The organism is Caballeronia sp. ATUFL_F1_KS4A (assembly GCF_023630905.1).
Classification (GTDB): domain Bacteria; phylum Pseudomonadota; class Gammaproteobacteria; order Burkholderiales; family Burkholderiaceae; genus Caballeronia; species Caballeronia zhejiangensis.
The window spans coordinates 57,672-113,262 of record NZ_JALQEB010000002.1 but is presented as its reverse complement, the minus strand read 5'-3'; the positions used below and the strand labels follow the sequence as shown (position 1 = coordinate 113,262).

Sequence of the window (55,591 nt, the reverse complement as noted above, 5' to 3'; positions counted from 1 at the left end):
CCATACGCCAGGTCGACGTTGACCGGGCCGACGGGACTGCGCCAGCGCGCGCCGACGCCCACGCCCGGATCGAACACGCGCTCGCTCCAGTTGTCGGTCGCGGTGCCGATGTCGAAGAACACCGCGCCGCCCCAGTCGTGCGTGAACCAGTGCTGATATTCGCTGCTGGCCGTCACCATGTATTTGGTCGGCAGGATCGAGCCGGCCACATTGTTGCCGATGCTGAGATAGCTATAGCCGCGCACCGAATTCGCGCCGCCCGCGCGGAACAGCAGCGAAGCCGGCACGCCGCTCGACGGCCCGCTCGTGAACACGCCGCCGAACTCCGCGCGAAACACGAGCAGATCGTTCTTGCCGAGCGGCACGTATTGCAGCGCGTTGGTGTACAGGCGCGCGAAAGTCTGATCGGCCATCACGCCCTTGACGGCGAAACCCGCCTCCGCGCGGATGATGTTGCCGCGGCGCGGAAACAGCGGATCGTCGACGTCGCGGCGCACCCAGCTCCACGCGGGCACGAGCGCACGCGCCGTCGACGGATTCGGCTCGTTCTGCGTCAGGCGGTCGTCGTAGAAGGTCAGCGAATACGTCGTGTCGATGTTCTGACGCGAGCGCGAACGCTGCACGCCGACGCGCCCGCTATAGATCTTCGTGCTCGAGACGTCGGTGATCGTGTACGAGCCGAACACGGCGTTGACCCAGCCGGACGAATCGGGCGGCATCGCGAGTTGCACGCGGCCGTATTGCTGCGTCTGGTCGAGCCGCCCGGAAATCGTGAACGGGTACGCCGCGCCAAACGTATTGAGATAGCTGTAGGCGCCCTGAATGTGGAAACCCGTGTCCGTCGCGTAACCCACGCCGTAGCGGATGCTGTTGTACGGATACTCGCTCACCTTCACATGCAGCGGTGTGTCGACCGGCTTGTTCACGTCGCTGTCCGCATCGATCGCGACGCTCGCGTAATACGGCGTGTTCTGGATCTGGCGCTGCAACTCGTTCAGGCGAGCGATGTCGTAGACCTCGCCTTCGCGGATCGGATTCACATGGTCGATGATCCACGCGGGATAGCGCTTCGGGCCGCTCACCTCGAGCTTGCCGAGCGTGAAGGTCGGGCCGCTGTCGAACGTCACGGAGAGATCGGCCAGATGCGCGCGCGGATTGATGCGCGCCTGCGAACGCACGATCTTCGCGCCGAGATAGCGTTTCGATTGCAGGGCCCGCAGTGCGGCGTTTTTCGCGTCGTCCCAGCCGCTTTGCGTGAAAGGATCGCCTTCGCTGACCGAAAAAGCGAAACGCGCCGCGTTCTCCTGCGCGCGATCTTCGGTCGTCACCGCGCCGGTGAAATTCAGTTGCACCGAGGCGACCATCGTGCGCGGGCCGGGATCGACGCTCACCTTGACGTTGCGCTTGTCGTCGACGGTCGTGACGTCCGTACGCACGATGGGCGTGAAATAGCCTTCCGTCGCGACGAGATCGCGCACGTCCTTCGGCGTCGCGGTGACGAGGAACTGGAACTGGTCGTCGCTGACGTCGTCGCGCTTGGCGAAACGGGAGAGATCGAGGTTCTCCTTCAGCAGCTTCTTGATGCTGCGCGGCGCGTCGATGTCGACGTCGTACTTGGCGCAAGCGGGCGCAGCGAAGCCGAACGCGACGAGCGCCACAATCAGGGCCGGCCAGCGGCTCATGCCGCGCGGCCTTACGCGCCACGCGCGCAGCGGATCAAACGAACGCCCCGCCAAACGTGACCTCCGGCATCGGGAAAAAGTGGGATTCGAGGTAAAACTTGCAGCCGACGCAATCGGACGCAGGCGCTATTTCACCACATCGGCATGGACGCACGCCGCAAAAGCGGCCATCTCGCGCCGGACGTGCGCCGTTGGACGGCTGCGCGCCGCGTGGGTTCCGCGAAAGCTGCACGCGCGTGCGCCTTCCGGGCGACGAAACTGCCGCGCGCTTGCGGTAAAATTGCGCGCACAGGCAAAATCACAGGCTCACGCCTCGACCTCAACGGAAGCCGGATCATGTATCAGTCGGATATCACCCAGTTCATCAATCAGTTGAAAGAGCAGAAGCCCTCGCTGGAAGAAGAACAGCGCCGCGGCCGCGCGCTACTGTGGGACAAGCAGCCGATCGACCTCGACGAGCGCACCACGCAGCAGCAATCGCGCGTGAACCAGACGCCCTACGTCTATTACCAGAACTTCTGAACGTGAGCGCAGCAGGCCGCGAGCCGCAATCGTCCGCGCATTCGCCGTCTGAGGCAAAGCGCGACGAAGCCCGGGAAGACCGTGCCGTGGCGCTCGCCACGCCCGCAACCGATTCGACGCCCGACACCATCGACGGCGTCGCGATCGCGCACCTGTACGGCGAGCCGCTCTGGAAGCTGCCGACCGACCTGTACATCCCGCCCGACGCGCTCGAGATCTTTCTCGAAGCCTTCGAAGGCCCGCTCGACCTGCTGCTCTATCTCATCCGCAAGCAGAACTTCAACGTGCTCGACATCCCGATGGCGGATGTCACCGCGCAATATCTCGGCTACGTCGATCAGATTCGCGAATCGAATCTCGAGCTGGCGTCGGAATATCTGCTGATGGCCGCGATGCTGATCGAGATCAAGTCGCGCATGCTGCTGCCGGTCAAGAAGGCCGACACCGGCGAAGAAGCCGAAGATCCGCGCGCCGAACTCGTGCGGCGTCTGCTCGAATACGAGCAGATGAAACTCGCCGCGCAGAAGCTCGACCAGTTGCCGCAACTCGGCCGCGACTTCCTGCGCGCGGACATTTACATCGAGCAGTCCGCCGAGCAGCGCTTCCCCGACGTCGACATGAACGACCTGCGCGCCGCGTGGGCCGACGTCATCAAGCGCGCGAAGCTCGTGCAGCATCACAAGATCACGCGCGAAGAGCTTTCGGTGCGCGAGCACATGAGCGTGATCCTGCGGCGTCTGCAGAACGCGCGCTTCATGGAGTTCACGGAACTCTTCGACACCACGCGCGGCGTGCCGGTAGTCGTCGTGAACTTCATCGCGATGCTGGAGCTGTCGCGCGAATCGCTGATCGAAATCACGCAGGCCGAACCCTACGCGCCGATCTACGTGCGGCTCGCGTATTCTCCTGCCTAGTCTTTCTTATCTTTTTCCGCGTGGCGGCGCACCGGCCGCTCGACAGGAGACACCCGCTCGATGAAAGTCATCAGCTCCATCCACGAACTGCGCGACCAGTTGCGCGGCCAGAACCGAACCGCCTTTGTCCCGACGATGGGCAACCTCCACGAAGGCCATCTCTCCCTGATGCGTCTCGCGCGCCAGCACGGCGATCCCGTGGTCGCGAGCATTTTCGTGAATCGTCTGCAGTTCGGCCCGAACGAAGATTTCGACAAATATCCGCGCACGCTGCAGGACGACATCGAAAAGCTGCAGAAGGAGAACGTCTACGTGCTGTTCGCGCCGACCGAGACGGACATGTATCCGGAGCCGCAGGAGTATCGCGTGCATCCGCCGCACAATCTCGGCGACATTCTCGAAGGCGAATTCCGCCCCGGCTTTTTCACGGGCGTGTGCACCGTCGTCATGAAACTGATGTCGTGCGTGCAGCCGCGCGTCGCGGTGTTCGGCAAGAAGGATTATCAACAGTTGATGATCGTGCGCGCCATGTGCCATCAGTTCGCGCTGCCGACGGAAATCGTCGCGGCGGAAACCGTGCGCGATGAAGACGGCCTCGCGCTGTCGTCGCGCAACCGCTTCCTGTCCGCCGACGAGCGCGCCGAAGCGCCGCAGCTCGCCGCCGCGTTGCAGCGCGTGCGCGAAGCCGTGCTGTCGGGCAATCGCGATATCGCCGCACTCGAACGCGACGCGATGAACGCGCTCGCCGACCGCGGCTGGAAGCCGGACTACATCAGCGTGCGCAAACGCTCGAACCTGATCGCGCCGGGCGCCGACGAAACCGACGCGCCGCTCGTCGTGGTCGCGGCGGCCAAGCTCGGCGCGACGCGTCTCATCGACAATCTGGAAATCTGAAGGAAGGAAGCACCATGCAGCGCACCTTGTTGAAATCGAAGATTCACCGCGCGACGGTCACGCATTGCGAATTGCATTACGAAGGCTCGTGCGCGATCGACGAAGACCTGCTCGACGCCGCGAACCTGATGGAAAACGAGCAGATCGACATCTGGAACGTGAACAACGGCGAGCGCCTGACCACGTACGCGATCAAGGGCGAGCGCGGCAGCGGCATGATTTCGCTGAACGGCTCGGCGGCGCGCCGCGCGCAACTCGGCGATCTCGTCATCATCGCGGCGTTCGCGCAAGTCGACGAGGAAGAGATCAAGGCGGGCTGGAAGCCGAACCTCGTGTTCGTCGACGAGGACAATCGCATCAAGGGCAGCCGCGATCACGTCCCGACGCAGAACTGGACCTGATTTCCGGGCGGTTTTCGTCCGACGAAGCCGGCGTTCCTCAACGGACGCCGGCTTTTTTCATTTCTTCGACACCCAGTCGATGATCGGCTCCCACTGCTCCAGATCCTTTTCGACGCGGCTTTTGGCCACGTCCCAGATCGTGAGGCCGTGCGCGGCGAGCTGCACGTAGTTCTGCGTATCGCGCAAGAAGCCGAGCACCGGCAAATCGAGTCCTTCGACGAAACGATGCAACTGTTCGGCCGAGCGCGTGCGTGCATCGACGCGCATGCCGACCACGCCGACCTGAATCGCGCCCTTCCTCACCGCCTTCTCCTTCGATAGCCGCGTGAGAAAGTCCTGCGTCGCGAGGATGTCGAACATCGACGGCTGGAGCGGCACGATCACTTTATCGGCGAGATCCAGCGCGAGCGACAGGCGGTTGCCGTGCACGCCGGCGGGCGTATCGACGACGGCTTTCTCCAGACCTTTGGGCGGCTTCGCGGGAGAATCGACGTCGACGGCCCATTCCTCGATCTTCGGCAGCATATCGACGCGCAGCGAAAGCCACGCGTGCGACGAGCGCTGCTTGTCGAGATCCGCGAGCGCGACCCATTCGCCTTGCGCCGCGAAATAGCCGGCCAGATTGGTTGCGAGCGTGCTTTTGCCGACGCCGCCTTTAGGATTTGCCACCACGATCACGGTCATGAAGTGTCCTGGATTTTGTTGGGCGCGCTCGCGCAGTGTTTCCGCGCCGCGCACGATTTCGTCTTGACTAGAACAGGTGCATGATTTCGAGCGTTGATATTATCGGCAAAACTCGCGCGGCCGGCATCTCTCCCGAACGGCCGTACGCCTTCCTCCATTTCAACCGACCGAACGCTCATGACGCCCCTTCGCCCCGATGTCACGCTCGATTTTCTTCGCAATCGCCAGAAAGGCCGCCTGCCCGAGCTGCTCGGCGTGCAACTGATCTCGCTCGATCAGGGCCAGTTGAGCGGCGAACTCACGATCCGCCCGGAATTGCTCGCGCCGAATGGCTTTCTGCATGCGGCGACGGTCGTCGGCCTCGCGGATACGTGTTGCGGCTACGCGTGCATCGCGCATTTGCCGGAGAAGGCGCAGAACTTCACGACGCTCGAACTGAAGAGCAACCACGTCTCGACGGCGCGCGAAGGCAGGATCGTCGCGAAGGCGACGGCCGTGCACCTCGGGCGCAGCACGCAGGTGTGGGACGCGACGGTCACGAACGGCGACGGCAAGCTGATCGCCATGTTCCGCTGCACGCAGATGGTTCTTTATTGACCGAAGGCAGCTTGTAGCGCGTCCAGATCGAGCGACTGCGCGAACGAATCGGCGAGGCGATCCAGCGACGCCTCGCGCAGCGCCGGATAATCGAGCGGCTCGGCGTCTTTTACGCCCGCCCATGCGAGCAGCGCGGCGCAGGCTTCGGGCGTGTCGAAAACGCCGTGCAGATACGTCGCGGCGATCTGGCCGTCATCCGATACCGCGCCGTCGACACGCCCGCCGTCCAGCGCGACCAGCGGCCGCGCGAGCGCCGGTCCGCGCGTGCGGCCCATGTGGATTTCATAGCCGCGCACGGGCGCTTTGGCATCGCCGATGGTCAACCGTCCGGTGACATTCTCCAGTTGCTTCTGCGGCGTTAGCACGGTCGAGAGATCGAGCAGCCCGAGCCCGCCCACGCACCCCGCCGCGCCTTCGACGCCATCGGGATCGTCGATCTCGCGTCCGAGCATCTGCATGCCGCCGCATATGCCGAGCACCTTGCCGCCGTATCGCAGATGCCGTTCGATCGCGCGATCCCAGCCGTTTTCGCGCAGCCATGCGAGATCGCGCTGCACGCTCTTCGAACCGGGCAGCACGATCAGATCGGCGGGCGGCGGCGCAACGCCCGCGCGCACATAGCTGAAGTCGATCTGTCGATGCGCCCGCAGCGCATCGAAATCCGTGTGATTGCTGATGCGCGGCAGCGCCGGCACGATCACCTTCAGCGCGGGTGCATCGCCCCGCGTGTGCGGCTGGCTCGGCAGCATGTCCTCGGCGTCGAGCGTCAGGCCGTGCAGATACGGCAGCACGCCGAACACCGGCTTGCCCGTCTGCGCTTCCAGCCAGTCGAGCCCCGGCTTCAACAAGCCGATATCCCCGCGAAACCGGTTGATGACGAAGCCGCGAACGCGCGCCCTTTCGCTCTCCGACAAACACGCGAGCGTGCCGACGAGATGCGCGAACACGCCGCCGCGATCGATATCGGCGACGAGCACGACCGGGCAATCGACGCGCTCCGCGAAGCCCATGTTGGCGATATCGCCGTCGCGCAGATTGATTTCGGCGGGACTGCCCGCGCCTTCGACGATCACCGCGTCGAAGTCCTTCTGCAAGCGGTCGTACGACGCGAGCACGGCGTCGAACGCGATGCGCTTATACGCGTGATACGCGCGCGCGTCGAGGTTCGCGTGCGCGTGACCGTGGATGATGACCTGCGCGCCGCGATCGCTCGTCGGCTTGAGCAGGACCGGATTGAAGTCGATGCGCGCATCGACGCCCGCCGCGATCGCCTGAAGCGCCTGCGCGCGGCCGATCTCGCCGCCATCGACGGTCACTGCGCTATTGAGCGCCATGTTCTGCGGCTTGAACGGCGCGACGCGCACGCCGCCGCGCCGGGCGAGGCGGCACAATCCGGCGACGAGCGTGCTTTTGCCGGCATCGGACGTCGTGCCCTGGATCATCAGCGTGCCGCGTGGCGTGAATGGCATCGGAGGATTCCCATGAAGAGCGACGCGTTATCTTAGCCCGTCAGTACAATATCGCGATGACCCCCGACCTCACTTTCATCCTCGGCGGCGCACGCTCCGGCAAGAGCGCGCACGCCGAACGGCTCGCCGCCGAAAGCGGCCTGCCCGTGACGTATATCGCGACTGCGCGCGTCGGCGACGCGGAGTTCGCCGAACGCGTGAAGCTGCATCGCGGGCGCCGGCCCGCACACTGGACGCTCGTCGAAGCGCCGCTCGATCTCGCGGGCGCGTTGCGCGAAGCGGATCGCGCGGGACATTGCGTGCTGATCGACTGCCTGACGCTGTGGCTCGCGAATCTGCTTTTTTCGAAAGAAGCGATGAGCGACGAAATCGCCGTTCTGCCCGACAGCACCCGCGATGCCTTCGCGCAATTCGACGCGGCGCTCGGGCAGACGAAAGGCAAAGTGATCGTCGTGAGCAACGAAATCGGGCTGGGCGTCGTGCCGCTCGGCTCCGTCACGCGTCTTTATGTCGATGAACTCGGCCGGCTGAATCAGCGCGTCGCGGCCGCGAGCACACGCGCGACGCTGATGGTCGCGGGCCTTCCGCTCGCGCTCAAGGGTTAGCGCAATGCTCCTTCTCTCCGCCTACGCAATGGCGCTTCTCGCCGTGCTCGGCGTGATCGTCGATCGCATCTTCGGCGAGCCGCGCGCGCGGCATCCGCTCGTCGGCTTCGGCAATCTCGCGACGAAGCTCGAAGCGCGCGTGAACACCGGCTTTCGCGCGCGGCCGGCGGGCATTCTCGCGTGGTTCGCGCTGGTCGCGCCGCCGGTCGGCATCGCGTGGTTTCTGGTCGGCGCGCTGCCGTTCGCGTATGCGTGTCTCGTGCATGTTCTGCTGCTCTGGTTCGCGCTCGGCGCGAAAAGCCTGCGCCAGCACATCGCGCCGATCGCTCGCGCGTTGAGTTTCGGCGATATCGATCACGCGCGCGTGCTGACGTCGCGCATCGTGTCGCGCGATACATCCCAAGCCGATGAAAACGCGCTCTCGCGCGCGGCGGTCGAATCGGCGCTGGAAAACGGCAACGATGCGATCTTCGGCGCGCTCTTCTGGTTCGCGGTCGCGGGCGGCCCCGGCGCGCTGATGTTCCGCCTCGCCAACACGCTCGACGCGATGTGGGGTTATCGCACGCCGCGCTTTCTGCGTTTCGGCTGGGCGGCCGCGCGCTTCGACGATGTGCTCAACTTCATCCCCGCGCGCCTCACGGCCGCGACCTACGCGCTCGCCGGCGACACGCACATGGCGTGGCACTGCTGGCGCACGCAGGCGCGCTCGTGGGACAGCCCGAACGCGGGTCCGGTGATGGCCTCGGGGGCCGGCAGTCTCAACGTGCTGATCGGCGGCGCGGCGGTGTATCACGGCGTGCTCGAAACGCGTCCAACGCTCGGCGCGGGCCATCCGGCGACGGCGAAGCATGTCGTCGCGGCGTTGCGGCTCGTCGAGCGCGCGACATTGATGTGGCTCGCGGTGCTATTGATGATCGCGGTTCTGAGCGTAACGACGAGTGGCTGACTGACATGACGCAATCCATCCGGCACGGCGGCAATCTGCGCGAGGCCGCGCGCCGCTACGCGATATCTCTCGATGACTGGCTCGATCTGTCGACCGGCATCAATCCGCACGGCTATCCGGTGCCGCCCGTCGCGCCCGATGCGTGGCGGCGCCTGCCCGAAGACGACGACGGCCTCGCCGAAGACGCCGCGCGCTACTACGGCGCGCCGCTCGCGTTGCCGGTGGCGGGATCGCAGGCGGCGATACGCGCGTTGCCCGCGCTTTTGCGTCGCGGCACGGCGGCCGTCGCGCCGCTCACGTACGGCGAATACGCGCCCGCGTTCGCACGCGCGGGCCACGCGATCGCCACGCTCGACATCACGAAGCACAATTTGCCCGCTACGTTCGATCACGTCATCGTCGCCAATCCGAACAATCCGACGGCCGAGCGCGTCGCGCCCGACACGCTGCTTTCCTGGCACGAACAGCTCGCCTCGCGCGGCGGCACGCTGATCGTCGATGAAGCGTTCGCCGATACCGATCCCGCATCGTCGCTGGCGAGCGAGACGGCGCACGACGGGCTCGTCGTGCTGCGCTCGGTCGGCAAGTTTTTCGGGCTCGCGGGCATTCGCGCGGGTTTCGTGCTGGCCGCGCCCGCGCTCGCCGACGCGTTGCGCGACGCGCTCGGCGCATGGACCGTGAGCGGCCCGGCGCGACATGCGGTCGTCGCCGCTTTCGCCGATATCGCGTGGCAGCGCGAAATGCGCGAGCGTCTGCATCGCGATGGCGCGCGCCTTGCCGCATCGATCGCGATCTACGGTTTCGACGTGCGCGCGACGCCGCTTTTCGCGTGGACAGCGACGCCGAAAGCGCCCGAACTGCAACACGCGCTCGCGTTGCGCGGCATCTGGACGCGTCTTTTCGATCTGCCCGGCATGACGCCGAGCCTGCGCATCGGATTGCCAGGCGCGGAAGGCGACTGGGCGCGCCTGTCGCTCGCGCTGCGGGAGATTTGCGCGTGAGGTTGCGCCGTGCGATTGCCCTGCTGATCGGCTTCGCGGTGACGCAAGCGCATGCGATCACCGTCGTCGATGACAGCGGCGCGTCCGTCACGCTCGCGAAGCCCGCCGAACGTGTCGTCAGTCTCGCGCCGCATGTCACCGAGTTGCTGTTCGCGGCGGGCGGCGGCGCGCGCGTCGTCGGCGCGGTGACGTATAGCGATTATCCGAAAGAGGCGCAGGCGATTGCCCGCGTCGGCGACAACAAGGCGCTCGATCTCGAACGCATCGTCGCGTTGCATCCGGATCTGATCGTCGTGTGGCGGCATGGAAATGCGGCGCGTCAGCTGGATCGACTGCAGGCGCTCGGCGTGCCGATCTATTTCAGCGAGCCGAAGCATCTCGACGATATCGCGGCGAGCATCGGCAAGCTGGGCGCGCTGCTCGGCACGCAGAATGAGGCACGCGCCGCGTCCGATGCCTTCATGCGCGAGATTGCGCGATTGCGTGCGCGTTACGCGGAACGGCCGCGCGTGAGCGTGTTCTATCAGGTGTGGGACGATCCGTTGATGACGCTCAATCGCGACAACGTTTTCGACGAAGTGATCGGCTTGTGCGGCGGCGCGAACGTGTTCGCAGCCGAGAAACCGCGCGTGCCGACGATATCGACCGAAGCCGTGCTCGCGGCGAATCCGGAAGCGATCGTCACGGCGACACCCGGCGCGACGAAGCCCGATCGCCCGTTGCCCGCGCTCGAAAGATGGCGGCGCTGGACATCGATGACGGCGGTGGCGCGCGGCAATCTCTTCGGCATCGACGGCGATCTGATCAATCGGCCGACGCCGCGGCTTGCGCTGGGCGCGGATGAGCTGTGCCGCGATTTGGAAATCGCGCGCGAGCGGAGGACGAAGTAGTCAGGCGTTCCACCGCACAAGCAGCCACTGCCCGCGCACGCGCCTGAACCACGCGATCCCGCCGAAATCGAGCGGCCATTGCAACGCCGATTCACGCGCGACGCCGAGCAGATGCGCAGCAAGCACGCGCACGACGCCCGCATGCGCGACGACATGCACGGCCCGTTCATCGACACACGTCGCATCGAACCACGCGATCACGCGATGCGCGAACTGCGCGAGACTCTCGCCGCCGTGCGGACGCGCATGGGCGATATCGTCGGCCCATGCATCGATCAGCGCGCGATCGATCGCGTCCCACGCGCGCCCTTCCCACGCGCCGAAGTGCATTTCGGCCAGACGTGCGTCGGGATGAACGTCGCCGCCCAGCGCACGCGCGATCGAAGCGCAACGCACGAGCGGACTCGCGTGCCATCCATCGACGCATGGGGGCACGTTCAGCGCCTTCATGCGCGCCGTCAACGCGCTCGCCGATTCGCGCGCATCGCGCTGCAAAGGCACATCGGTTTGCCCGTAGCAAACGCCCGCATCGACGGCGACTTCCGGATGCCGGATCAGGACGAGATCCATGCGAGCCCTATGAGATAGATCGCGATCTCGAACGCTTGCTGCGCGAAACCGAGGCAATCGCCCGTGTAACCGCCAATGCGCCGCACGAAGTACCGTCCGATGAACAAGCGCAGAACCATCAGCGCGACGATCGTCACGCACGCGAGCTTCCAGTCGGTCACGAAGAGCCACGGCAGGCCGAACGCGAGCGCCAGCGCGAACGACGACACGCTCATGCGCTGCGCGACCGGCTTCGCCTTGCCTTCGGCGCGCACGTAATCGAGCGTGACGAGATAGCTGATTGCGAACGCGCGGCTCGCGGCGTGCGCGGCGATCATCGTCCACGCGACGCGTTGCGGCGGCAATGCGGCGAGCGTCTGCCATTTCAGCGCGAGCGCGATCATCAACGCAATCGCGCCGAACGCGCCGATGCGCGAGTCGTGCATGATGCGTAACGCGTCCTCGCGCGTGTATGCGCCGCCGAAGGCATCGACGCAATCGGCGAGTCCGTCTTCGTGAAACGCGCCGGTCAAGACGAGCGTCGCGGCCATCGAAAGCAGCACCGCGATGCCCGCCGGAAACACGCGCAACGCCGCGAGATACACCAGCGCCGCGACGCCGCCGACCATCGCGCCGACGAGCGGAAAATAGCGCGCCGCCGCGTTCAGATAGTCGCGCTCGAAGCCGACCCAGCGCGGCACCGGCACGCGCGTGAAATAGCCGAGCGCGGTGAAGAAATAGCGCAGTTCGTCAAGTGGGCGCATCTCAGTCGGCTTTATTCGAGACGCCCGCCGACTCGAAGCTCGCCATTTCGTCGACGAACGCGACGGCCGCGCGCAGGATCGGCAACGCGAGCGCCGCGCCCGTGCCTTCGCCCAGACGCAACTCGAGTTGCAGCAGCGGCGCGGCACCGAAATGCGCGAGCATCCGGCGATGCCCCGTCTCGTTCGATGCATGCGCGAACACGCAATAGTCGAGCACGTCAGGCGCGATCTTCGATGCAACCAGCAACGCGGAAGTCGCGATGAAACCATCGACGAGTATCGTCATGCCCGCGCACGCGGCGGCGAGATACGCGCCCGTCATCATCGCGATTTCGAAGCCGCCGAAGGTCGCGAGCGTGTCGATCGCATCGCCTTCATCGCGATGCAGCGCGAGCGCTTTAGACAGCACCTCGCGCTTGTGCGCGAGTCCTCGCTCGTCGAGACCGGTGCCGCGCCCGACGCATTCGTCGATCATCAGATCGCACAGACGGCTCATCAGACATGCCGCCGCCGACGTATTCGCGATGCCCATTTCGCCGAAGCCGATCACGTTCGTGCCGAGCGACGCGTGATGCCGCACGCGCGCCGCGCCCCGCGCGATGCCTTCGAGCGCGGTCTCGCGCGACATCGCGCGTTCGTGCGCGAAGTTGCGCGTGCCGAGCCCGAGCGACAGACGCTCGTATCCATGATCGATGGGAATCGGCGTCGCGACGCCCGCATCGACGACTTCGAGCGTCAGGCCGACCGAGCGCGACAGCGCGTTGATCGCAGCGCCGCCCGCCAGAAAATTCGCGACCATCTGCGCGGTCACTTCCTGCGGATACGAGCTCACGCCCTCTTTCGCGATGCCGTGATCGCCCGCGAAGACGATCATCGCGGGACGCTCGATGCGCGGCTTCGCCGTGCGTTGAATCAGGCCCATTTGCAGCGCAATGTCTTCGAGCCGCCCGAGACTGCCGGGCGGCTTCGTCTTCGTGTCGATGATGCGGCGCAGTTCGCCTTCGATGGCGCGGTCGAGCGCGCGGGGCATCGGGATGCCGTTATTCGTGGACATCGGAATTCCTTTCATGAGCGAGGGATGGAAGGCACGAGCGCTTCGTGCTCGCCATCGCGAATCAACGCGAGCGGATAGCCGAATGCGGCGCTCGCGCGTTCGGCCGTGAGCACGTCGGCGACGAGTCCCGCATGAGCGCCGCCGTTGCCGTCGAGCAGAAGCGCGTGCGTCGCGAAACGGCGCGCGAGATTCAGATCGTGGCACGAGAAGATTACGGTGCGCTTGTGCGCGCGCGCCGCGTCGCGCAACGCGTGCAGGCAATCGATCTGATGATGCAGGTCGAGATGCGAAAGCGGTTCGTCGAGCAACAGCAGCGACGCGTTCTGGCACAGCACGGCGGCGAGCGCGACACGCTGGCGTTCGCCGCCGGAAAGCGTCAGCACGTCGCGCGACGCGAACGATGCGAGACCCAACGTTTCGAGCGCGGCGTGCGCGGCGGCGCGATCCTCGTCGCTCTCCCAGCCCCAGCCGGTGAGATGCGGAAAGCGGTTGAGCAGCACGGTATCGAGCACGCTCGCGCTGAAGGCGTCGTGCGCGGCTTGCGGCATCAAAGCGCGTGCGCGCGCGAGTTCCGTCGCGCGCCATGACGCGAGCGCGCGGCCGTCGAGCGACACGCTGCCCGATGCGGCTTTCGCAATCCCGGCGAGCACGTTGATGAGCGTCGTCTTGCCCGCGCCGTTCGGCCCGGCGATGCACCACATTTCGCCCGCTTCGATCGACTGCGTGAGCCCGTCGATGAGCGTGCGCTTACCCGCGCGAAGCACGATGGCGTCGAGCCGCAAAATCATCGCGGCCTCCGCAGCAGCATCCACAGGAACATCGGGACGCCGATCAATGCCGTGACGACGCCGACCGGCAATTGCGCGGGCGCGATCACCGTGCGCGCGACGAGATCGGCGGCCATCACCGCGAGTCCGCCCGCGAGCGCGGCGGCGGGCACGAGCATGCGCTGATCGTTGCCGAACGCGAGGCGCAACAGATGCGGCACGACGAGCCCGACGAAGCCGATGGTGCCCGCCGTCGTCACGGCGGCCGCCGCCGCGATCGATGCGACGAGATACACGCGCAGACGCAAGCGCTCGACCGGCACGCCGAGCGCGCGCGCGGTCGTATCGCCGCGCAAGAGCACGTTCAGTTGCGGTGCGACGGGAACGATGACCGCGAGCACGACGGCGAGCGCGATCAGCGCGGGCCATGGCGCCGCCGCGCCGTTGAGATCGCCCGTCAGCCAGAAGATCATGCCGCGCAAACGGTTCTCGGGCGCGACGCTCAGGATCAGCGTGATGAGCGCGCCCCATCCCGATGCGATCACGACACCCGTCAGCAAGAGCCTCGGCGATGCGTCCTGTCCGCTTTGCCACAAGTCCTTGCGCGCGAGTCCGAGGACCAGAACGATCGATGCGAACGCGCCCGCGCAAGCCGCGATATCGACGCCCCACCACGGCAGCGACCCGAGCATCGCGGCAAGCGCGAAGGTTGCCGCGCCGCCGGATACGCCGAGCACGTACGGTTCCGCCAGCGGATTGCGCAACAGCACTTGCAGCAGCGCGCCGGCGAACGCGAGCAATGCGCCCGACGCGAAGCCCGCGAGCGCGCGCGGCAGACGCAAGGTCAGCACGATGTCATCGGCGATATCGGGCGTCGCCGAGTGCGCGTGAAAGAGCGCGCCGATCGCGCGCGATACGGGCAACGCGACGCTGCCCATCGTGAGCGACGCGACCAGCACGACGAGCGTCGCTGCGCCGAGCGCGATCCAGATCGCGGTGGCGCGGCTCGCGTCCATCGCGCGCGGACGTTCAGCCACGCGGCTCACGACGGATGCCAGCCCAACGTGATGTACGCGCCGCGTCGTGGCGTGTTGTACGAGTAGGCAAGTTCATAGTCCTTGTCGAACAGGTTGTCGATGCGCGCCGTGACGTACCACGACTTCGAGATGTCGTAGCGCGCCGACAGATTCACGATGCCGTAGCCCGCGAGCGTCGAATCGTAATCGCTGCGTTGACCGCTCACGATCCATTCGCCACCGACGCGCCACGGCCCGATCGTGCGATGCGCCGTCAGCGTCGCGAAATGCCGCGCGCGCCGCGTCAAATCCTCGTGATTCGTTTCGTCGACGGGATTCTGGAACGTGACGCCCGCGCGCACATCCGTTGCGCCGACGTGCCCCGCCCACGATCCCTCGATGCCCTGCACCTTCGCGCGCCCGACGTTCTGCGCGACATAGTAGAAGCCGCCGTCGGACACGTAATCGATCAAATTCGAATAGCGCGTCTGAAAAAGCGTCACGCGCACCACGCCGAGCGCATTCGATGCGTACTGCAACGCCGCCTCGACCGAATGACTGCGCTCCGGCTGAATCGACGGATTGCCGCTCAGCGGATAGTAGAGATCGTCGAAGCTCGGCGCGCGAAACGAGGCCGAATAGCTCGCGCTCGCCTTCCAGTGCGCGTCGAAGTTATACGCGTAGCCCAGATAGTAGCTGTTCGCGCCGCCGAAATCGGAATACTGATCGCGGCGCAGATTCGCCTGCAACTCGTTCGCGCCGATGTGCCCCACGTAACCCGCGAACATCGAATTCACATGACGGTCGGGCGCGCTGAACTGATCGGAATCGAGCGTCTGATCGAGATGCTCGTAGCCGAAGAGCAGCTTGTGCGCGTCGCTGATCCGCACGTCGTTCTGCCACGTATATTGCCGGTTCTCCGAATCGAAACGGCTCGTATAGACGCCGTTCTGCTCGATGTTCGCGCGGTCCTGTCCCTGCGCGATCGTGAAGTGCGCCGTCCAGGTATCCGTGACGCGGCCGTTCGCGAACACCGACGCCGAGCGCACGCGATCGTGCGTTTCGTTGATATCGGTCGGCTGGCCATAGGCATCGTCGAAACTGTTGATGCCGTTCGATTGCAGGAAGCGCACGCCCGCGTCCCACTTGTCGCTGAACTCGTGACGCAGCGTCGCCGCGACGCTCTCGTTCAGATAGCCGTTCGCGTTCGGATTGGCGCCGGGCGCGATTCCCGGATCGATCGACGAGAAGCCGTCGGTTTTCTCGCGCGAGACGTTCACGCTGAAGGTCGTGCGGCCGTCCTTGTCGAGCGCGCCGCTCACGCCCGCCGATTGCCGCTGCGTGTGATAGCTGCCGTACTCGGCCTCGAAGTTGAAGCGCGGCGGATGCGCCTCGCCTTCCTTCGTGAAGATCTGCACGACGCCGCCAATCGCATTCGATCCATAGAGCGCCGACACGTTGCCGTTCACGACCTCGACGCGCCCGATCTGGTCGAGCATCAATTGCGATAGCTGTGCCGCGCCGAGCGACGCCGATTCGACGCGCACGCCGTCGATCAGCACGAGCGATTGCGACGACGCCGCACCGCGTATGAAAAGCCCCGAGTTCGAGCCCGGTCCGCCGTTGCGCGTGATCTGCACGCCGGGCGCGAGCGCGACGAGTCCGAGCGCGTCGCTTGCGTTTGCATCGGCGATGTCCTGCTCGTCAAAAAGCGATGTCTGCGGAATCGATTCGGCAAGCGGCTGCGGCGCGCGCGTCGATGTGACGACGACGGGCGCAAGCGTTTGCGTGCTGTCTTCCGTCTGGGCCGCCTGTGCAGCGCCGGCGAACGGCAAGGCGCCGATGGCCGCAACGAGCGCGCCATGACGGGAGAGACCGCTTCTGAGCGCGGCCAGTGGCAATACCATGTGTGAAGTGTTCCGTTTCGCGTGAGCGCGACCCCGCTCCCCGCGAGGACGATGCGCGACGAACGCACCGCGCCATGCGCGCCGATGCGTCGGACTCCGGCCGGTATCCGGGCTGGCGATCAATCGTCTCGCCTTCCCGCGCATGGCGCGCAGTGGCATCGACACGTTTCTTGCAGTCGCGCGCGTGCGACGAATTTCGACACGCTCGCGCGGCAAAATCGCGCATGAGACGACTTGCAACTTGCGTTGCGGTCGCTTACCGTTGCGGGGGCAGCACAGGTTGGCTCGTCGTCGATTGCGGCGACTTCGCTCCCTGTTTCCCGTTTGACTGCATCCACGAGATCCGCGGATGCGAGCACCAAAAGTGCGGCAAGTGTAGGAGCGCGGTTCGGGGCCGTCAAGAAAACCGCGCGGGCAGACTGGCGCGGCGCATGACGAATCGAACGAGAAGCGAAAGAGAAGCGGCCGGCCTGTCATCACGAGCGTTGCGGGGCGCTCGCGTTTTCTGCACACGAATGCATCGCGACATGCGCTTGATTCGAAGGATTAAGCGCTAGATCGCGTGTTGTTACGTCTCGAAACGAGACATTTATCGGAAGCTCCGTTGAACCGCGCTAAAATGCGAGGTCTTTAGAGGACGCAGCACATGCTCAACGAACTCGAATCACTGTCAGGAAACATCGGCCGGCTGATCCAGATCAGCGAGCGCCACAAGCAGGCGCATCAAGCGCTGCAGGAACAACTCGAACAGCTGCGCGCCGACTATGCGAACGTGCAGGCCGAGCTCGCGCAAGTGCGCGAAGAGCGCGATACGCTGCAGTCCGAACGCGATTCGCTGTCCGCGAAAATCGACGACGCGCAAATCCGCCTGAACGCGATTCTCGAAAAGCTGCCGCGCGGCAAGTCCGCGCAACATGCCGAGTCCGACAATCAACTCGATCTCCTCGAAGCCGATTCCCGGGAAGCACATGAAACGGAATTGCACGGCGAGCATCATCAGGGAGAGAAGGCATGACGACCACGCAGATCGAAGTATCCATTCTCGGGCAGCCGTATCGTCTCGCGTGCTCGCCGGAAACCGAAGGCGCATTGCGTGAAGCCGTCGCGCGCGTCGACGCCGAAATGAACAAAGTGCGCAATGCAAGCAGCGTGCGCGGCACGGATCGCATCGCGGTGATGGCGGCGCTTTCGCTGGCGTCGGAATTGCTTAAGCTGCAGGACAGCGTGCGTCACGGCGAGGCCTTCCCCGCCGAAGAAATCCGCCGCACGATGCACTCGATGAACGAGCAATTGGGCGCGGTCATTGCGCAACACGAAGGGCAATAAGGCAGATGCGCGTCGAGTCAATCAGCGCGCAATGTCAATCGAAAAAAGAAACTGCCGAAGTAGCGTGAAGAGGCTGCAGAAGGCAAACGATTGGTGTAGAGTGACGTTTCCCTGCCTGGTACGCCAAGGTCATATATTCCTTGAACCAATGCTACATTGGCACGGTTGCGGAACCTTGCAGCACGGGCGCGCGCGTCGCTAGTCCGATGTACCCGAAGTGTTGCTTACCGCGACCAATCTTGAACCCAGGTTCAGGATGCCGGCCTAGCGGCTGTGGCGGGGACCTCATTCAAGAAACGGCATCGGTTTTTCCGATGCCGTTTTCGTTTGTCCCTGCCGTTCGCTCTTCGATTCATGCACACGACCATGCGCTACTGGCTGATGAAGTCCGAACCGGACGAAGCGAGCATCGATCATCTCGCGCACGCGCCGAAAAAAACCTTGCCGTGGACGGGCGTACGCAACTATCAGGCGCGCAACTTCATGCGCGATCAGATGCAGATCGGCGACGGCGTGCTCTTCTATCATTCGAGCTGCCCGGAGCCGGGCATCGCGGGCATCGCGAAAGTGTGCTCGACGGCATATCCGGATCCCACGCAATTCGATCCGAAGAGCGATTACTACGATCCGAAATCGACGCAGGAAACGCCGCGCTGGATGCTCGTCGACGTGAAGTTCGTGAAGAAGACGCCGCTCATATCGCTCGCCGCGTTGCGCGAACATCCAGAGCTTGCCGACATGCAAGTGCTCGCGCGCGGCAACCGGCTCTCGATCACGCCCGTGACCGAAGCGCAATGGCGATTTATTACCGAGCACCTCGTCTAACAAGGAACTTACGACTTCACGACTGCGACTAAATCCCGTCGCACGTACGCGATGTCACGGAGTCCTTCGATGCTCAATAAGAAAACCGCCGCCGCCTTCGCCCTGCTCGCGATGTCCGGTGCCGCGCTTACGTTGTCTCAAACCGCCGCTGCGCAGACGGTGATGACGCAGCCACAGCCCTCGGGCGTGCTCTCGCTCTCCGCACAAGCGAGCGCGCAAGTGCCGCAGGATGTCGTCAACATCACGCTCTTCTACGAACAGGAAGCGGCCGATCCGTCGTCGCTGACCAGCACGCTCAATCAGCGCGCCGAGGCCGCGTTACGCGAAGCCAAAGGTGTCGACGGCGTGACCGCGAAGAGCGGCTCGTTCACCGTCTATCCGTCGACGGATCGCGACGGCAAGATTTCCGCGTGGCGCGGGCGCACGGAAGTCGTGCTCGAATCGCATGACTTCGCGGCGGCATCGAAGCTCGCGGGCAAGATGAGTTCGTCGATGCAAGTGGGTAGCGTCGCGTTCTCGCTGTCGCCCGAAGCGCAGCGCGCGGCCGAGCAAAAGCTCGTCTCGCAAGCCATCGATTCGTTCCGCAAGCAGGCGCAAAGCGCCGCGCAAGGCTTCGGCTACAACAATTTCACGATTCGGGAAGTGAATGTCGGACGGAGCGGCGCGCAGCCGCGTCCCGTCATGATGATGCAATCGCGCGCGATGAGCGCCGATGCGAAGATGGCCCCGATCGCGATGGAAGCCGGCACGACCACGGTGACCGTCGACGTTTCCGGCTCCGTACAAATGGGACGCTAAACGCCGTTCACGGTGTTCACGCGGGGCGGCGTTCGACCGCCCCGCTCTTTCCTCAAGCCTTTGCGGATTCGGGCGGCAGGCGCAGATTGCGCTTGTAGGCCCACACCATCATTACCACGCCGGCGACGATCATCGGCAGCGAAAGCCATTGGCCCATCGAGAGATTGAGCGCGAGCAAGCCGAGATAATCGTCCGGCTCACGCGCGAATTCCACGGTGAAGCGCGCGAGTCCATAACCGATCAGGAACAGCGCCGAAATCGCGCCGACCGGACGCTGCTTGCGCGAGAACGTCCAGATCACGATAAACAACACGAGCCCTTCCAGCGCGATTTCGTACAACTGCGACGGATGACGCGGCAGCATGTGGTAACGCTGAAAAATTTCCGTGAGGTGATACTGCGCGTCGAGCTGCGGATTCTTCGAGAGCCACACGGCGTCGTCGTTCGTCGAGTTCTGGAAGAGCATCGCCCACGGCGCGTTCGGGTCCGTCACGCGGCCCCACAGCTCGCCGTTGATGAAATTGCCGAGTCGCCCCGCCGCGAGACCGAGCGGCACCATCGGCGCGACGAAATCCGTCACCTGCAGCCACGTGCGCTTGCGGTGATACGCGAACAGCACCATCGCGAGCGTCACGCCGAGAAAGCCGCCGTGAAACGACATCCCGCCTTCCCATACCTTGAAGATATCGAGCGGATGCGCGGCGTAATAGCTGGCCTTGTAAAACAGCACGTAGCCGATGCGCCCGCCCAGAATCGTGCCGAGCACGCCGTAGAACAGCATGTCGTCGATGTCCTTCACGGTCCAGCCTTGCGCGGCGACATAAGGCAGCCGCAGCCGCAACCGGCCGATGACGATGGCCGACACGAACGCCACCAGGTACATGAGGCCGTACCAGCGCACGGCGAGCGGTCCGAGATGAATCGCGATGGGATCGAAATTGGGATGTATGAGCATTCTGATGTGGGAATCTTTAAGCGGGCTACAGGGGCGAATCATACAGAACCGGCGCTTTCGGCCCTCGAACGGACGATTTCGATGAACCCGGCGAGCACCGGACTCACTTCCGCGATCCGCCATACCAGCCCCGTTTCCACGAAAGGACCGGGATCGAGAAGCGGACGATACACGACGCCCGTGCGCCTTAGATGACGCAGCGATTGCGGCACGAGCGCGACGCCCATGCCGGCGGACACGAGGCTCACGATGGTCTGCATCTGGATCGCCTCCTGCCCGATACGCGGCGTGAGCCCGGCCGCGCCATAGCAGCCCATGATGATGTCGTGCAAGCCGGGCGCGAGACGCCTCGGAAAGACGACGAGCGGCGCGGCGGCGAGATCGTGCAGGTCGACCGGCTCGCCTTCGCTCGAATTCAGCTCTTGCGCCTGCTTCTCGGACATCGCGATCATCAGCGGCTCGCGCGCGATCGGCACATACTCGAGCGACGACGCGTAACGCGGCGGCAGCGGCGGAATGACGAGGCCCGCATCGACGCGCCCGGCGACGAGTTCGTCGATCTGCACGTCGCTCGTCGCTTCGGTCAGTTGCAGACGCACGCCGGGATGACGCGCACCGTAATCGCGCAGCAGCGCCGGCAGAAGCCCGTAATCGGCGGTGGAGACGAACGCGAGCGACAGCACGCCCGCCTCGCCGCGCGCGAGCGATTGCGCGAGCGGACGCAGCGCATCGGCGGATGCGAGCAGGCGGCGCACTTCCGGCAACAGATCCTTGCCGACGGGCGTCAGCTCCACGGTCCGTTTCGTGCGCACGAAAAGCGCGACCCCGAGCGATTCTTCCAGCGCGCGGATCGCCTGCGAGAGCGGCGGCTGCGTCATCGCGAGGCGCGCGGCGGCACGGCCGAAGTGCATCTCTTCGGCGACCGTCACGAAATAACGCAGGAGTCGTAATTCCATTGATATGTTTTGCGACCTAGTAAGCCCTGAATAATATATTGGACAGACACATAGCGCGGTTGCATTCTTGCTGCATCAAATCAAGAACATCCCCTCAGGAGCACACCATGGCCTTCAATCGCCGCTCGAAGCACATCACTCAGGGCGTCGCGCGCTCGCCCAATCGCTCGATGTATTACGCCCTCGGCTACAAGGAGGAGGACTTCGACAAGCCGATGATCGGCGTCGCCAATGGCCACTCGACGATCACGCCGTGCAACGCGGGCTTGCAGCGCCTCGCGGACGCCGCCGTCGAATCGATCAGGAAATCCGATGCGAATCCGCAGATTTTCGGCACGCCGACGATCTCCGACGGCATGTCGATGGGCACCGAAGGCATGAAGTACTCGCTCGTGTCGCGCGAGGTAATCGCGGACTGCGTCGAGACCGCCGTGCAAGGCCAGTGGATGGACGGCGTCGTCGTGATCGGCGGCTGCGACAAGAACATGCCGGGCGGCATGATCGGCATGGCGCGCATGAACGTGCCGTCGATCTATGTGTATGGCGGCACGATTCGCCCCGGCAACTGGAAGGGCAAGGATCTGACGATCGTGTCGTCTTTCGAGGCGGTCGGCGAGTTCACCGCGGGGCGCATGTCGGAGGAGGATTTCAAGGGCGTCGAGAAGAACGCGTGCCCGTCGACCGGCTCGTGCGGCGGCATGTACACGGCGAACACGATGAGCTCGTCGTTCGAGGCGCTCGGCATGTCGCTGATGTATTCGTCGACGATGGCGAATCCGGATCAGGAAAAGGTCGATTCCGCGGCCGAATCGGCGCGCGTACTCGTCGAAGCGGTGAAGAGGGATCTGAAGCCGCGCGACATCATCACGAAGAAGTCGATCGAGAACGCGGTGGCGCTCATCATGGCGACGGGCGGCTCGACGAACGCCGTGCTGCACTATCTCGCCATCGCGCACGCGGCGGACGTGGAATGGAGCATCGACGACTTCGAGCGCATGCGCAAGAAAGTGCCGGTCATCTGCGATCTGAAGCCTTCCGGTCAATATGTCGCGACGGACTTGCACAAAGCCGGCGGCATTCCGCAAGTGCTGAAGATCCTGCTCGACGCGGGTCTCTTGCACGGCGACTGCATCACGATCACCGGCCGCACGATGGCCGAAGAACTGAAGGACGTGCCGAGCAAGCCGCGCGCGGATCAAAAGGTCATCTTCCCGATCGAGCAGGCGCTTTACAAGGAAGGGCATCTCGCGATCCTGCGCGGGAATCTCGCGGAAGACGGCGCGGTCGCGAAGATCACGGGCCTGAAGAATCCGGTCATCACGGGTCCTGCGCGCGTGTTCGACGACGAGCAAAGCGCGATGGACGCCATTCTCAGCGACAAGATCAAAGCTGGCGACATTCTCGTGCTGCGCTATCTGGGGCCGGTCGGCGGTCCGGGCATGCCGGAGATGCTCGCGCCGACATCGGCGATCATCGGCAAGGGGCTGGGCGAATCCGTCGGCTTCATCACCGACGGGCGTTTCTCGGGCGGCACCTGGGGCATGGTGGTCGGCCACGTCGCGCCGGAAGCGTTCGCGGGCGGCACCATCGCGCTCGTGCAGGAAGGCGATTCGATAACCATCGACGCGCACAAGCTGCTTCTGCAACTGAACGTGGATGACGCCGAACTCGCGCGCCGCCGCGCCGCGTGGAAGCAGCCCGCGCCGAAGTACACGCGCGGCGTGCTGGCGAAATTCGCGGCGCTCGCGGGGCCGGCGAACAAGGGCGCGGTGACGGGTTGACGCGCAACCGGCGCGCGCGTCACCAGATGTAGCGCGCGCCGAGCAGCCCTTCGTAGCTCCGATAACCGCCGTCGCCTTGCTGATAGCCGAGATTGCCCCACACGCGCCACTGTTTCGCGATCTGGCCTTGCGCGCCGAGCTTGAACTCCATGCGATTTCTCGGGCCGTCCTGCGACACGCGCACGTCGTTGAACGAAACCGAGGAAAGCTGCGTGTCGTGCCACCAGTTGATTTCCGCGAACGGCAGCCATCCGGGCGACGCCGCCGAGCCTGGCGCGTGAAAGATCCGCACGCCGACGCGCGTCGTGAATCCGCCGCCATCGTCGCTGTGAATCACCGTTCCGTTGTGCTCGACGTGATCGCCGGCGTGATAGTTCGTGTAGATCAACTGAAGCTGCGGCTCGACGAGCACCGGTCCCGTCGATGTCTGCCCGAGCGCAAAGGCCCAGCCGCCTTCGAGCGATCCCGCCCACACGCTGCTCGAATAATTCTCGCCCGGCAGATCCGCGCCCTTCACGGTGTTGTCGAAATGGGCGTACTGCAGCCAGGTGTCGACGTACGGGCCATCGGCTGACCAGGCATTGCCGCGCCACGTCGCGTAGACGCCCGCGCTCGCCCCGTTGACGTTGCCGCGCGCGGTCGCGGAACTGTTCTGCGCGGTCGCATCGGTGGTGGACGAGCCGTAGCCCGCCATCACGCCCGCCTGCCAGCGATGCCCGTCCGACACCCGATGCAGCAGGTCGATGCCCGCCTGCACGAGCGCGATGTCCGTCGATTCGCCGATACGCCCGCTGGCCGCGTCGCTGTCGGTATGCGCGCCTCTCGTGCGCGCCCAGGCCGTCGCGTTATCGGCGTCCGGCGGTAGCGCGGCGTAGGAATCGGCGAAGCCTGCGCGATCGTGCAGTGTCATCGTGAACATCGTTTCGGCCGAGCGCTGATTGCCGAGGTAAGCGCCCGGCTCCGGGCGCGGCGTCGGCGCCGAACGCAGATACCAGTCGCCATCGCCCGGCGTCGCCAGGCCGCCTTGCCGCAGACTGTATTCGTACGGACCCGCGACCACGCGGCCGTCAAGCGTGAACACGCCGTTCGATTGCCCGTCCACCTGGACGATCTCGATGCCGTTCGCCGTTTGCGCGCCCGCGCCGCCCGCATTTGCGATTGCGACGCGCGTCTGCCCCGCCGTGCCGCCGTGTACGACAAGTCTGTCGGTCGCCGATCCGTCGCCCGCGAGCACCGTGGAGAGCGCCATCCGGCCGTTGTTGCCGGTGTAGTCGCCCGCGACGGTCAGCGTGCTCGCGGGCGCGGCGCTCGCCATGCGAATCTCGCCGTTGTTCGTGAGCGCGCCGCCGATGAGGAACTGTCCCGCCGGACCGCCCGCGAAACCCGGCGCGGCATCGGCTATGGCCAGCACGCCGTTGTTGAGCACCGCGCCGCCCACCGAGCCATAGCCGCCGAAGGTCGCGCTCGGAGCCACGCTTACCTGAGACGTATTCGCGAGCCGCGCGCCGTCGGTCAACACCAGCGCGCCGGCATCGACGCGCGTGGCGCCGCTGTAGGTTTGCGCGTTGGTCAACGTGACGACGCCGCTGCCTTGCTGAACGACATCGCCCGTGCCGCTGATCGTGTTGCGGAAGATCACGTTGTCGGCGCGGTCGAAGACGAGCGCGCCGTCATCGACGACGTTCCCGGCGACGCTGCCCGTCGTCCCGCCCGCGCCGAGCCGCAGCGCGCCCGAAGCGATCGTCGTCGTGCCGGTGAACGTGTTGTCGCCGTTCAGCGTCAGCGTGGCCGCGCCGCTCTTCGTCAAACTGCCTGCGCCGCCGATCGTGCCGCTGAACGTCGAATCGGCCGCGCTGTTCACGCTCAGCGCACCGCCGGCGAGCGTCACATTGCCCGCGCCGGCGAGATCGCTGACGTGCTGATCGAAGCCGCGCAGATCGAAGGTCGCGCCCGCCGCCACCGCGAGCTGCGAACTTCCCGCGATCACGTCGCGCGCGCCCGCGGCGAGCGTGCCGGCATCGATCAGTGTCGCGCCGGTATAGCCGTTCGCCGCCGACAGGATCAACGTGCCCGCGCCCTTCTTCGTCAACGTCCGGCCGTCCCAGCCGCTCGCGAACCGGCCAGTCTGGTCGTTGAGCGCGACATCGGCATTGAAGGTATCCGCCGCGCCTGCGAGCGTGAACGCGCCGTCGCCCTGTGCCGCGCCTGCGAGCCAGCGCAGGCCGAAGCCGACTTCGTAGTCGAGCCCGTTGTTGGTCTTCGCGCCGGCGAGCGTCAGATAATCGACGGGACTCGCCGTGCCGCCGAACCCGACGCTCGCGAAATCGCCTGCGATACCGCCGCTCGTATGGATGATGTCAAAGCGCGTGCTCGTGAGCGCGCTCGCGGAATCCGGCGCGCTCGCGCCGAAGCCGCTCACGTTCAGCGCGCCGCCGAGACTCGCGCTCGCCGCCGTGATGATCGGCTGGGCCTGTCCGATGGCGATCGTCAGCGCTGCGCCCGGCGCCTGGCTGAAGTTCGTCGCGACGTTCAGCGTCGAATCCGCGGCGATGGCGGTCGTCGCGCCAGGCTGCGTCGCATAGCTGCCCGCATTGAACGCGCCCGGCTGATTCAGCGCGAGCGTGCCCGCTTGCACGTTTACCGCGCCTTGCGACGATCCCGCTGCTGTCAGCGCGGCGGTGCCGCTGCCCGCCTGCACGAGCGTGCCCGTTCCCGTTATCGCGCCGTCGAACGAAAAGGCGTCGCTGCGATTGAACCGAAGCAGGCCGTCATTGACGACATTGCCCGTCACGATGCCGGCCGCGCCGCCCGTGCCGAGCGTGAGCGAGCCCGAAGACCTTACCGTCGTGCCGCCGCCGTTCTGAATGACCGCGCCGCCGAGCGTCAGCGCGCCTTCGACATCGAGCGCCGCTGAGGATGTCCCGCCCATCAGCACCGTGCCGTTGAGCGTCCAGTCGCTGCCCGCGCGCGGGTTCAGCCGGATGAAGCCATGTTCGGGACTTGCGAAGAAGTTCCCCGACTCCGTGTTGGTGCCCGTCAGGATGATCGAATTGTCTGTGCTCTGGCTGGTGATGGCGTTGCCATTGCCGCTTATCAGCCGCGAACCCGCGCCGAGCGTCACGACGTTGTGCGGGCCGAATAGCAGAATGGCCGTTTCCGACCCGCTGGCAATGACGCCGGCGTTATCGAGCGTGCTCCCGCTTTGGAGCCGCACGCCCGCCCCGATCGTGCTGCGGATCACGCCCGTGGCGCCATTGCGTACCTCCATGGGAAGGCGGCTTCTGCCGAGAATGCCTTCGTGATAGGCATCGATGAGTCCGTCATTGCCAATCAGCGCCGTTCCGGCACTCACGAGGATCCCGCTGCCGTTATCGTGATCGCCCATACCCGAGCGGATGACCGCCCCGGCGTGATTGTTCACGGTCACGTTGCCCGTCGATCCGAGGAGAATGCCGTCCGTGCTGGCCGTCACCGCCGAGTTGGCGTTGAGCGTTCCGAAGTTGTCGACGGTCCCGCTCGCCGCGCCCAAGTAGGTAATTGCATGGCTGATACGCGCGCTGACATCGCCGCGATTGACGATATTGTTGGCTGCACCGTTGTTGTTGAAGAGGATGCCGTGCGTATGGCCCAGCGCCGCGCCGGACACCTGATTGACGAGCGATCCGGGCACGTCGAACACAACTGCCGCCGCGATGTTGTCCGTAGAACTGATGATCGAACCCGCGTTCGACATGGTTACGGGCGCAATGCCCTCGACGTTGATGGCGTTGCCCGATGAGGTCGTGATCGCGGTGCCGGGCTTGATCAGGTAGGACGTGTCGGTGGAAACCGTCTGCGTGGCCGAGCTTGGCCCGAGTGTCGTGACGGCGTGCGCCGACATCGCGAAAAGAAGGAGCACGGCGGCGGAATGAGGACGCCGTTCAGTAAAGAATTGCCGGTCCCGCCCGCGATATCGTTGTTTGCTCATGCGCTGGACGACTCCGTTCCACCGACGTCCCAAGGCGTGCATCACGACTGCGAGTCACGCGCTCATCGCTGTATCTGGTCGAAGCATTGGCAGTATAGGTAAACGCCCGTCGAATTCCGGCGTCATCCTCTTTGTAACGATATGCGTGGCAGGCGAACATGATCAGTTCGCCAAAAGAAATAGCGCAACAATCGAACGCGCGCGTTCGACTGGAGAAACAGGGTGTCGCCGGGATCAGGTTATCGCGTGCCGGGCGGAGATACCGTCGCCGCGATAGAACTCATTCGCCGCGCTGACGGCGCAACTCTTCCTCGACTGCATCGCGCACCCATTCGCTCATCCGGCCTTCGAGCGCCATCGCGACTTCGCGCGTGATCGCCGAGACGAGTTGCGTCGAATGTTCGCGCAGCACTTCGCGGCAGCGTTCTTCGATGAGCGCGCGCGCATCGCCTGTCAGGAAGTTCGTGAAGCGGCCGCGCAGCCGCTCGGCGATCTGGTCCGCGTCGTATTCGATCGCGGCGTTGATCGACGGCGCGCGCGCGTATTCCGGCTTGCCGGGCACGACGACATCGGTCAGCGTCGGAATGGAGGAATCGAAGGATTCGGGCTTGTCGGTCATCTCGGGTGGTCTCCTTTGTCACTGCCAGCGTAGCGCACGCAACGCGCGCTTTCTGTTCGCTCAACCGCCCTGATTGTGCGTCTCGATCGCATAGCCGCGATCGCGATAGAAGCGATAACGCTCGCGGCCCGCGGCGAGTTCGTCGCCCTCGCTGCCGACGATCTCGACGAGCCGCTCGAAGCGCGCGAACTGCGCGGACACCGGCGCGCCGAGATTCACCAGCACCTGATGATGCGGCGCTTCATCCAGATTCGACGTGAGCACGACAGGCGTGTCCTGCGCGAGCGCGCTCTTCGCCATGCAGTGCGGCACGAATTCGAGCGGCTGGAAGGTCCACAACTGCTCGTCGAACGCGGCGAGACGCTGCGGTTCGGCGAGCACGACGAGCGGCTTGCCGCTCGCGTACACCTTGCGCGCGAGGCGGCAGGCGTAGGCGAGCGGATCGCCGACATTCGTATGGAAGTCGATGCGTGTCATGCGCCCGCGCGATCGATCAGGAACTGCGAAAGCAGCGGCACGGGACGGCCCGTCGCGCCCTTCGCCGCGCCGCTCTTCCACGCGGTTCCGGCGATATCGAGGTGCGCCCACGGATACGCCGTCGCGAAGCGCGACAGGAAGCACGCCGCCGTCACGCTGCCGGCCGGACGTCCGCCGATATTCGCGACATCCGCGAAATTCGACTTGAGCTGGTCCTGATACTCGTCGTCGAGCGGCAGGCGCCATGCCGGATCGGACGCTTCGCGCGATGCGTCGAGCAACTCGCCCGCGAGCGCGTCGTCCTTCGAGAAGAGACCGGTGTTGTGATGCCCGAGCGCGATGATGCACGCGCCCGTGAGCGTCGCGATATCGACCACGGCGGCGGGCTTGAAGCGCTCCGCGTAGGTCAAGGCGTCGCACAGGATCAGGCGGCCTTCGGCGTCGGTGTTGAGCACTTCGATGGTCGTGCCGTTCATCGCCGTGATGATGTCGCCCGGCTTCACGGCGTTGCCCGCGGGCATGTTCTCGCAAGTCGGGATCACGCCGATCACGTTGAGCTTCAGGCCCATTTCGGCGACCGCGCGCATCGTGCCGAACACGGAACCCGCGCCGCACATGTCGTACTTCATCTCGTCCATCGCCTCGCCCGGCTTGATCGAGATGCCGCCCGAGTCGAACGTGATGCCCTTGCCGACCAGCACGATCGGCGCATTCTTGCCCTTCGTCTTGCTCGCTTCGACGCCCGCGCCTTGGTAATGCATGACGATGAACTGCGGCGGCTCGACCGAACCCTTCGCCACCGACAGGAACGAGCCCATGCCGAGCGCCTCGATCTGCTTCTGGCCGAGCACCTCGACCTTCAGCTTGAAGTCGCGGCCAAGCTTCTTCGCGGTCTGGCCGAGATAGGTCGGCGTGCAGACGTTCGGCGGCAGATTGCCGAGATCGCGCGTGAGATCCATGCCGTTCGCGATCGCGACGCCCTGCTTCACCGCGACCCTGGCGGCTTTCTCGTCCGCGGAATCGATGCTGAACACGATCTTCCTGAGCGAGCGCGCGCCGTTGTCGGGCTTGCTCTTCATCTGCGTGAATTTGTAGGTCAGCTCGCGCAGCGCGAGGATCGCGGCGCGCACGGCCCACACGCCGTCGCGCTCCTGGACCGGCAGTTGAGCGAGCGTGAAGGTCGCCTGGCCGATCTTCGAGCCGAGCAGCACGCGCCACGCGGCGCGCACGGCTTCGCCATAGGCTTTCTGATTGAAGGCGTCCTGCTTGCCGAGCCCGACGAGCAGCACGCGCGATGCGCCGATGCCGGTCACTTCGGGCACGAGCAGCGTCGTGCCGGCGCGGCCGCTCATGTCGCCGGCTTTCACGACGCGCGAAATGAGGCCCTTGGTGGCGACGTCCATGTCGCGCGCGGCGCCCGTGAGCGTCTGCGCTTCAAAGATGCCGAGCACGATGACATCCGACTTTCCGGTAAGGAAACCATTTGCCTCGCCTTTGCTCCAATCACAGGCTTTTATGCTAAAGTCCATCGCGCTTATCCTCGGATAAAATCTAGGCTGAAGGATGAAAGCCGCAATTATCCGCTATTTTTTCCGCGGCGGTCACAGGCGCAAAGCGAGGATGAGCACGATGCCCTTCCCCTTCGCCACAAGATGCGTGGATGATTCCGCATCCCCGCCGGCAAATCGCAAAATTCAATGATCTTCGAACGCTCCCTGCAGCGCGAACTCGCGTATACGGCCGGCGCCGTGTTCATGGTCCTGCTCACGATCATGCTCACGACGATGATGATCCGCATCGTCGGCTTCGCGGCGCAAGGTCAGATCGACCCGAAAGACGTCGTCGTGCTGATCGGGCTCACCGTCATCGGCTATCTCGCGGTCATGCTGATCGTGACGCTGTTCGTCTCCATCCTCTTCGTGCTCACGCGCTGGTACCGCGACTCGGAAATGGTCGTGTGGCTCGCGTCGGGCGTGAGTCAGACGCAGCTCATCAAGCCGATCGCCGTGTTCTCGACGCCGATCATCATCCTCATCATGTTCTTCGCTTTCGTCGGCTGGCCGTGGTCGAATCAGCAGAGCAAGCTCATCAAGCAGCGCTTTCAGCAGCGCGATGAAGTGTCGCTGCTCGCGCCGGGCCAGTTCCGCGAATCGCCGGCGAGCCATCGCGTGTTCTTCATCGAGAAGATGTCGCAGGATCAGGGGCACGTCGAGAACGTGTTCGTCACGAGCACGGAAGGCGGCAAGGTCAACGTGATCGTTTCGAAGAACGGGCACACCGAAACGCGTCCCGACGGCGACCGCTTCATCGTGCTCGACAACGGCCGCCGCTACGACGGCGAGCCCGGCCAGCCGAACTTCCGGATCATGGAATTCGAGCGCTATGGTGTGAAGATAATGAGCCGCCAGGTCGTCAACACGCCGACGACCACGGGCATCTACACGCCCGATCTGCTCGCGGATCCGACCAAGGAAAATCTCGCGGAGTTCGCGTGGCGCGCGGGCTTGCCGATCATCGCCATCAATCTGATGCTGCTCGCCATTCCGCTTTCGTATCAAAACCCGCGCCGCAGCCGCACGATCAATCTCGTGATGGCCGTGCTCATCTATCTCACGTATTCGAACCTGCTGAACGTCGTGCAGTCGTGGATCGAGCAAGGCAAGCTGTCGTTCGGCGTGGGACTCGTCGGGCTGCACCTCGTCGTGGGGGCGCTCGTCGCGTTCATCTTCTGGCTGCGGATTCGCAACCGGCCGCTCTTCAGGCTCTCGTCGCTGACGGGTTCAAAGGGGGCCTGACATGTTGCGCATCTACGAACGATACTTCGCGCGCCAGATCTACCTCGCGTTCATCTTCATCCTGTTCGCGTTCTCGGGGCTGTTCTTCTTCTTCGACCTGATCAACGAGCTGAACACGGTCGGGCACGGCAAATACAACTTCATGCTCGCGGTGCTGCGCGTCGGGCTGCAGACGCCTTCGCGCTTCTACGAGATCATTCCCGTCGCCGCGCTCATCTCGGCCATTTACGTCTTCGCGCAGATGGCGGCAGCCTCGGAATTCACGATCTTCCGCGTGTCGGGGCTTTCGACCGGCGCGGCGCTGCGCTCGCTGATGAAGATCGGCATTCCGCTGGTGTTCATCACGTACCTCATCGGCGAAGTGATCGGGCCATACACGGACCAGTTGTCCGAGCGCGTGCGGCTTGAGGCGCTCGGATCGTCGGTGTCATCGAATTTTCAGTCGGGCGTGTGGGTCAAGGACACGTTGACGGCGAAAGAGAACGGCGAACAGGTCACGCGTTTCGTCAACGTCGGCACGCTGAACCCCGATACGACGATCGCCAACGTGCGAATCTACGAGTTCGATTCGAAGTTCCGCCTGACCAACGTACGCATCGCGAAGACGGGTGTGTACGCGCCGCCCGGCCACTGGAAGCTCACCGGCGTGACCGACACCCGCCTGAACGACGCGCCGCCGCAGGCCGTCAATCCCGGCGACACGTTGAATCCGGTGTATCGCGCGACGCAGACCACGCTGCCGGAGTACTCGTTGCGCTCCGAGCTGACGCCGCAGATTCTGTCGGTGCTGCTCGTGTCGCCGGATCGGATGTCGATGTTCAACCTCTTTCGCTATATCCAGCATCTGACGGAGAACCATCAGGACGCGCAGCGCTATCAGATCGCGTTCTGGCGCAAGATTCTTTATCCGTTCGCGGTGTTCGTGATGCTGATTCTGTCGCTGCCGTTCGCGTACCTGCATACGCGCGCGGGCGTGGTCGGCGTGAAGGTGTTCGGCGGCATCATGATCGGCATGAGCTTCCAGTTGTTCAACACGCTGTTCTCGCATATCGGCAATCTGAATACCTGGCCCGCGCCGCTCACGGCGGCCGCGCCCGCGCTCGCCTATCTGGCGGTCGGGTTGATCGGACTGAAGTGGGTCGAGCGGCACTGACGTTTCTTCCCTGACGGAGAACGCGCGATGAAGAAGCACGGCATCATCCTGTTCGGTCACGGCGCGCGCGATCCGCGCTGGGCCGAGCCATTCGAGCGGCTTGCGCAGAAGTTGCGTGGTTCGCGCGGCGATCAGCCGGTGGCGCTGGCGTTTCTCGAGTTGATGTCGCCGGATTTGCCGGCCGCAGTGGCGCGGCAAGCCGCCGATGGATGCGATGCCATTACGGTCGTGCCCGTTTTTTTCGGACAAGGCGGGCATGTGCGTCGCGACTTGCCGGAGATCGTCGAGAAGTGCCGGAAGGCACATCCCGACGTTGCGATTTCCTGCGCGACGGCAGTCGGGGAAGATGACGCGGTGCTGGAAGCGGTCGCGGGGTATTGTTTGCGGCAGATGGGCGCGTAGATCAACGCTGGCCATTCGGCCGAATGGCACCCTCCGAATCGAGCGCCTCTACTTGGATTGACTTTTCCGTATATCCGATTGGGCTCCGTATGAATCTGCTCATTTCCAAGTGGGCAATAGCCTCGCAGTACGCATTCCCGCGCCAGCAACTCGAAAAAGAAGAAAATCAAGCTCGTCGACTTTTGAATTCCGAGATCCAAAGCAAAAGGAGCGCACCGTCTCCGGTGCGCTCCTTACTTTGAGCCTGTCGAACGACATCAAGCCGCCGCCTGCATCCCCTTCAAATGCACCTTCGGCTTCACCGCCGACGCCCGTTCGCGAAACGCCTCACCGATCATCAGCAAGCTCGGCTGCGACGGATCCAGCCACTCCTGCGCCTCACCCAGCGCCATGCGCGCGAGCGTCAACGTCAGCGTGCGTTCGCGCGGCGTGCTGCACGCCTCGACGATCGCCACCGGCGTCGAGCCCGGACGTCCCGCATCGATCAACTGCTGCGCGATGTCCGGCGCGCTGTCGCGGCCCATGTAGAACACGAGCGAATCGGCCTTCGCCTGCTCGCGAATCTCGTCGCTGTCCGCCGCACGCGAATGCGTCGCCAGTGCGACGCTGCGCGCCACACCGCGCAAGGTCAGCGAGCGCTTGAGCGTCGCCGCGCTCGCGAGCGCCGCCGTGATGCCCGGCACCACTTCGAACTCGATGCCCGCAACTTCGAGCGCGCGCATTTCCTCGTCGGCGCGGCCGAAGAGCATCGGATCGCCGCCCTTCAGACGCACCACGACACCGTGTTCCAGCGCAGCATCGACGATCTGCTTGTTGATGAAGTGCTGCGCCGTCGAACGCTGTCCGCAGCGCTTGCCGACAGCAATCTTCTTCGCGTTGGGCGCGTAGTCGAGCATCGCCGGTTCGACGAGCGCGTCGTGCAGCACGACGTCCGCCTGCTCGAGCAAGCGCATGCCGCGCACGGTGATGAGATCCGCCGCGCCCGGCCCCGCTCCGATCAGATAGACCTTACCCATTGCAATCATCCGTCGCTAAATGTCGATCAAGCCGCGATCGAACGAATCATGCCGGCGGCGACCGTGTGATGCGTCGCTTCATCGATCAGCACGAACGCGCCGGTGCCCTGATGCGTATCGTACTCGTCCGCGACGATCGGCTTCTGCAACGTGAGCGCCACGCGGCCGATGTCGTTCATCGCGAGCGTGCTGCGATCGACCGAATGCGACAGCGTATGCACGTCCAGCACCTGCTTCACCGCGCCGATGCGCGCGAACACCGTGTTCGTCGTCTGTTTCAGCAGATATTTGCGCTGCGGCGAAAGCGGCTCTTCGTCGAACCAGCAGAGGTCCGCTTCGAGCTTCTTCGCCGGCTCGACCTTCGCCGCGGCGGGCACGAAGGTATCGCCGCGCGACACGTCGACGTCTTCCGTCAGGCGAATCGTCACCGTCTGGCCAGCGAACGCGCGATCCACCGGCGCGACACCACCCGGCACCGGCGCGATAATCTCGGCAACCGTCGCTTCGCGGCCGGCGGGCAGCACGGTCAGCGCATCGCCGACGCGCACTTCGCCCGCTTCGACGCGGCCCATGTAGCCGCGGAAATCGTCGGCTTGCGAGCCGTCCTGACGCGCGACCCATTGCACCGGGAAACGCAGCGCCTGATCGTTCGGCTGCGCGACCGGCAGCGATTCCAGCAGATCGAGCAGCGGCTCGCCTGCGTACCACGGCATGCGCTCGCTCGCCGTCACGATGTTGTCGCCCTTCAGCGCCGACACCGGCACGAAGCGCACGTTCGACAGCCCGAGCTGACGCGCGAGCACGACGTACGCATCGCGAATCTCGTTGAAGCGCGCTTCGCTGTACTCGACCAGATCCATCTTGTTGATGGCGACGATCACGTGCTGCAGACCGAGCAGCTTGACGATCGCGCTGTGGCGCTTCGTCTGCGGCAGCAGTTGCGCGACGCCGTCCTCGAACGTGACGCGCGTTGCGTCGACGAGAATGATCGCCGCATGCGCCGTCGAGGCGCCCGTCACCATGTTGCGCGTGTACTGCTCGTGGCCCGGCGTATCGGCGATGATGAACTTGCGCTTCGCCGTGGCGAAATAGCGATACGCGACGTCGATGGTAATGCCCTGCTCGCGCTCGGCTTCGAGGCCGTCCGTGAGCAGCGAGAGGTCGATTTCATCGCCGACCGTGCGCTTGTTCTTCGCGCGCGAAATCGCCGACAACTGATCCGACAAGACGGCCTTGCTGTCGTACAGCAGACGGCCGATCAGCGTGCTCTTGCCGTCGTCGACGGAACCCGCGGTGATGAAGCGCAACACGCCCAGATCTTCAGCTTGATAGATGCTCATGACTCGTTTCTTCCTGTGGCGTGATGCTTAGAAATAACCTTGCTTCTTGCGCTGTTCCATCGCGGCTTCGGAAGCCTGATCGTCCATGCGCGTCGCGCCGCGTTCCGTGATTTCCGTCACGGCCGTTTCCGCGATGATCTTCTCGACGTCATCGGCATCGCTCGCGACCGGGCACGTGCAACTGATATCGCCGACGGTGCGGAAACGCACTTGCGCGATCTCGGCGGTCTCGCCTTCGCGCACCGGCGTGAGCGGCGTTACCGGCACGAGCAGGCCGTTGCGGCGCACGATCTCGCGGTCATGCGCGTAGTAGATGTTCGGCAGTTCGAGCTTTTCGCGCGCGATGTACTGCCACACGTCGAGCTCGGTCCAGTTCGAGATCGGGAACACGCGCAGATGCTCGCCGTTGTGCAGACGCGCGTTGTAGATGCTCCACAGTTCCGGACGCTGCGCCTTCGGATCCCACTGGCCGAATTCATCGCGGAACGAGAAGATGCGCTCTTTCGCGCGCGCCTTTTCTTCGTCGCGGCGCGCGCCGCCGATCATCGCCGTGTAGCCGTATTGCTCGATGGTTTCGAGCAGCGTCACCGCTTGCGCGGCATTGCGCGAATCCGTCTCGCGACGCAGACGCACCGTGCCCTTCTTGATCGAATCCTCGACATGACCGACGACGAGCTCCGCGCCGATCTCGGCCGCGCGGCGATCGCGGAAATCGATCACTTCCTGGAAGTTGTGACCCGTGTCGATGTGAACCAGCGGGAACGGCAGCGTCGTCTTGCGGCCCCCGCCGAGGCCGAACGCCTTGAGCGCGAGCGCCAGCACGACGACCGAATCCTTGCCGCCCGAGAACAGGAGCGCGGGCTTGCTGCATTCCGCGACCAGTTCGCGAATGATGTGGATCGACTCGGCTTCGAGCCAATCCAGGTGATCCATGCGAGTCGCCTTGTTGACGACCGGTGCGGTGACGTTAGAGTCGAGCGTCGTGCTCATGTTCGTCGATCCTTTTTCTAGCGGCGCTTCTATGAGCGCCGCGTTCAGTGACAGGGGGTAGTGCCTTAGATCGCGGAGCTTGGTGCTGCTTCGACGATCTTGATATTCGTGATGTGCAAGCCGCATTCCTTCGTATCGCGCGATTCCCACCACCAGCGTCCGGCGCGGCTGTCTTCGCCGGGGCGCACCGCGCGCGTACAAGGCTCGCAGCCGATGCTCGGATAGCCGCGCGCGTGCAGCGGATTCACGGGCACATCGAAGGCTTTCAGGTAATCCCACACATCGGTTTCGGTCCAGTCCGCGAGCGGATTGAACTTGGCGATGTTGCGCGGCTCGTCGCGCTCTTCCTCGTGCAGCTCGGCGCGCGTCACCGATTGTTCGCGGCGCTGTCCCGTCACCCACGCGGAGACATCGGACAGCGCGCGATTGAGCGGCTCGACCTTGCGGATATGGCAGCAGCTCTTGCGCAAATCAATGCTTTCGTAGAACGCGTTCAGACCGTGATCGCGCACGTAGGCATCGACCGCGTCCTGTTGCGGATGAAACTGCTCGATGTCGTAGCCGTAGCGCGCTTTCACGGTATCGAGCATGCCGAGCGTTTCCGCGTGCAAACGGCCCGTATTCAGCGAGAAGATGCCGATCTTCACATCGCGCGAAAGGATGGCGTGCGTCAGCACCATGTCTTCGGCGGCGAGACTGCTGGCTAGCTTGACGTTCTGGTGGCGCGCCGCGATCGAATCGAGCAGCGCATCCAGGCGTTCAACCTTGGCTTGCAATTCAGGCGTCATACATCAGGCTCCGAGCGCTGCGACGAGCGCCGCGCGACGACGGAACAGCGGTTCCGGATTGTCGGTCGCGCCCTGATACAGATTCGTGAACTCGGTGAACGCGTTGAGCGCGTCGTTGATGTCCTTGTCCGCGCGCACGGCGAACGCATCGAAGCCGCAGCGCGCGTGGAATGCAACCTGATCGCGCAGCACGTCGCCGATTGCGCGCAGTTCGCCCGTCCACTGATAGCGCTCGCGCAGCAATCGGCCGATGGAAAAGCCGCGGCCATCGCGGAACACCGGGAAATCGACGGCGATCACGGAAATGTGCGCGAAATCCGCGACGATGTCGGCGGGTTCGTCGTCCGGCGCGAGCCACACGCCGATGTCTTCTTTCGCGCGCGACGCGACGATCGCCGGCTTGTGCTCTTTCCACAGCGCAAACGGCACGATGATCTTGCCGGCCGGCAGCGCATCGACGGCGGGCAACGTACCGTCTTCGGCGGCGCGCACAACGGTGAAACTGTCTTCGACGACCGCGCGGTTCTTGATAATCAACGTCATTTGCAGATCCTTAAGCGTGAGCCTGGCGCGATGCGTACACGCGCTCCTTGAACGGCGCCATGCCGATGCGGCCGAACGTCTCGATGAAGCGCTCGCCTTCGATGCGGTTATCGACGAAAGTGTCGATCACTTGCGCGATCACGTCGGGCATCTCTTCGGCCGAGAACGACGGGCCGATCACCTTGCCGAGATGCGCGCCGGTCGCGCCCGAGCTTTGCTCGCCGCCGAGCGTCACCTGATACCACTCCGAGCCGTCCTTATCGACGCCCAGAATGCCGATATTGCCGACGTGGTGATGACCGCACGCGTTGATGCAGCCCGAGATGTTCAGCGAAAGGTCGCCGAGGTCGTGCACGTAGTCGAGATCGTTGAAACGGTCCTGAATGGCGAGCGCGATCGGGATCGACTTGGCATTCGCGAGCGAGCAGAAATCGCCGCCCGGGCACGCGATGATGTCCGTCAACAGGCCGATGTTCGCCGTCGCGAAACCGAGCGCCTTCGCGCGTTCCCACACCGTGTGCAGATCGCGCTTCTTCACGTTCGCGAGAATCAGGTTCTGCTCGTGCGACACGCGGATTTCGCCGAACGAGAATTCATCGGCGAGCGCGGCGACGTCGTCCATCTGCTGATCGGTGGCGTCGCCCGGCGCGATGTTGCGCTGCTTGAGCGAGAGCGTCACGGCGGCGTAGCCCGGCACCTTGTGCGGACGCACGTTGCGCTCGACCCAGCGCGCGAACGGCTTGCTGTCGATCAGATGCTTTTCATAGGAAGCGTCGGTGTCCGCGAGCTTCTCGTAGACGGGCGGCGCGAAGAACTTCGACACGCGATCGACTTCTTCCTGCGTGAGCGTCGACGGGCCGTCCTTCAAGTGTTGCCACTCTTCCTCAACCTGCTTGCTGAACTTCTCCGGCGACAGCGCCTTAACGAGAATCTTGATACGCGCCTTGTACATGTTGTCGCGACGGCCGTAGCGGTTGTACACGCGCAGCACGGCTTCGCAATAAGTAAGCAAGTGTTGCCACGGCAGATCGCGCTTGATGATCGCGCCGACGATCGGCGTGCGGCCGAGGCCGCCGCCCGCGAGAATGTCCATCACGACTTCGCCTTGCGCGTTCTTCTTCAGATACACGCCGAGATCGTGGACTTGCACGGCCGCGCGGTCTTCCGCCGAGCCGTTCACCGCGATCTTGAACTTGCGCGGCAGCCACGCGAATTCCGGATGGAACGTCGACCATTGACGCAGAACTTCCGCCCACGGACGCGGATCGACCTGCTCGTCGGGCGCGACGCCCGCGAACTGATCGGCGGTGATGTTGCGGATGCAGTTGCCCGACGTCTGGATCGCGTGCATTTGCACCGACGCGAGCTTGCGCAGGATTTCCGGCGTCTCTTCGAGCTCGACCCAGTTGAACTGGATGTTGGTCCGCGTCGAGAAGTGACCGTAGCCGCGGTCGTGCTCGCGCGCGATGGTGGCCAGCATGCGGAGCTGGTCGCTGCGCAGGTTGCCGTACGGGATCGCGATGCGGTGCATGTACGCGTGGCGCTGCATGTACAGGCCGTTCTGCAAACGCAGCGGACGGAATTCTTCTTCGCTCAATTCGCCCGACAAACGCCGGCGGACCTGGTCGGCGTACTGCGCGACACGTTCGTCGACGATGCGTTGGTCGATCTGATCGTATTGGTACATTCGGGGGCCCCAAGTTCTTGTGTAAAGCGCAGCGTCCTAGGTTACGCGGCGCGTCTCGTCCATCGAATATCCATTGAGTCGCTATTGCCCGAGCCGTTCAGACTGAACGCTCATTTGCTTATGACAGATAGAGATATGGATATTGGAAAAATTGGACTGATAGTAAAGAACCTGCTATATATTGCAAACGACTGAAAAATTACTTTGATATGCCCGGTAGTAATAAACAAAGGCTATAAATGAATCTGCATCAGTTTCGCTTCGTGCGCGAGGCCGTCCGGCAGAACTTCAACCTGACGGAAGCCGCCAAGGCGCTGTATACGTCGCAGCCGGGCGTCTCGAAAGCGATCATCGAATTGGAAGACGAGTTGGGCGTCGAAATCTTCACGCGGCACGGGAAACGCGTGAGGTCGCTCACCGAGCCGGGGCGCATCATTCTCGCGTCGGTCGAGAAAATCTTGCAGGAAGTGGAAAGCCTGAAGCGCGTCGGTAAGGATTACGCCGCGCAGGATCAGGGCAATCTCGTCATCGCCGCCACGCATACGCAGGCGCGTTATTCGCTGCCGTCCGCCATCGCAGAATTCAAGAAGCGCTTCCCGAAGGTCCACCTTTCTATTCTGCAAGGCAGTCCGACGCAAGTCGCCGAAATGGTCATCCACGATCAGGCCGATATCGCCATCGCGACGGAAGCGATCGCCAACTATAAGGAACTGGTGTCGCTGCCCTGCTTCCAGTGGCAGCATCTGGCCGTCATGCTGCCGGATCATCCGCTGTTGGAGCGCAAGACGCTGACGCTCGACGATCTCGCGCAATTCCCGATCATCACTTACGAGGCGTCGTTCGCCGGGCGCACGAAGATCAATCAGGCGTTCGCGCTGCGCAATCTGACACCGGACATCGTGCTCGAAGCCATCGATGCCGACGTCATCAAGACTTACGTCGAACTGGGGCTCGGCGTCGGAATTCTGGCGGATATCGCGTTCAATCCGGAACGCGATCGGCATTTGCGCGCGATGCCGGTCGGACATCTCTTCGGCACGAACGTCACGCGGCTCGCGCTCAAACAGGGCGCGTACCTGCGCAGCTATGTGTATACGCTCGTCGAACTGCTGTCGCCGTCGCTGAATCGCAAGCTGATCGAACAGGCGCTGTCCGGCGAGCACGAGAGTTACGAGCTTTGAATATCGGCGGCGCCCGCCGCCTAGAAAATCCTGCCCTTTTGGAGACCATCCGATGACGTTGTCGAAGTTCACGCGCCGGCTCGCTGCCGGCGTCGCCTTGTCCGTGGTTGCCGCCGCCGCGCACGCCCAGTTGAAGGTCGGCATCGATCTGTCGAGCACCGGTCCGGCCGCCGCCATCGGCATCACCAGCAAGAACGCGATGCTCATGTGGCCGAAAACCATCGCCGGGCAGAGCGCGGAGTACATCATCCTCGACGACGGCTCGGATCCGGGCGCGGCCGTGCGCAACATCCGCAAGCTCATCAGCGAAGATCACGTCGATGTGATCGTCGGGCCGAACATCACGCCGGCGGCGCTCGCCGCGCTCGATCCCGTCGCCGAATCCGAAACGCCGATGATCACGCTGATCGGCTCGGCATCGGTCGTGGAGCCGCAGGAAGGCAAGAAAGTGTGGGCGTTCAAGATGGCGCAGACCGATCGCGCGATGGCCGACGTCATGACGCGCTACATGGCCAATCACGGCGTGAAGACGGTGGGTTTCATCGGCTTCGCGGACAGCTACGGCGATAGCTGGCTCAACGAGTTCACCAAGTTCGCCGATCTTCGGCATATCAAGATTGTCGCGAGCGAGCGTTTCAATCGCACCGATGCGAGCGTCACCGGCCAGATTCTCAAGCTGATGGCCGCGAAGCCCGACGCGGTGCTGATCGCGGGCGCGGGCACGCCGACGGTGTTGCCGCAGCGCACGCTCGTCGAGCGCGGCTACAAGGGCGCGATCTATCAGACGCACGGCATCGCGACGCCCGAGTTCATCAAGCTCGGCGGCAAGGACGTCGAGGGCACCCTGTTCCCGACGCAGCCGGTCGTCGTCGCGCGGACGCTGCCGGCGGATCATCCGTCGAAGAAGGCTGCGCTGGCGTTCGCGAATGCGTATGAGGAGAAGTACGGCAAGGGCACCGTGACGCAGTTCGCGGGCGATGCGGCGGGCGTGTATCCGCGTCTTCAGGACGCCGTGGCGCGCGCGCTGAAGACGGCCAAGCCGGGCACGAAGGAGTTTCGCGTGGCGCTGCGCTCGGAACTCGAGCATGCGCACGAACTGGTCGTGCCGAACGGCGTCGTCAATACGAGCGCGACGGATCACGTCGGTCTGGATCAGCGCGCGAGCGTAATGGGCGTCATCAAGAACGGCGCATTTACGTATCTCGCGCAGTAATGTCCTTTGTTCTGAAAACGCTGCTGTCGATGCTTGCCGGCGACGGCGTTTTCGGTCATAATCGCCGACTCGATTGGCTCGTTGGTTCGCTCTGTTCCGCTACGAGTCGATTCAGGCCCAGGTGGTGAAATTGGTAGACGCAGGGGACTCAAAATCCCCCGCCGCAAGGCGTGCCGGTTCGATTCCGGCCCTGGGCACCAGGATTGTTGAAAAAGCCGCTCCGTTGTGAGCGGCTTTTTTGCGTTTGGGGCACGGCTTCGGCGTCATTTCGGCATCTCGCCGGGTTTCGCGGCAATCTGCGTTTGAACGTTGCCTGAACCGCGCCCGACTTCGACGCACGGCTCGTCGCCCGCAGTCTTCCGATAAATCCAGCCCACGACGGGCGGAACGACGAACCTGGCGATCGCGTAAGCCAACACGACAGGCCAATACTCTCGAAAGAAACCCAGCACGAAGTTCAACATTTTTCCACCCACGCCTTCCATTCATTCACCGCGATCGAAAATACATAGTAGACCAGAGCATCCCGAAGAGGATGCATAGGCAGAATCGCCCGAACTTCCTCACTGAACGAAGCGACGAGCAAGTATATCCAGAGAAGCATCCCGATTAGAGAGGCGAAAATTCCCAGATTCGCGACAAGAAACGCCTCAGCGATTCGTCGCTCGGAGAACCATCGAGAATAGGCGCCGCGGCGAAGCTCACCCGGCAGCACCGTCAACGCAAGATTCAGACTGACGCTCGACGCGACGAGCGAAATCGGAAAGAAGTCATCCCTGCCCGGCTGCTTCAGCGCCACCCTCAAGATGTATTCGATCGCGCCCATGAATAGCGGCAGTCCGACGATCAGTTGCCGCGCCGTCGCGTCGAAGCCCTTCGATTGCATTGTCATCGTCCTTATGTGCGTGATGACACGCAATTTCGCCGATGACGCGAGCGCGCGTAAGTCGTCCGTCCGGCTATGTGCGCTCTCGCGTAGACGCGCACTGCCGCGTCAGCAAAAAATGGCCTCCATCGGCATTCGGAACCCCGGCGCGCGGAGCATCGCGGGGATGCTCGCACGCGCAGCGCCCGCATTTCGGGTTGCTTAGGACCCTCTCGATGTCGTGACCCGCTCGCGCGACGCGCCGAGCCATAACTCGAAGAAAGGTACGACATGAATCGACCTGATCACTCGCTGTCTCTCGACTCCGTCATCTGCAAGCGCTGCAACACCGTTTCCCCTGCCTCGGAAGACACCTGCCCCGCGTGCGGCGCCGATCGTCAGGGCGCGATTTTCACGAGCCGCGCGGCCGAAGCCGCCGCGGCCGCCGCGGCGCCGGTGCCCGCGCCGCTCGACATTCTCGACTGGGACGATAGCCACTGGCTCCAGCGCCTCGTGCGCCGCAGGATGCTGACGTCCTATCCGAACTTCGTCGAGCCCGATGCGCAGGATCAGCGCAAGCCCGCCCGCACCGGCATGGCGATGCTGGTCGGCGGGGTGATCGCCAGCATCGCGGTCGGCGGATACTTCTATGCGCGTCTGGACGACAACGCGCCGTCGCCGAGCGCGGAGCCCGGTATCAGCGCGGCGGGATCGATTCGCGACGGCGCCTCCGGCGCGCCCAAAGCCGATGCCGCGCGGCACGCATCGTTGGCGCGCTCCAAAGCGGATACGCCGAGTGCGCAGCCTGTTCCGTCAGCGACGACGACAACGACGATCGCGAAGAAGCCCGCGCCGATAGCGGAAACCGCGTCTGTCGCGCCGCGCGTCACGGCATCGAGCATGTTGGCGACGACGCCGCACGTTGCGGCGAACGCGGCTCCGGCGAGCAACGCGTCGCCAGCCATGATCGCAACTGCGAAGCCCGCGACGCCCGTTCCCACGACGAACGCAGCCGCAGCGACAGCCGCATCGGTCGCTGCCGTCGCGCCGCCGACCAAGCCGACGACGCCGGTCGTCGCATCGCTGCAGAAGCCTGAACCGCGCGTGGTCGCGACGATCGCCGCAGCGGCGCCGGTGCCGCCGAAACCGGTGACGCAAGCGCCCGCGCCCGTCGCCCGCGCGATCGAGCAGCCTCGAAATACCGCGCCCGTCGCCCGACAATCCGAACAGCCGCGCAGCACCGCGACGGTCGCCTCGATCGACAAACCGCCCACGCCCGCCACGCCCGCCGTTCAGCCTGCGCCGGAGCCGCTTCCCGCAGCCGTCGCGCGGAGCATCGCGGCGGTTCAGCAAGCGCTCGCCGGGCGCGACCTCGCGGCGGCGCGCCGTCACATGCGCGGCCTCTCGGCGAGCGAGCCGCGCAGTCCGGAAATCCAGCAGCTCGCGGCCGAATTGTCGCGTCAGGAACGTGCGCGCGACGGCGCGATAGCGAACGCGCGCGCCTGCGCCGCCAACATGGAAGCGGCGTGCGCGTTGCGCAACGCACGCCGCGCGGTCGCGCTCGACCCGCGCAACGGCCAGGCGCAGGCGACGCTGCGCCGCGCGCTCGCTGTGCAGAACGAGAGCAACACCGAGTACTTCCGCCAGGCGAGCGGCATCCCGAAGCCGGTCGTCCCGACGATGACCTACGACGGCCGTTGGAACGCGCACGCCCATCATGCGGGGATACCGGATGACGACGATTCGCGCTTCACGCTCTTCGGCCTGGGCGTGCCGGCCGTATCGAAGGGACGCGGCGACGCGCATTGATGTACTGACGCGCCATTCAGCATGATGCAAACGGAATAAGCCGCAACGCACATCCGTTTAAAGGTGACGAACGAGCTGCCGGCGAACCGCGCCGAAGGAGTCACCATCATGCAAACCGGATTGTTGCGCCGTCTGGTGGTTTGCGCCGCCGCGGTCGTCTCGCTCGCGGGCATCGCCTCATGCGGCGGCGGCTCGGACGACAACATGCCGACGGCGACACGTTTCAAGATGTCGATCGTCGTCTCCGATGGCGCCGTGTCCGCGCCTCACACCGACCCGAATCTGAAGAATGGCTGGGGCGTGGCGTTCAACCCGAACGGCTTCGTTTGGGTCGCCGACAACGGCACGCAGACGGCCACGCTCTACGACGGCAACGGCGTCGTTCAGTCGCTGGTCGTATCGATCCCTCCGAGCGCGCCCGGGCCCGCCAAACCGACAGGAATCGTCTTCAACAAGGGACCGGATCTCACGCTCTCGCGCAACGGCAAGTCGGGCGTCGCCGCGTTCGTCTTCGCGGGAGAAGGCGGCTCGATTACCGCGTGGGCACCCGCCGTCGACATGACGCACGCGTTCACCGCCGTCGATTCGAGCGGGTCGAGCGCGATCTACAAGGGACTCGCGATCGCCACGACGTCGACCGGCGCGCATCGCCTTTACGCGACCGATTTCCATAACAACAAGGTCGACGTCTTCGACGGCACGTTCGCGAAGATCGCCGTGCCCGGCGGCTTCAGGGACGCGCAGATTCCGGCGGGTTTCGCGCCCTTCGGCATTCAGACGATCGGCTCAAAGATACTCGTCACCTACGCGAAGCAGGACGGCGACGCCGAGGACGACGTGCCCGGCGCGGGCCTGGGCTTCGTCGACGTGTTCGACATCGACGGCAATCTGACGCAGCGCTTCGCGGCGAACGGGCCGCTCAACGCTCCGTGGGGCATCGCGCAGGCGCCCGGAAACTTCGGCACGTTCAGCAACGATATCCTCATCGGCAATTTCGGCGACGGCACCATCAACGCGTTCGATCCGAATACCGGCGCGTTCGTCGGCGCGCTCACGGATACGGGCGGCGCGCCGCTCGTGCAGCACGGTCTGTGGGGCATCGCGTTCGGCAACAACCTGAACGCGCAGCCGTCGAACACGCTGTTTTTCGCCGCCGGGCCGAACGACGAAGCCAACGGCGTGTATGGCCGCATCGACATGCAATGACGCGCACGCGACGATTCCCTGGGCGATGACGCTGGCCGCGGACGCATGGCCGTCCGAAAGCGCATCGCCACGCTCGGCGCCGCCCGCGGTTCGGGCGGCGCTTTTTTTGGCGATGCGAAGCGCGCCGGCGCGCGCGGACCGAAAGCGCGGCTTGCTAGAATGCGCGCTTCAACTCCGCTCATCCGATGGACCTCGAAACCCTCCTCTTCTCCCAAGGCTTCGGGTCGCGCCGCCAGTGCCGCGGCATCGTGGCCGAAGGCCGCCTGCGCATCGCGGGCATCGTGCGCGACGATCCGCACGCCCATCTCCCCGTCACGCCCGGTCTCGAATTCGAAGTCGACGATCATCTCTGGACGTATCGCGAGAAGGCGTACATCGCGCTCAACAAGCCCGCGGGCTACGAATGCTCGCACGATCCGCAGCATCATCTGAGCGTGTTTCATCTGCTGCCGCCGCAACTCGCCGAGCGCGGCGTGCAGGCCGTCGGCCGGCTCGACCAGGACACGACCGGCCTGCTGCTGCTTTCCGACGACGGCGCGTTCGTGCACGCGTTCACGTCGCCCAAGCGCAAGGTGCCGAAGGTCTATCTCGCGACCGTGCGTCATCCGCTCGACGGTCTGCAACTCGCGAAGTTGCGCGAAGGCGTGCTGCTGCACGGCGAGCCGAAACCGAGCGCCGCGCTCGCCGCCAAACAACGCGGCGAACGGCTGCTCGAACTCACCGTGCTCGAAGGCAAATACCATCAGGTCAAGCGCATGGTCGCGGCCGCGGGCAACCGCGTGGAAAAGCTGCATCGCGAGCGGGTCGGCGGTTATGCGTTGCCCGACACGCTCGTCGAAGGCGCATGGCGCTGGCTCGAAGACGCCGATCTCGCCGCGTTGCGAAACACTTCGCATTGAGCATGCAAATCGGTGAATCCCCTCACCGGCGGACGCTGCGATGCAGCATGCCTTCCACGTTTCGTACTCTTATACTGGTCTAACGGATACCAAAATGATTACGAAAAAAGCAGGAGGGCATCATGGTCTCCCAATCGGCCGTTGCGCTGGTAGCGTTCGTCGCGCTGTGCGCAGTCCTCATCGGGGTGCTGGGCTTCGTCATGCACATGCGCCACAAGTATTCGCCGAATCTCATCGGCGCATTGATCGGCGCGTTGATGTGCTTCGTTCTGCTCGAAACGATTCCGGCGCTGATCTAACGCCGCGCGTTCTGCTTTAGGAACGCGTCGACCGTCGGATGGCGCAGCACGTAGCCCAGTTCGCGCTTCAGGCGCGTGTTGGCGAGCCGCCGCGATTCGCGCATGAACGAAAGCGTGACCGGCTCCAGGCGCGTTTGCGCTTCGCTGCGCGAAATGCGCGGCACGCGCGTCAGGCCGTAGGCATCGGCCACGCGGTCGAAGTAATCCGCCATGCGCAAATCCGTGTCGTCCGACGCGTTCACGACGCGCTGCGCACGCCCGCGCGCGAGCGCACGCACGAGAATGGCCGCGAGATCGTCGGCGTGAATGTGGTTCGTGTAGACGTCGTCCGGTTCGGCGAGCGCGGGCATGCCCTTTTCGATGCGCGCGATCGGCAGGCGGTTGGCCGCGTAAATGCCCGGAATCCGCACGATCGACACCCGCCAGCCGCTTTTCACGCCCGCCGCGCGCAACTGCCGCTCCGCCGACACGCGCCGCCGCGCGCGTTCGTTCGCAGGCCGCGCAGGCCGCGTTTCGTCGATCCACGCGCCGGCGCAATCGCCATAAACGCCGGTCGTGCTCGCATAGACGAAACGCGTGCGCTGCCCGTCCCGGCGCTTCGCGGCCGCACGAAGACCGTCGGGTACAATGAAAGATGTTTTTCCGGCGCGATCCGCATGCAGCCAATGGCTTGCGGCGGCGCGCGCCACCGAGCGGCGCGGTCTGCGCAGCGCGGCGATCAGCGCGCGCGTGCGGCGGTCCGAGTCGCCGTCGCGCTGAGGCGGCGCGAGATGCAGCACGTCGCGTGCGAGGCCGGCGAGCCTTGCGAGGCTGCGGCGCACATCGAGATCGCCGGAAATGGGCGTCGCGCCGGCCGCGCGCAATTCGCCGGCGCGTTCGGGATGATGCGTGAGCGCGACGACGCGGGGCGCAGCGGCGCGCGCATGCAGAAGCGGCAACGCGCGCATGCCGACATCGCCGCATCCGACGATCAGGACGCGCGCGCGGCGAAGGTTTCGAGTGGCGATCATCGGAGCATTTTATCCGTCGCCTGAAACCCGCGTGCGGCGTCCGAAAAGACTCACGAGACAACTCCACACATCGCAGAAATCGATCTATGGCTTTCAACGTAACGCTCCGGCAAAGCGGCCGGCAGTTTCAAGTAGAACCCGACGAACCGGTGCTGAGCGCCGCGCTGCGCCAGGGCATCGGCCTGCCGTACGGCTGCAAGAACGGTGCGTGCGGTTCGTGCAAGGGCGCCGTCGTGAGCGGCGAGGTCGAGCAGGCGCCGCATTCGTCGTCGGCACTGTCGAACGACGAAAAGACGCGCGGCATGGCCCTCTTCTGTTGCGCGACCGCGCAGACGGATTTGACCATCGACGTGCGCGAAGTCGCGGGCGTCGGCGACGTCCAGGTGAAAAAGCTGCCGTGCCGCGTGAACGCGCTCGAACGCAAAGCCGACGACGTCATCGAACTGAAGCTGCAACTGCCCGCGAACGAACGCCTGCAGTATTACGCGGGCCAGTACATCGAATTCATCCTGAAGGACGGCAAGCGCCGCAGCTATTCGATGGCGAGCCCGCCGCATCACGAAGGGCCGCTCGAACTGCACATTCGCCACATGCCGGGCGGCACGTTCACGGATCACGTCTTCGGCGCGATGAAAGAGCGCGACATCTTGCGCTTCGAAGGCCCGCTCGGCACGTTCTTCCTGCGTGACGAGTCCGACAAGCCGATCGTTCTGCTCGCTTCGGGCACGGGTTTCGCGCCGATCAAGGCGATCATCGAACATGCGGTCTTCAAGAATCTGAATCGCCCGATGACGCTTTATTGGGGCGGCCGCCGCAAGAAGGATCTCTACATGATGTCGCTCGCCGAACAGTGGGCGCGCGAGGTTCCGAATTTCAAGTTCGTGCCGGTGCTCTCCGAACCCGACGCCGGCGACGCCTGGACGGGCCGCACGGGCTTCGTTCATCGGGCTGTCATCGAAGATCTGCCAGACTTGAGCGGCTATCAGGTGTACGCGTGCGGCGCGCCCGTGATGGTGGAATCGGCGCAGCGCGACTTCACGCAGCATCATCGGCTGCCGGAGGACGAGTTCTACGCGGATTCGTTCACGAGCGCGGCAGATCTCGCGCATCCCGTGTGAGCTTGCACACAACGTGCACGCGGACAAAAAATCCGCGTGCACGGTTTACAGGCGGCAACCGCTTAACGTATCCTTCGCGAATGCTCAAAACCCTGAACGCACTTCGACGTCGCCGCTCGCCGCTTCCCTAGGGATGCCGCTGGCTCGTCACGCATTGCGCTCACGGTTCGGTCTTGTCGAAGCGTACGAAATGAAGCCACGGAAATCCGTGGCTTTTGTTTTTTTCCGCATCGTTTTCCTCTTTTTCTCGCACTAGCCTTCGTGGAGCCCGCTGTCATGAATTTCAATGAGTACCCCGTTGATTCGCTGATGTACATCACGAACCGTCCCGAGATCGTGTTCACGCATGGCAAGGGTTCCTGGCTCTACGACAACACGGGCAAGCGCTATCTCGACTTCATCCAGGGCTGGGCGGTGAACTCGCTCGGCCACTGCAACGAAGGCATGATCGAGGCGATGGAAAAGCAGGCGCGCACGCTGATCAACCCGTCGCCCGCGTTCTACAACGCGCCGATGGCGCAGCTCGCCGGCCTGCTCACCGCGAACAGTTGCTTCGACAAGGTGTTCTTCGCCAACAGCGGCGCGGAAGCGAACGAAGGCGCGATCAAGCTCGCGCGCAAGTGGGGCAAGAAGTTCAAGAACGGCGCGTACGAGATCATCACGTTCGACCACAGCTTCCACGGCCGCACGATCGCGACGATGTCCGCGAGCGGCAAGGCCGGCTGGGACACGATCTACGCACCGCAAGTGCCGGGCTTTCCGAAGGCCGATCTGAACGATATCGCGTCGGTCGAGAAGCTCATCAACGAGAAGACCGTGGGCGTGATGCTCGAGCCGATTCAGGGCGAAGGCGGCGTGATTCCCGCGACGCGCGAATTCATGCAGCAACTGCGCGAATTGACGAAGAAGCACAACATCCTGCTCATCGTCGATGAAGTGCAAAGCGGATGCGGCCGCGCGGGAACGCTGTTCGCGTACGAGCTGTCGGGCGTCGAGCCGGACATCATGACGCTCGGCAAGGGCATCGGCGGCGGCGTGCCGCTCGCGGCGCTCCTGTCGAAGGCGGACGTCGCGTGCTTCGATGCGGGCGATCAGGGCGGCACCTACAACGGCAATCCGCTGATGACGGCGGTCGGCTACTCGGTGATTTCGCAACTCGTCGCGCCGGGCTTTCTCGAAGGCGTGCGCGAGCGCGGCGAGTATCTGAAGCAGGAACTGCTGAAGCTGTCGGACGAGCGCGGCTTCCAGGGCGAGCGCGGCGAAGGTTTGCTGCGCGCGTTGCTGCTCGACAGCGACAAGGGTCCGCAAATCGTCGAGAAGGCGCGTCTGATGCAGCCCGACGGCCTCCTCCTCAACGCGGCGCGCCCGAATTTGCTGCGCTTCATGCCCGCGCTCAACGTGACGAAGGACGAGATCGACCAGATGATGACGATGCTGCGTTCGGTGCTCGATTCGCTGTGATCATCCGCACTTTCGATGCAGGCGATCGCGACGCCGTGACCGCCCTGTGGCGCGATGTGTTTCCGGAGTACGCGGACGCATCGCGGCCGCAGCGCGATCCGGCGCTGTCGATCGAGAACAAGATGCGCACGCAACCGGAGCTGTTCTTCGTCGGCTCGATGGATGGCGAAGTGATCGGCACGGTGATGGCCGGTTACGACGGGCATCGCGGCTGGGTGTATTCGCTTGCTGTCACGCCTGCGCTGCGCGGCCGCGGATACGGCAGTGCGTTGATGAAGCACGCGGAAGCGGCGTTGACGAAGCTCGGCTGCCCGAAGGTGAATCTGCAGATTTTGTCGTTCAAGACGGAGCTGCGCGGGTTCTATGAAAGGCTCGGGTATCGGATGGATGAAGTGGTGAGTTTGGGGAAGCGGCTTTGACGCGCGAACTCAGGCTGAACGCTTCGACAAGGCCGCTATCTTTCTCAGATGTCGACCAGGTTCAACAAGAAAAGCAGATTTGAGGCATCTCGTCGACGGCCGCTGCGCGTCTTTGCTTTCTTTGCGGATTGCGCGCCGCATCTTCTACCGACGAGCCGCGCACCTTGAACGACGGATTGGGTTCGATCGAAATGTTGCGAAAGACCACGTCCGTTGTGCCGCTTTCTTCCCTGTATTTCAGCGTCAGGTCTACGTTGTAATCAGTGAGCCAAACGCCGTCGTACTCCACGACGAATCCGCTCTGCGTCGCTACTGAGCAGTGGGTTTCGACTGCGGAGCCGGTGAGCGAAGCAAACACGTCGAACGCCGGTTTTGTGTTTCCGACCCGGCACTGCATGCGCTTCTCGCCCTTTCGGGAAGGCTGAGGAACGGACATATCAAATTCCGCCCCTTTGACCAGGGTATGTGGGGTCGCGCGGATCGCAGTGCTATCTTTGAGGTTCGCCATGCCGATCTGGCTATCGCCCCACAGTTCCTGAGAACGCAGGTCCGCCATTCGGTAGTAGGTCCGGAAATAGGCCCATGTAACCGCACTATCTCCAGCGGTCGTGACGCTTTGCTCCGAAACGACACCATTGTCGTGACGGTTCACAAGAGTTGACGTGAAGGGCACACGCTTCAGTGGTGAGCGTGAATCGACCCAATCTGCTTCGATGATCAGTCGCTTGTAGGGAAGAATCTGGCTGCCCTTAGCGGGAAGACCGCGTTGCACCACCTCGCCATAGCTTCGAAAAGTATTGGCGCAGCATCGCGCCCTGCGGCGAATCCGGGTCGATACCTGATGATGCAAGCCGCGAGTTGACGTCCGCCAAGTCTCTCGTCTCGGCGGATACGGGTGCGATCGGTTGAGTCTGTCCTGTCGCCGTCGCTATCGAGAGGAAAGCGAAGGCAGCCAAGAGCCAACGTATGATTTTCAAGCGTTGCATATATTCTTATCTGATCTGAGAGGTTCGAATGTGAATGGCCGAGCGAAAGGCGATGCAAGGCTCGCGATCATTGCGAAGTTGAATTCGAATCCGTGTCAACTCTCGCGTCGGCACATTTGGCAGCGCGTGTCACAGCGACGGGTTCATCCATGTCATGGCCGTCGATAAGACGAACGGATATCCAGCACTGCCTGCCCCTCATCTCGAGAAACGCATCGTAGTCACGGCCCGCAACCGGACTGAAAGTCACACGCGGTGGAGTACACCACCAATGGGCGTTACCCGCACTGCCGCTCGTTCCCATGCTCAGGACAATCGGCTGGCCGCCCGCCACCACATACTCTCTGATGGAATCCTTGAACTCCAGGCCGTCGACTCGCATGAACTCGCGCGGGCTCGGCGGCATGCCGATAACCTCGCTCCGCGACGAATATTTCCAATTGGCAAATAAACCGTCGTCACCGGCCACCCATTCAGCTCCCTCGACGGAACCGCCATAACAGGCGTGATTGGGAAGGTACGAGGCAGTGCGCGTTCCGTTGCCGGAGAGAAGTCTGATACGCGCAGAGACCGCGCTATCGTATTCCGGCGCCGCGACGGTCACGTTATGACTGGGCTGCGGAAACAATCCGCAGCCCGTCAGTGCCATCGTGGCTGCGATGAGGAGGTGGCCGCGCTTCGGCAGCTGGCTGAGACTGGAGGTGAACATCGCGCAAAATCCCCGATTCTTGATCGGCATCCTGAGCTTCGATAGTGGGAAGAATCTGAGAAAGCGGGTAATGCGACAGATGACAAGAAAGCGAGAACGATTTGGCGAAGCACCCGTAATCCCGGAAAAGAAAAAAGCCGACTGTCTCGCGACAGTCGGCTCCCTTTCGAGCATCGGACGGTTAAGTCTTCACTCACCCAAATACGCCGCCCTGACCTTCGGATCATCGAGCATGACCTTCGCGTCGCCGGACATCGTCACCGTGCCTGAATCCATCACGTAACCGCGATTCGCCGCCTGCAGCGCGAGACGCGCGTTCTGCTCCACGAGCAGCACCGTCAGCCCTTCCTTCGAGATTTCCCGCACGACTTCGAAGATCTTCTCGACCATGATCGGCGAAAGACCCATCGACGGTTCGTCGAGCAGCAAGAGCTTCGGGCGCGACAGCAGCGCGCGGGCCATCGCGAGCATCTGCTGTTCGCCACCCGACAGCGTGCCCGCGTACTGCGACGCACGTTCCTTCAGACGCGGAAAGAAGCCGAACATGCGCTCCGTGTCCTTCTGAATGCCGTCCGAATCGTTGCGCAGATACGCGCCCATCTGCATGTTCTCGAGAATCGACATGCGCGCGAAGATGCCGCGGCCTTCCGGCACCATCGCGAGGCCGCGCTTGAGCAGTTCGTGCGTCGGCACGCCCTTGATCGACTGGCCCATGTACTCGATATCGCCGCCCGAGTACGGCTTGAGGCCGGTGATGGCCTTCATCGTCGTCGTCTTGCCCGCGCCGTTCGCGCCGATCAGCGTAACCAGTTCGCCCTGCCCGACTTCGAGATCGACACCCTTCACCGCCTGGATGCCGCCGTAATTCACCTGCAGACCCTTGACCTTCAACATTGCGCTTGTGGTCGCCATTTAGTGCACCCCCGCACCCAGATATGCCTCGATCACCTTCGGGTCCTTCTGCACGTCCTGCGGCAGACCTTCGGCGATCACCTTGCCGTAATCGAGCACCGTCATGCGGTTGCACAATCCCATCACGAGTTTCACGTCGTGTTCGATCAGAAGAATCGTCTTGCCGTCCGCGCGGATCTTGTCGAGCAGACGCGTGAGCTCGACCTTCTCCGTCGCGTTCATGCCGGCGGCGGGTTCGTCGAGCGCGAGCAGCTTCGGATCGGTCGCCAACGCGCGCGCGATCTCCAGACGGCGCTGATGCCCGTACGACAGATTGCGCGACGTGTAATCCGCGTATTGCAGCACGCCGACGTATTCCAGCAGTTCGAGCGCGCGCTCCTTGATCTCGCGCTCTTCGCGGCGTTCGGCGGGCGTCTGGAACACCGCGCCGACCAGACCGTGCTTCGTGCGAACGTGACGTCCGACCATCACGTTCTCCAGCGCCGTCATGCCGCCGAAAAGACGAATGTTCTGGAACGTGCGCGCGATGCCCGCCTTCGCCACCTGATAAACCGCCGTCGGGGTGTACGCCTGGCCGTCGAGCTTGAACTCGCCCGAATCCGGCGTGTAGAGACCCGTGATCACGTTGAAGAACGTCGTCTTGCCTGCGCCGTTCGGGCCGATCAGACCGTAGATTTCGCCTTCCTTGATTTCGAGGCGTACGTCGGACAACGCCTGCAAGCCGCCGAAACGCTTGTTGACGCCCGTGACGGAAAGTCGTGTTTGCTTATCGCTCATCTTTCAATCCCCCGCCTTTAAGCACGCACCGGCTTCTTGCCGTTGCGCTTCGCGATCTTCGCGATCTTGTCTTCGTGTTTCGCGGCGGGCCACAGGCCTTCCGAGCGATACAGCATGATCAGCACCATCGCCAGACCGTACAGCAACTGGCGGATGACTTCGGTATCGACAAGCTGATGACCGAAGATGGCGTTCTGCAGCGGACCCATTGTCGTGCGCAGGAATTCGGGGAACACGGCGAGCAGCACCGCGCCGAGAATCACGCCCGGAATATGGCCCATGCCGCCCAGCACCACGCACGCCAGCACGACGATCGACTCCCAGAACGTGAACGATTCCGGCGACACGAAGCCCTGGAACGCACCGAACATCGCGCCCGACAGACCGCCGAACGACGCGCCCATCGCGAATGCGAGCAGCTTCACGTTGCGGGTGTTGATGCCCATCGCCTTCGCGGCGATTTCGTCTTCGCGGATAGCGGCCCACGCGCGGCCGATACGCGAATGCTGAAGGCGCGTACACACCCAGATCACGAACAGCGCGCACAGCACGAACAGGTAGTAGTACAGGTACACCGACGGGAATTTGAAGCCGAAGAACTCGTGCGTCTGCGCGAGGCTGTAGCCGCCGACGTGCACCGGATCGATACCCGTGATGCCCTTCGGACCGTTCGTGATGTTGACCGGACGATCGAGGTTGTTCATGAAGATCCGGACGATTTCCCCGAAGCCCAAGGTCACGATCGCGAGGTAGTCGCCGCGCAGACGCAGCGTCGGTGCGCCGAGCAGCACGCCGAAGGTCGCGGCGAGCGCCATCGCGATCGGCACGATGATGAGGAACGGCACATGCAATCCGTTCGGCGCGAGCGCCGCGATCCACTCGAATTGCGTCGACAGTTGCGGCGACGACAGCAACGCCGCCGTGTAAGCGCCGACCGCGTAGAACGCGATGTAGCCCAGGTCGAGCAGGCCGGCGAAGCCGACCACGACGTTGAGACCCAACGCGAGCATGACGTAGAGCATCGCGAAGTCGAGCACGCGGACCCAGTAGTTGCCGCCCGCTGCGCCGATGACCATCGGCGCGGCAATCACGAACACAGCGGTGAGAATGCCGATGACGAGCGTCTTCGTCATGTTCTTCTCGGGGATGAGCGTCGTGGACGGCTCAATCGGTTGAATCGAAGTCATTTTTTTGAGCTCCTCACACGTTCTTTAAGCGCGGTCCGCGACACGTTCGCCGAGCAGACCCGACGGACGGAACACGAGCACGATGATCAGCACGACGAAGGCGAAGACGTCCTGGTAGTTGGAACCGAAGACCCCGCCCGTCAGATTGCCGATGTAACCGGCGCCCAACTGTTCGATGAGACCGAGCAGCACGCCGCCCACCATCGCGCCGCCCAGGTTGCCGATGCCCCCCAGCACCGCCGCCGTGAACGCCTTCAGGCCGGGAATGAAGCCCATGTAGAAGTGCGCGTTGCCGTATTCCGACGCGATCATCACGCCCGCCAACGCAGCCAGCGCCGAGCCGATCATGAAGGTCGCGGAAATCACGAAGTTCGGGTTCACGCCCATCAGCGACGCGACGCCCGGGTTCTCGGCGATCGCGCGCATCGCGCGGCCGAGCTTGGTCTTGTGCACGAGGAGC

The 55,591-nt window shown here is 64.1% G+C and carries 56 protein-coding genes, 1 tRNA gene, 1 other RNA gene and 1 riboswitch (2 of these 59 only partly in view); of the genes, 28 read left to right on the top strand and 30 right to left on the bottom strand.

Going from position 1 to position 55,591, the window contains the following annotated elements:
- Positions 1–1,682, bottom strand: partial view of an autotransporter assembly complex protein TamA gene (locus NCS03_RS03605; RefSeq protein ID WP_239295371.1) — the 5' portion only. The gene continues 52 nt to the left of window position 1, outside the view; the window shows 1,682 of its 1,734 coding nt (coding positions 1–1,682); it begins with the start codon at positions 1,680–1,682; its stop codon lies off the left edge, out of view.
- A 333-nt stretch (positions 1,683–2,015) separates the two neighbouring features.
- On the opposite strand from NCS03_RS03605, the gene NCS03_RS03600 reads away from it, so the two are divergent.
- From NCS03_RS03600 to panD, 4 genes are all read left to right on the top strand, one after another.
- Entirely contained in the window at positions 2,016–2,204 is a 189-nt protein-coding gene (locus tag NCS03_RS03600) for a DUF3460 family protein (protein WP_174447747.1), read from the top strand.
- Positions 2,205–2,290: 86 nt separating this feature from the next.
- On the top strand, positions 2,291–3,118 hold the full coding sequence (locus NCS03_RS03595) for a segregation and condensation protein A (protein WP_034472990.1): 828 nt from the start codon (positions 2,291–2,293) through the stop codon (positions 3,116–3,118).
- A gap of 60 nt (positions 3,119–3,178) precedes the next feature.
- A complete protein-coding gene (panC, locus tag NCS03_RS03590) occupies positions 3,179–4,012 on the top strand; it encodes a pantoate--beta-alanine ligase (RefSeq protein ID WP_008351071.1) in 834 nt (277 codons plus the stop codon).
- A gap of 14 nt (positions 4,013–4,026) precedes the next feature.
- Complete coding sequence (gene panD / locus NCS03_RS03585) at positions 4,027–4,413, top strand: aspartate 1-decarboxylase (RefSeq protein WP_008351073.1); 387 nt, start codon at positions 4,027–4,029, stop codon at positions 4,411–4,413.
- 57 nt (positions 4,414–4,470) lie between these two features.
- Here the strand turns inward: panD and NCS03_RS03580 are convergent, their stop codons facing one another.
- Positions 4,471–5,097 carry a ParA family protein gene (locus tag NCS03_RS03580; protein ID WP_008351074.1) on the bottom strand — a complete coding sequence of 209 codons (627 nt, stop codon included), beginning with the start codon at positions 5,095–5,097 and terminating at the stop codon, positions 4,471–4,473.
- A 177-nt stretch (positions 5,098–5,274) separates the two neighbouring features.
- Here NCS03_RS03580 and NCS03_RS03575 point away from each other — a divergent pair, with 177 nt between their 5' ends.
- Complete coding sequence (locus NCS03_RS03575) at positions 5,275–5,694, top strand: PaaI family thioesterase (RefSeq protein ID WP_250528770.1); 420 nt, start codon at positions 5,275–5,277, stop codon at positions 5,692–5,694.
- Here NCS03_RS03575 and NCS03_RS03570 read toward each other — a convergent pair.
- Entirely contained in the window at positions 5,688–7,163 is a 1,476-nt protein-coding gene (locus NCS03_RS03570) for a cobyric acid synthase (RefSeq protein WP_250501800.1), read from the bottom strand. The genes NCS03_RS03575 and NCS03_RS03570 overlap by 7 nt on opposite strands.
- Before the next feature lie 56 nt (positions 7,164–7,219).
- On the opposite strand from NCS03_RS03570, the gene cobU reads away from it, so the two are divergent.
- Genes cobU through NCS03_RS03550 form a run of 4 tightly spaced genes read left to right on the top strand, consistent with a single transcriptional unit; the run spans position 7,220 to position 10,605 of the window.
- Positions 7,220–7,768 carry a bifunctional adenosylcobinamide kinase/adenosylcobinamide-phosphate guanylyltransferase gene (gene cobU / locus NCS03_RS03565; protein ID WP_250528769.1) on the top strand — a complete coding sequence of 183 codons (549 nt, stop codon included), beginning with the start codon at positions 7,220–7,222 and terminating at the stop codon, positions 7,766–7,768.
- Positions 7,769–7,772: 4 nt separating this feature from the next.
- The gene (cbiB, locus tag NCS03_RS03560; protein ID WP_250434049.1) at positions 7,773–8,714 is read left to right on the top strand and encodes an adenosylcobinamide-phosphate synthase CbiB; all 942 of its coding nucleotides are present in this window, start codon (positions 7,773–7,775) and stop codon (positions 8,712–8,714) included.
- Between the two features lie 5 nt (positions 8,715–8,719).
- Positions 8,720–9,715 carry a threonine-phosphate decarboxylase CobD gene (gene cobD / locus NCS03_RS03555; protein WP_250528768.1) on the top strand — a complete coding sequence of 332 codons (996 nt, stop codon included), beginning with the start codon at positions 8,720–8,722 and terminating at the stop codon, positions 9,713–9,715.
- The gene (locus NCS03_RS03550; protein ID WP_250528767.1) at positions 9,712–10,605 is read left to right on the top strand and encodes a cobalamin-binding protein; all 894 of its coding nucleotides are present in this window, start codon (positions 9,712–9,714) and stop codon (positions 10,603–10,605) included. The genes cobD and NCS03_RS03550 overlap by 4 nt, the downstream gene beginning before the upstream one ends.
- On the opposite strand, the gene NCS03_RS03545 is transcribed toward NCS03_RS03550, so the two are convergent.
- From NCS03_RS03545 to NCS03_RS03520, 6 genes are read right to left on the bottom strand one after another with little or no spacing between them, the layout of a single operon-like run.
- Positions 10,606–11,175: a histidine phosphatase family protein gene (locus NCS03_RS03545; protein WP_008351088.1), complete on the bottom strand. Its 570-nt coding sequence runs from the start codon at positions 11,173–11,175 to the stop codon at positions 10,606–10,608.
- The gene (locus NCS03_RS03540; protein ID WP_250528766.1) at positions 11,160–11,918 is read right to left on the bottom strand and encodes an adenosylcobinamide-GDP ribazoletransferase; all 759 of its coding nucleotides are present in this window, start codon (positions 11,916–11,918) and stop codon (positions 11,160–11,162) included. Before NCS03_RS03540 ends, NCS03_RS03545 begins: the two co-directional genes overlap by 16 nt.
- 1 nt (position 11,919) lies before the next feature.
- Entirely contained in the window at positions 11,920–12,972 is a 1,053-nt protein-coding gene (cobT, locus tag NCS03_RS03535) for a nicotinate-nucleotide--dimethylbenzimidazole phosphoribosyltransferase (RefSeq protein ID WP_250528765.1), read from the bottom strand.
- 11 nt (positions 12,973–12,983) lie between these two features.
- Positions 12,984–13,760, bottom strand: a complete 777-nt coding sequence (locus NCS03_RS03530) for an ABC transporter ATP-binding protein (protein ID WP_175982795.1) — start codon at positions 13,758–13,760, stop codon at positions 12,984–12,986.
- Positions 13,757–14,785 (bottom strand): FecCD family ABC transporter permease, encoded by a 1,029-nt coding sequence (locus tag NCS03_RS03525; protein WP_502801510.1) that lies wholly within the window; start codon positions 14,783–14,785, stop codon positions 13,757–13,759. Before NCS03_RS03525 ends, NCS03_RS03530 begins: the two co-directional genes overlap by 4 nt.
- Positions 14,782–16,662 carry a TonB-dependent receptor domain-containing protein gene (locus tag NCS03_RS03520; protein WP_250528764.1) on the bottom strand — a complete coding sequence of 627 codons (1,881 nt, stop codon included), beginning with the start codon at positions 16,660–16,662 and terminating at the stop codon, positions 14,782–14,784. The genes NCS03_RS03525 and NCS03_RS03520 overlap by 4 nt, the downstream gene beginning before the upstream one ends.
- 81 nt (positions 16,663–16,743) lie before the next feature.
- A riboswitch (cobalamin riboswitch) is annotated at positions 16,744–17,041 on the bottom strand.
- A gap of 267 nt (positions 17,042–17,308) precedes the next feature.
- Between NCS03_RS03520 and NCS03_RS03515 the strand changes: the two genes are divergently transcribed.
- From NCS03_RS03515 to NCS03_RS03495, 5 genes are all read left to right on the top strand, one after another.
- Positions 17,309–17,677 carry an ATPase gene (locus NCS03_RS03515; RefSeq protein ID WP_008351100.1) on the top strand — a complete coding sequence of 123 codons (369 nt, stop codon included), beginning with the start codon at positions 17,309–17,311 and terminating at the stop codon, positions 17,675–17,677.
- Positions 17,674–17,988: a cell division protein ZapA gene (locus tag NCS03_RS03510; RefSeq protein WP_250528763.1), complete on the top strand. Its 315-nt coding sequence runs from the start codon at positions 17,674–17,676 to the stop codon at positions 17,986–17,988. The genes NCS03_RS03515 and NCS03_RS03510 overlap by 4 nt, the downstream gene beginning before the upstream one ends.
- 105 nt (positions 17,989–18,093) lie before the next feature.
- Positions 18,094–18,275, top strand: a non-coding RNA gene (gene ssrS, locus NCS03_RS03505) — 6S RNA.
- Positions 18,276–18,354: 79 nt separating this feature from the next.
- Complete coding sequence (locus NCS03_RS03500; RefSeq protein WP_008351103.1) at positions 18,355–18,813, top strand: EVE domain-containing protein; 459 nt, start codon at positions 18,355–18,357, stop codon at positions 18,811–18,813.
- 69 nt (positions 18,814–18,882) lie between these two features.
- On the top strand, positions 18,883–19,611 hold the full coding sequence (locus tag NCS03_RS03495; RefSeq protein WP_250528762.1) for an SIMPL domain-containing protein: 729 nt from the start codon (positions 18,883–18,885) through the stop codon (positions 19,609–19,611).
- A gap of 52 nt (positions 19,612–19,663) precedes the next feature.
- Here NCS03_RS03495 and lgt read toward each other — a convergent pair whose 3' ends face one another.
- Positions 19,664–20,566 carry a prolipoprotein diacylglyceryl transferase gene (gene lgt / locus NCS03_RS03490; protein ID WP_008351107.1) on the bottom strand — a complete coding sequence of 301 codons (903 nt, stop codon included), beginning with the start codon at positions 20,564–20,566 and terminating at the stop codon, positions 19,664–19,666.
- Positions 20,567–20,604: 38 nt separating this feature from the next.
- Positions 20,605–21,522 (bottom strand): LysR family transcriptional regulator, encoded by a 918-nt coding sequence (locus NCS03_RS03485; protein WP_250434011.1) that lies wholly within the window; start codon positions 21,520–21,522, stop codon positions 20,605–20,607.
- A 107-nt stretch (positions 21,523–21,629) separates the two neighbouring features.
- Between NCS03_RS03485 and ilvD the strand changes: the two genes are divergently transcribed.
- Positions 21,630–23,303, top strand: a complete 1,674-nt coding sequence (gene ilvD / locus NCS03_RS03480) for a dihydroxy-acid dehydratase (RefSeq protein ID WP_008351111.1) — start codon at positions 21,630–21,632, stop codon at positions 23,301–23,303.
- Positions 23,304–23,322: 19 nt separating this feature from the next.
- Here the strand turns inward: ilvD and NCS03_RS03475 are convergent, their stop codons facing one another.
- From NCS03_RS03475 to NCS03_RS03460, 4 genes are all read right to left on the bottom strand, one after another.
- Positions 23,323–27,270, bottom strand: coding sequence for an autotransporter outer membrane beta-barrel domain-containing protein (locus tag NCS03_RS03475; protein ID WP_250528761.1), 3,948 nt, complete (start codon positions 27,268–27,270; stop codon positions 23,323–23,325).
- Between the two features lie 280 nt (positions 27,271–27,550).
- Positions 27,551–27,889, bottom strand: a complete 339-nt coding sequence (locus NCS03_RS03470; RefSeq protein WP_008351113.1) for a DUF2486 family protein — start codon at positions 27,887–27,889, stop codon at positions 27,551–27,553.
- 60 nt (positions 27,890–27,949) lie between these two features.
- The gene (locus NCS03_RS03465) at positions 27,950–28,366 is read right to left on the bottom strand and encodes a DNA polymerase III subunit chi (RefSeq protein ID WP_034472941.1); all 417 of its coding nucleotides are present in this window, start codon (positions 28,364–28,366) and stop codon (positions 27,950–27,952) included.
- Entirely contained in the window at positions 28,363–29,895 is a 1,533-nt protein-coding gene (locus tag NCS03_RS03460) for a leucyl aminopeptidase (RefSeq protein ID WP_034472942.1), read from the bottom strand. Before NCS03_RS03460 ends, NCS03_RS03465 begins: the two co-directional genes overlap by 4 nt.
- Before the next feature lie 168 nt (positions 29,896–30,063).
- Here NCS03_RS03460 and lptF point away from each other — a divergent pair, with 168 nt between their 5' ends.
- From lptF to NCS03_RS03445, 3 genes are read left to right on the top strand one after another with little or no spacing between them, the layout of a single operon-like run.
- A complete protein-coding gene (gene lptF / locus NCS03_RS03455) occupies positions 30,064–31,161 on the top strand; it encodes an LPS export ABC transporter permease LptF (protein WP_008351116.1) in 1,098 nt (365 codons plus the stop codon).
- Positions 31,162–31,165: 4 nt separating this feature from the next.
- Positions 31,166–32,314, top strand: a complete 1,149-nt coding sequence (gene lptG / locus NCS03_RS03450) for an LPS export ABC transporter permease LptG (protein ID WP_008351117.1) — start codon at positions 31,166–31,168, stop codon at positions 32,312–32,314.
- Positions 32,315–32,341: 27 nt separating this feature from the next.
- Positions 32,342–32,716: a sirohydrochlorin chelatase gene (locus NCS03_RS03445; protein WP_008351118.1), complete on the top strand. Its 375-nt coding sequence runs from the start codon at positions 32,342–32,344 to the stop codon at positions 32,714–32,716.
- Positions 32,717–32,973: 257 nt separating this feature from the next.
- Here the strand turns inward: NCS03_RS03445 and cobA are convergent, their stop codons facing one another.
- The 6 genes from cobA to NCS03_RS03415 form a co-directional block, all read right to left on the bottom strand.
- Entirely contained in the window at positions 32,974–33,732 is a 759-nt protein-coding gene (cobA, locus tag NCS03_RS03440; protein ID WP_008351119.1) for a uroporphyrinogen-III C-methyltransferase, read from the bottom strand.
- A gap of 26 nt (positions 33,733–33,758) precedes the next feature.
- A complete protein-coding gene (locus NCS03_RS03435) occupies positions 33,759–35,072 on the bottom strand; it encodes a sulfate adenylyltransferase subunit 1 (protein ID WP_008351120.1) in 1,314 nt (437 codons plus the stop codon).
- Positions 35,073–35,099: 27 nt separating this feature from the next.
- Positions 35,100–36,062, bottom strand: a complete 963-nt coding sequence (gene cysD, locus NCS03_RS03430) for a sulfate adenylyltransferase subunit CysD (protein WP_008351121.1) — start codon at positions 36,060–36,062, stop codon at positions 35,100–35,102.
- A 65-nt stretch (positions 36,063–36,127) separates the two neighbouring features.
- The gene (locus tag NCS03_RS03425; protein WP_244807757.1) at positions 36,128–36,850 is read right to left on the bottom strand and encodes a phosphoadenylyl-sulfate reductase; all 723 of its coding nucleotides are present in this window, start codon (positions 36,848–36,850) and stop codon (positions 36,128–36,130) included.
- A gap of 3 nt (positions 36,851–36,853) precedes the next feature.
- A complete protein-coding gene (locus NCS03_RS03420; RefSeq protein ID WP_250528760.1) occupies positions 36,854–37,393 on the bottom strand; it encodes a DUF934 domain-containing protein in 540 nt (179 codons plus the stop codon).
- A 10-nt stretch (positions 37,394–37,403) separates the two neighbouring features.
- Positions 37,404–39,080, bottom strand: coding sequence for a nitrite/sulfite reductase (locus NCS03_RS03415; protein WP_250528759.1), 1,677 nt, complete (start codon positions 39,078–39,080; stop codon positions 37,404–37,406).
- Positions 39,081–39,319: 239 nt separating this feature from the next.
- On the opposite strand from NCS03_RS03415, the gene NCS03_RS03410 reads away from it, so the two are divergent.
- The 3 genes from NCS03_RS03410 to NCS03_RS03400 all read left to right on the top strand — a co-directional run bounded on the left by NCS03_RS03410 (position 39,320) and on the right by NCS03_RS03400 (position 41,674).
- The gene (locus tag NCS03_RS03410; protein ID WP_008351128.1) at positions 39,320–40,261 is read left to right on the top strand and encodes a CysB family HTH-type transcriptional regulator; all 942 of its coding nucleotides are present in this window, start codon (positions 39,320–39,322) and stop codon (positions 40,259–40,261) included.
- Positions 40,262–40,313: 52 nt separating this feature from the next.
- On the top strand, positions 40,314–41,474 hold the full coding sequence (locus tag NCS03_RS03405; protein WP_008351129.1) for an ABC transporter substrate-binding protein: 1,161 nt from the start codon (positions 40,314–40,316) through the stop codon (positions 41,472–41,474).
- 115 nt (positions 41,475–41,589) lie between these two features.
- Positions 41,590–41,674 (top strand) — tRNA-Leu (locus NCS03_RS03400).
- A 63-nt stretch (positions 41,675–41,737) separates the two neighbouring features.
- Here NCS03_RS03400 and NCS03_RS03395 read toward each other — a convergent pair.
- Both NCS03_RS03395 and NCS03_RS03390 read right to left on the bottom strand, forming a co-directional pair.
- Positions 41,738–41,959, bottom strand: coding sequence for a hypothetical protein (locus tag NCS03_RS03395; protein ID WP_250518105.1), 222 nt, complete (start codon positions 41,957–41,959; stop codon positions 41,738–41,740).
- Complete coding sequence (locus NCS03_RS03390; protein ID WP_250496655.1) at positions 41,932–42,360, bottom strand: hypothetical protein; 429 nt, start codon at positions 42,358–42,360, stop codon at positions 41,932–41,934. Before NCS03_RS03390 ends, NCS03_RS03395 begins: the two co-directional genes overlap by 28 nt.
- A 270-nt stretch (positions 42,361–42,630) precedes the next feature.
- Here NCS03_RS03390 and NCS03_RS03385 point away from each other — a divergent pair, with 270 nt between their 5' ends.
- From NCS03_RS03385 to NCS03_RS03370, 4 genes are all read left to right on the top strand, one after another.
- Positions 42,631–44,148 carry a hypothetical protein gene (locus NCS03_RS03385; protein ID WP_250528758.1) on the top strand — a complete coding sequence of 506 codons (1,518 nt, stop codon included), beginning with the start codon at positions 42,631–42,633 and terminating at the stop codon, positions 44,146–44,148.
- A gap of 108 nt (positions 44,149–44,256) precedes the next feature.
- Positions 44,257–45,354 (top strand): TIGR03118 family protein, encoded by a 1,098-nt coding sequence (locus NCS03_RS03380; protein ID WP_250528757.1) that lies wholly within the window; start codon positions 44,257–44,259, stop codon positions 45,352–45,354.
- Between the two features lie 185 nt (positions 45,355–45,539).
- Positions 45,540–46,253 (top strand): pseudouridine synthase, encoded by a 714-nt coding sequence (locus NCS03_RS03375; RefSeq protein ID WP_250528756.1) that lies wholly within the window; start codon positions 45,540–45,542, stop codon positions 46,251–46,253.
- A gap of 122 nt (positions 46,254–46,375) precedes the next feature.
- The gene (locus NCS03_RS03370; protein ID WP_008351142.1) at positions 46,376–46,552 is read left to right on the top strand and encodes a hypothetical protein; all 177 of its coding nucleotides are present in this window, start codon (positions 46,376–46,378) and stop codon (positions 46,550–46,552) included.
- On the opposite strand, the gene NCS03_RS03365 is transcribed toward NCS03_RS03370, so the two are convergent.
- Complete coding sequence (locus NCS03_RS03365) at positions 46,549–47,562, bottom strand: NAD-dependent epimerase/dehydratase family protein (protein ID WP_008351144.1); 1,014 nt, start codon at positions 47,560–47,562, stop codon at positions 46,549–46,551. The genes NCS03_RS03370 and NCS03_RS03365 overlap by 4 nt on opposite strands.
- Positions 47,563–47,648: 86 nt before the next feature.
- On the opposite strand from NCS03_RS03365, the gene NCS03_RS03360 reads away from it, so the two are divergent.
- From NCS03_RS03360 to NCS03_RS03350, 3 genes are all read left to right on the top strand, one after another.
- Complete coding sequence (locus NCS03_RS03360; protein ID WP_250528755.1) at positions 47,649–48,680, top strand: CDP-6-deoxy-delta-3,4-glucoseen reductase; 1,032 nt, start codon at positions 47,649–47,651, stop codon at positions 48,678–48,680.
- A 276-nt stretch (positions 48,681–48,956) separates the two neighbouring features.
- Entirely contained in the window at positions 48,957–50,141 is a 1,185-nt protein-coding gene (locus NCS03_RS03355; RefSeq protein WP_250433993.1) for an acetylornithine transaminase, read from the top strand.
- Positions 50,138–50,560, top strand: a complete 423-nt coding sequence (locus NCS03_RS03350) for a GNAT family acetyltransferase (RefSeq protein ID WP_034472953.1) — start codon at positions 50,138–50,140, stop codon at positions 50,558–50,560. The genes NCS03_RS03355 and NCS03_RS03350 overlap by 4 nt, the downstream gene beginning before the upstream one ends.
- A gap of 61 nt (positions 50,561–50,621) precedes the next feature.
- Here NCS03_RS03350 and NCS03_RS03345 read toward each other — a convergent pair whose 3' ends face one another.
- The 6 genes from NCS03_RS03345 to NCS03_RS03320 form a co-directional block, all read right to left on the bottom strand.
- Entirely contained in the window at positions 50,622–51,332 is a 711-nt protein-coding gene (locus NCS03_RS03345) for a hypothetical protein (protein WP_250528754.1), read from the bottom strand.
- Between the two features lie 281 nt (positions 51,333–51,613).
- Entirely contained in the window at positions 51,614–52,285 is a 672-nt protein-coding gene (locus tag NCS03_RS03340; protein WP_250528753.1) for a hypothetical protein, read from the bottom strand.
- Positions 52,286–52,444: 159 nt separating this feature from the next.
- Positions 52,445–53,149: an ABC transporter ATP-binding protein gene (locus NCS03_RS03335; RefSeq protein WP_008351154.1), complete on the bottom strand. Its 705-nt coding sequence runs from the start codon at positions 53,147–53,149 to the stop codon at positions 52,445–52,447.
- A gap of 18 nt (positions 53,150–53,167) precedes the next feature.
- The gene (locus NCS03_RS03330; RefSeq protein WP_008351156.1) at positions 53,168–53,944 is read right to left on the bottom strand and encodes an ABC transporter ATP-binding protein; all 777 of its coding nucleotides are present in this window, start codon (positions 53,942–53,944) and stop codon (positions 53,168–53,170) included.
- Between the two features lie 17 nt (positions 53,945–53,961).
- Positions 53,962–55,131 carry an ABC transporter permease subunit gene (locus tag NCS03_RS03325; protein ID WP_008351157.1) on the bottom strand — a complete coding sequence of 390 codons (1,170 nt, stop codon included), beginning with the start codon at positions 55,129–55,131 and terminating at the stop codon, positions 53,962–53,964.
- Positions 55,132–55,155: 24 nt separating this feature from the next.
- Positions 55,156–55,591, bottom strand: partial view of a branched-chain amino acid ABC transporter permease gene (locus NCS03_RS03320; protein ID WP_008351160.1) — the final stretch only. The gene runs 515 nt beyond the window's last position; 436 of the gene's 951 nt are visible here — the last part of the coding sequence; the start codon falls outside the window, past its right edge — the gene reads right to left on this strand; the stop codon is at positions 55,156–55,158.

Coding starts and splice junctions, on each gene's coding strand:
- panC (WP_008351071.1), top strand. CDS start 3,179: ATGAAAGTCATCAGCTCCATCCACGAACTGCGCGACCAGTTGCGCGGC.
- panD (WP_008351073.1), top strand. CDS start 4,027: ATGCAGCGCACCTTGTTGAAATCGAAGATTCACCGCGCGACGGTCACG.
- NCS03_RS03580 (WP_008351074.1), bottom strand. CDS start 5,097: ATGACCGTGATCGTGGTGGCAAATCCTAAAGGCGGCGTCGGCAAAAGC.
- NCS03_RS03575 (WP_250528770.1), top strand. CDS start 5,275: ATGACGCCCCTTCGCCCCGATGTCACGCTCGATTTTCTTCGCAATCGC.
- NCS03_RS03570 (WP_250501800.1), bottom strand. CDS start 7,163: ATGCCATTCACGCCACGCGGCACGCTGATGATCCAGGGCACGACGTCC.
- cobU (WP_250528769.1), top strand. CDS start 7,220: ATGACCCCCGACCTCACTTTCATCCTCGGCGGCGCACGCTCCGGCAAG.
- cbiB (WP_250434049.1), top strand. CDS start 7,773: ATGCTCCTTCTCTCCGCCTACGCAATGGCGCTTCTCGCCGTGCTCGGC.
- cobD (WP_250528768.1), top strand. CDS start 8,720: ATGACGCAATCCATCCGGCACGGCGGCAATCTGCGCGAGGCCGCGCGC.
- NCS03_RS03545 (WP_008351088.1), bottom strand. CDS start 11,175: ATGGATCTCGTCCTGATCCGGCATCCGGAAGTCGCCGTCGATGCGGGC.
- NCS03_RS03540 (WP_250528766.1), bottom strand. CDS start 11,918: ATGCGCCCACTTGACGAACTGCGCTATTTCTTCACCGCGCTCGGCTAT.
- cobT (WP_250528765.1), bottom strand. CDS start 12,972: ATGTCCACGAATAACGGCATCCCGATGCCCCGCGCGCTCGACCGCGCC.
- NCS03_RS03530 (WP_175982795.1), bottom strand. CDS start 13,760: ATGATTTTGCGGCTCGACGCCATCGTGCTTCGCGCGGGTAAGCGCACG.
- NCS03_RS03520 (WP_250528764.1), bottom strand. CDS start 16,662: ATGGTATTGCCACTGGCCGCGCTCAGAAGCGGTCTCTCCCGTCATGGC.
- NCS03_RS03515 (WP_008351100.1), top strand. CDS start 17,309: ATGCTCAACGAACTCGAATCACTGTCAGGAAACATCGGCCGGCTGATC.
- NCS03_RS03510 (WP_250528763.1), top strand. CDS start 17,674: ATGACGACCACGCAGATCGAAGTATCCATTCTCGGGCAGCCGTATCGT.
- NCS03_RS03500 (WP_008351103.1), top strand. CDS start 18,355: ATGCGCTACTGGCTGATGAAGTCCGAACCGGACGAAGCGAGCATCGAT.
- NCS03_RS03495 (WP_250528762.1), top strand. CDS start 18,883: ATGCTCAATAAGAAAACCGCCGCCGCCTTCGCCCTGCTCGCGATGTCC.
- lgt (WP_008351107.1), bottom strand. CDS start 20,566: ATGCTCATACATCCCAATTTCGATCCCATCGCGATTCATCTCGGACCG.
- NCS03_RS03485 (WP_250434011.1), bottom strand. CDS start 21,522: ATGGAATTACGACTCCTGCGTTATTTCGTGACGGTCGCCGAAGAGATG.
- ilvD (WP_008351111.1), top strand. CDS start 21,630: ATGGCCTTCAATCGCCGCTCGAAGCACATCACTCAGGGCGTCGCGCGC.
- NCS03_RS03475 (WP_250528761.1), bottom strand. CDS start 27,270: ATGAGCAAACAACGATATCGCGGGCGGGACCGGCAATTCTTTACTGAA.
- NCS03_RS03470 (WP_008351113.1), bottom strand. CDS start 27,889: ATGACCGACAAGCCCGAATCCTTCGATTCCTCCATTCCGACGCTGACC.
- NCS03_RS03465 (WP_034472941.1), bottom strand. CDS start 28,366: ATGACACGCATCGACTTCCATACGAATGTCGGCGATCCGCTCGCCTAC.
- NCS03_RS03460 (WP_034472942.1), bottom strand. CDS start 29,895: ATGGACTTTAGCATAAAAGCCTGTGATTGGAGCAAAGGCGAGGCAAAT.
- lptF (WP_008351116.1), top strand. CDS start 30,064: ATGATCTTCGAACGCTCCCTGCAGCGCGAACTCGCGTATACGGCCGGC.
- NCS03_RS03445 (WP_008351118.1), top strand. CDS start 32,342: ATGAAGAAGCACGGCATCATCCTGTTCGGTCACGGCGCGCGCGATCCG.
- cobA (WP_008351119.1), bottom strand. CDS start 33,732: ATGGGTAAGGTCTATCTGATCGGAGCGGGGCCGGGCGCGGCGGATCTC.
- NCS03_RS03435 (WP_008351120.1), bottom strand. CDS start 35,072: ATGAGCATCTATCAAGCTGAAGATCTGGGCGTGTTGCGCTTCATCACC.
- cysD (WP_008351121.1), bottom strand. CDS start 36,062: ATGAGCACGACGCTCGACTCTAACGTCACCGCACCGGTCGTCAACAAG.
- NCS03_RS03425 (WP_244807757.1), bottom strand. CDS start 36,850: ATGACGCCTGAATTGCAAGCCAAGGTTGAACGCCTGGATGCGCTGCTC.
- NCS03_RS03420 (WP_250528760.1), bottom strand. CDS start 37,393: ATGACGTTGATTATCAAGAACCGCGCGGTCGTCGAAGACAGTTTCACC.
- NCS03_RS03415 (WP_250528759.1), bottom strand. CDS start 39,080: ATGTACCAATACGATCAGATCGACCAACGCATCGTCGACGAACGTGTC.
- NCS03_RS03410 (WP_008351128.1), top strand. CDS start 39,320: ATGAATCTGCATCAGTTTCGCTTCGTGCGCGAGGCCGTCCGGCAGAAC.
- NCS03_RS03405 (WP_008351129.1), top strand. CDS start 40,314: ATGACGTTGTCGAAGTTCACGCGCCGGCTCGCTGCCGGCGTCGCCTTG.
- NCS03_RS03395 (WP_250518105.1), bottom strand. CDS start 41,959: ATGGAAGGCGTGGGTGGAAAAATGTTGAACTTCGTGCTGGGTTTCTTT.
- NCS03_RS03390 (WP_250496655.1), bottom strand. CDS start 42,360: ATGCAATCGAAGGGCTTCGACGCGACGGCGCGGCAACTGATCGTCGGA.
- NCS03_RS03385 (WP_250528758.1), top strand. CDS start 42,631: ATGAATCGACCTGATCACTCGCTGTCTCTCGACTCCGTCATCTGCAAG.
- NCS03_RS03380 (WP_250528757.1), top strand. CDS start 44,257: ATGCAAACCGGATTGTTGCGCCGTCTGGTGGTTTGCGCCGCCGCGGTC.
- NCS03_RS03375 (WP_250528756.1), top strand. CDS start 45,540: ATGGACCTCGAAACCCTCCTCTTCTCCCAAGGCTTCGGGTCGCGCCGC.
- NCS03_RS03370 (WP_008351142.1), top strand. CDS start 46,376: ATGGTCTCCCAATCGGCCGTTGCGCTGGTAGCGTTCGTCGCGCTGTGC.
- NCS03_RS03365 (WP_008351144.1), bottom strand. CDS start 47,562: ATGATCGCCACTCGAAACCTTCGCCGCGCGCGCGTCCTGATCGTCGGA.
- NCS03_RS03360 (WP_250528755.1), top strand. CDS start 47,649: ATGGCTTTCAACGTAACGCTCCGGCAAAGCGGCCGGCAGTTTCAAGTA.
- NCS03_RS03355 (WP_250433993.1), top strand. CDS start 48,957: ATGAATTTCAATGAGTACCCCGTTGATTCGCTGATGTACATCACGAAC.
- NCS03_RS03340 (WP_250528753.1), bottom strand. CDS start 52,285: ATGCCGATCAAGAATCGGGGATTTTGCGCGATGTTCACCTCCAGTCTC.
- NCS03_RS03335 (WP_008351154.1), bottom strand. CDS start 53,149: ATGTTGAAGGTCAAGGGTCTGCAGGTGAATTACGGCGGCATCCAGGCG.
- NCS03_RS03330 (WP_008351156.1), bottom strand. CDS start 53,944: ATGAGCGATAAGCAAACACGACTTTCCGTCACGGGCGTCAACAAGCGT.
- NCS03_RS03325 (WP_008351157.1), bottom strand. CDS start 55,131: ATGACTTCGATTCAACCGATTGAGCCGTCCACGACGCTCATCCCCGAG.